Raw genomic sequence first — 57,671 nt, forward strand, 5'->3', positions numbered from 1 at the left:
AATTATTACTTTTTATCACAAATTTATTTCTTATTCTTATCCCGAACTCGGGTTAATTAAACAAACAGGTCTTAACTGCTATTTCCAGCCACCTCCCAAAGCCTGGTAAAGGTCTATGGCGGCTTTCATTTTGCTGTACTGCGCATTTGAGATATTAAGCTCCGCATTCAAAGCGTTTACACTGGCATTCAATACTTCAAGGTAATTGGCCATTCCATAGTTTACCAGCTCCTGGGAATAATCCACCGAGTTTTTGTATGCTAAAAGCTCTTTTCTTTTCAGGTCGATATAGGAATCCTGAACAGAAAATACCCTGATGGCATCGGAAACTTCTTTACCTGCCGTAAGCACCGCTTTTCTAAAATTCAGATATGCCGCTTCCTGATTCGCCAGGCTCACCTCGTAATTGGTTTTAATCTGTCTTCTGTTAAGGATAGGCTGTGTAAGACCGGTCACTACATTGGCAAATAAGGAATTGACACTGAATAAATGATCAATGTCCACAGATTGTATTCCTCCGCTTCCGGTGATCTTAAGGCTTGGATAGAACTGCGCTTTTGCAGAATTGGTCAATTCAAAGGCATTCATCAGATTGTATTCCGCTCTCATCACATCCGGACGGTTGGCTAATAGCTGGGCAGGATATCCTAATTTCAAATCCACCGGAAGCTGCTGGCTTTCCAGGGTAGATCTTTCAATAGCGTGAGAAGGCTCTCCCATCAGCAGGCTCATGGTATTCTCAAGCAGCTGAATCTGTGTATCGATATCGATCAGCAGGGATTTTGCATTGAATACCAACGCTTCACTTTGCTGAACGGCCACTTCCGTTAATGTTCCGGATGCCTTTAAAGCTTTCGTGGTCTCCAGATTCTTTTCCCTGACCGCAATTGTTTCCGTGATAATCTTTTTCTGGGCATCAAAGGTCAGCAGCTGGTAATAGGCAGAGGCAATGGACGCTACCAGGTCGCTTTTTACTGCTTTATGAGCTGCTACGGTACCCAGGTACGTGGCCAGCTGTGCTTTTTCCTGAGCCTTCAGCTTACCCCAAAGATCGGCTTCCCAACCAATACTTGCCGTAATGTCAAACTGATTTACATATCGTCTTTCCCCGATAATCTGCCCGAATTGGGTATTGATAGACTGGGTTTGGAAAGTATAGTTCGGGCCCACAGAAAGAGTTGGCTGATAGGCTGCTTTGCTTTGCTTAAGATAAGCTTCTGCGGAAGTAATATTCTGAAGGGCTATTCTTATATCCAGATTGTTTTCCAGGGCCTTGGAAATATACCCCTGAAGCAACGGATCTGTAAAGATTTCCTTCCAGGAAACACTAGCTATATTGGTACTGTCTGTAGGCAGCATATCTGTACGGAAAAGCTTTTCGTCTGCTACATTCTTCGGCCTTTCATAATCTTTTCTCGCCATACATGATGAGATGGCGCCCAGTATGACCACTGAAAAAGTTATTCCTTTTATGATGTTTATTAAACTCTTCATTATAAAAAATTAGAAGTTAGAAATTAGAGACCGGAAGCCGATCATTGGATCTTGCTTCCGTTTCCCAATTTTTAATTTTACTCTGCTAAATTGATTTCTTCTTTTTTGATAGGTTTGATTTTTTCCTGTAATGTTTCAAAGATCACATATAATACAGGAATTACAAAGAGTCCTAAAACGGTACCTATTAACAATCCTATAGCTGCTCCTGTCGCAATCGACCTGTTCCCTACAGCTCCGATTCCGGTTGCCAGTACCAATGGCAGCAAACCAAAAATAAAGGCAAAAGACGTCATAAGAATCGGTCTTAATCTGGCTTTGGCAGCATTGATGGCAGACATCACGATTGTTTCCCCATGGTGTCTTCTCTGAATAGCAAATTCCACGATCAGAATGGCATTTTTAGCCAATAATCCCACAAGCATGATCAGGGCAATCTGGAAATAGATGTTATTTTCAAGCCCCATGATTTTCTGCCCAAAGTAGGCTCCCATAACCCCCAACGGAAGGGAGATCACCACAATCAAAGGAAGAATATAGCTTTCGTACTGTGCCGAAAGGATAAAATAAACGAAGATTAAACTCAATGCAAAGATCAAAATGGTCTGGGACCCGGAAGCTAATTCTTCTCTTGATAATCCCGTAAATTCAACCGCATAGTTTTGGTTCAGGGTCTGATCTGCTACCTGCTGTACTGCAGCGATGGCGTCTCCGGAACTAAATCCTGCAGAGTTAGCTCCCGTGATCTTCACCGAGGTGAACAGGTTATAACGGCTTACAGACTGTGGTCCGTAGGTTTTATCCAGCCTTACAAACTGGGAAATCGGTGACATTACTCCTGAACCTGTTCTTACATACAGCTCATTTAAATTGTCAATACTTTTTCTGTTTTCAGGAAGAGCCTGAACCATTACCCTGAACTGTTTACCATATTTGGTGAAATCAGCGGTATAAATCCCTCCGATATATCCCTGCATTGTACTCAGGATATCGCTGACGGAAACACCCAGTTGCTTGGCTAACGGAACGTTGATCGTCATCTGATACTGAGGGTATTTTGTATTGAATGAGGTTTGTGCAAATTCTATTTCCGGTCTTTCCATCAATTTTCCGATAAACTCATTCGTTTTGGCGTCCAGATCAGTATATTCGCCTCCCGATTTATCCAGAAGTACCATCTCAAACCCGGCACTGCTACCAAAACCAGGTACACTCGGAGGCTGGAAGAATACGATTTTTGCATCCGGTACTTTCCCGGAGATACCGAATAATCTCTTGGTGATATCTTCAGAGGTCTGGCCGTCTTTCTTCCTTTCCTCAAATGGCTTTAGTTTGATGAAGGCAAGACCGTTATTACTACCATTCCCTGATAAGAAGCCTCTACCCGTAGAGATGGTTACATTTTGAACCCCGGGGATCTGCATTGCACTTTTCTGAAGGGTTTTCAGTGCATTGTATGTCCTTTCCATGGAAGCTCCCGGAGGCAATTGCACATCTGTAAAAATAATTCCTCTGTCCTCGGTAGGTACGAAACCTTTTTTCATGCTTGTACTTGCCCAGTACAGGATTCCTGCCGTAATAACGAATATAACCAGGGTCACCCATTTATGTCTTAAAAGGAAAACGAATCCTCTTCCGTAACGCTCGGTTGCCGTTCTGAAAGCGATATTGAACTTATAGAAAAACTTCTGAATAAAGTTCAGTTTTTGATATTCCTGGTGATGTTCCGCATGCGGCTTTAAGAATAATGAACATAAAACCGGGCTTAAGGTTAAAGCGTTAACCGCAGAAATGACGATGGCCACGATCAGTGTAATCCCGAACTGCTGGTAGAATACCCCGGTAGGTCCTGAAATAAACGTCACCGGGATAAATACCGATGCCATTACCAGGGTAATTGAAATAATGGCTCCTGTAATTTCGCTCATCGCTTCCACAGTTGCTTTTTTAGCGTCGGCAATGCCATGTTCCATTTTAGCATGTACGGCCTCCACAACCACGATCGCGTCATCCACCACAATACCAATCGCAAGAACCAGGGCGAACAACGTTAATAAGTTCAATGAATATCCAAACAGATTCAGAAAGAAAAAGGCTCCCACAATAGATACCGGAACTGCAATGGCCGGGATCAGGGTAGATCTGAAATCCTGGAGGAAAATAAATACAACGATGAATACCAGGATGAATGCTTCAATGAGGGTGTGGACCACCTTGTCTATGGATGCTTCCAAAAACTCATTGGTGTCAAAGTTAAATGTATATTTTATCCCTTGAGGAAAAGTTCCTTCCGCTGATTTAAGATATGCTTTAATGTTTTTAATGATCTCCTGAGCGTTGGAACCCGGTGTCTGGAAGATCCCCATACTGATGGAAGGGTTGTTACCGTTTTCACCGATCCCTGTATAAGACTGGCCTGCCAGCTCAACCTTCGCAACGTCTTTCAGCATCAGATTCTGCCCATCGGCGAGAGACTTAATGATTATATTGTCATATTGTTCCTTATCATTGAATTTACCAACATATTTAATGATATATTCAAAAGAGCTTCCGCTGTTCTGACCGATAGAACCTGCTGCCGCTTCCCTGCTCTGCTCATTGATAGCATTAGTGACATCATCAGGTGTCACGCCGTACGCAGCCATTTTTGCAGGATCAAGCCAGATCCTCATGGAATAGTTCTTCCCACCGAAAACGTTGGCATCACCTACCCCGTTAATCCTTTTGATATTCGGAATAATATTGATATTAAGGAAGTTCTGAAGATATACATCATCCAAATCCTTATTTTCAGAATAGAAGGACATATACATCAGAGCACTCGTCTGCTGCTTCTGTGTAACAACTCCTGAACGGGTTACCTCACTCGGTAATAAAGGGGTAGCCCTGGCGACACGGTTTTGCACGTTTACCGCGGCAATATCGGGATCAATTCCCTGTTTAAAGAAGATCTGGATCTGGGCCGAGCCATCATTTCCGGCAGTAGAGGTAATATAGTCCATCCCTTCCACCCCGTTGATCTGCTCTTCCAAAGGAACTACAACACTCTTCATTACGGTCTCGGCATTAGCACCGGTATAGTTGGTTGAAACACTTACCGTGGGAGGTGCAATATCCGGATATTGTGTGACCGGCAAGGCAATAAGCCCCAAAATACCGAGTATAACAATCAATATTGATATAACGGTAGATAAAACCGGCCTGTTAATAAAGTTCTTTATCATTGTTAGAATTTCGGTTTTATTGATTGAACAAGACTATCCATTTTGACAGGTTTCGGCTTGACTGCGGTTCCGGACTTCAATCCTCCAATACCGGCTGCAACTACCACATCTCCTTTCTTTACCCCGGATTTTATCAAAGCCATGTTGTCGATTCTTTCGATCACATCCACCACTACATTTTTAGCTGTGTCTTTATCAACCTTGTATACATAAACAATTCCCTGTTGCTCATAAGTAGCGCTTTCCGGAACCACAAGCACATTGTCATACCTTTGCGGGAATCTAATCGTTCCGCTGTTTCCGTTGCTCAACAGCTTCTGGGCATTTGAAAAGCCGACTCTGAACTGTATGGTTCCTGTTGTTGGATCAATTTGCCCTGTAATGGCCTCAATTCTTCCTTTTTCAGGATAAAGGCTTCCATTAGCCAGCTGCAGCTCCACCATCGGAAGATTTTTAATCTTTTCAGGCATGGATGCGCCGGGTACTTTTTCAAGGAAATCGAAGTACTCTTTCTCATTCATGGAAAAGTATGCGTACACCTGGGAAGTATCCGAAATGGTCGTCAGAGGAGTCTGATCGGAAGGCCCTACGAGACTACCCACTTTCAGAGGAAGCTTTCCTACAACTCCCGAAATGGGCGCCCTGATGATGGAATACTCAATATTAGCTTCTACGCCTTTGTAATTGGCTGTCGCCTGCTGTCTGGCTGCAATAGCCTGCTGGAGCTGGGCCTGAGCCTGGGCCAGATTGGCCTGGGCAGTCTGAAGCTGAACATTACTGATGATATTTTTAGCAACAAGAGGTTTTAATTTATTCACTTCAACCTGAGCAGCATTTACCGCTGCCTGGGCAGCTGTAACGTTAGACTGGGCAGCGCCAATACCTGCTTTAGCGGCAGCGGCATTTTCGTTAAGGATATTGGTTTCAAGACGAAACAGAGGTTGCCCTTTTGTAACATACTGTCCTTCGTCTACCAAAAGTTGGGTGATATATCCTTGGATTTTTGCCCGTACATCATTATTTACCCTTCCCTGAATAGTGGCGGGAAATGTCTGATAGCCTACAACATTTTTAGTTTCTACAGAAACTACAGGGTAAGGCTTCGGGCCATCCTGTTTCGGAGCTTCTTTTTTGCAGGCAGTTAATGATAATGCTGCAATAGAAAGTATTATTAGCTTATTAGTCATTTTTATAGTTTATTAAGAGATTCCTGAATGTTTTTTATATTTTTATTTAAAAGTGATTTATAGACCTCAGTTCTTTCACTGTTGTCATAATCATGGTCTTTCCTGAAACTATCCAGATCGTCCAGCAGTTTTAATTCGTCTTTCATTTTTTGAACTATTTTTTCAAACCTTATCTTCTTATATTCGTCATTGATGAAGAAATACCGCTTCCTTTCGTCCATTTTATTGTGATCCACAATAAGCTGTGCATTAAGCAGTAAAGATAAACTTGTAGAAACAGAGCTTTTGCTTGCAGACATTACTTCAACAAATTCATCAAAAGTAACCCCCACTTTCTCAAAGTCAAAAAGGAGGTAGGCATAGATTTTGGAAGCTAAAGGCGGTATATTGAAAATTGTGCCATAGAATTTAACGGCATCCTGAAAAATTTTTTCGTCAATTTCTATATTTTTATGCATAAAATAAATCTCGAGCAAAGGTAAATATTAGTTCAGAACTAAACGAACAAACTTAATAGAGTTTATAAATAAACGGCGTTTTAAAAATTCAATGAAAACGGATTTAACTTTTCAGCTAAATGATAATCTTCTCAAAAGCTTTTCTTACACCATCTGACAAAACTACCTCTCCACAATAGGAATATCCTTTACTTTCCAGTATTTTAAGCATGGCTATATTATCATAGTTGGTATCCACCTTTATGCTCTGAATCCCGTGGATCCGGGTAAAATCTTCAATGTGGTCAAAAAGCTCTTTTGCCATTCCCTGTCCGGCAAATTTTTCGTTGACAGCCACCCGGTGAACAACAACAAACTCCCCATTGCTTAGCCATGCTCCCTCAATATTACTGTAAGCCGGCTCATCATTTAGGATCAGGGCGGCATATACTGCGATATCGCCATTCACTGTAAGCACATATCCAAACCCTTTGGCAATATCGCTTTCAACAGTTTCAAGATTGGGATAACCGTTCTGCCACTGTGTGCTCCCGTCCTTTCTTCTTCTTTCGATTGCCTGCTGCAGGATCTCCCAGATCAGATCTCTGTCTTCAGTTTCCGTTTTCCTTAGTTTAATTGTAGGATTCATGATATTGTGATTAAATAATAATTGACATTTTGAGTCAGAAATCAGGAGATGAAACATGTCTGTTTCATTTTCAGAATTTCTAACCTGATAACTAAAATGTTGAATTAAAAAAACCGAAAACTAATTAAAATTAATTTTCGGTTCGAAGTAGTAAAATTTAAAATTATGAAATTGTTTATTGATTTTCATTTTGCTGAAGATAAGCATCAATAATTTCAAATGCTTTCTTCTCATCCAATAAATCTACCATAACTTTTAGCGAGGTAGCCGTTGGCGTAGTTGTAAAAGTAAGGTAATTATTTTCAACTTCATTTTTTATTTGTGCATCGTCTAATTTGGATCTGATTAGCTGAATTTCTGAAGGATTATCACTTTCAAAAACTGATACTCTTGTACTTCTTTCCATATTTCTATCGCTTTTGAGTATCTAAAAATACGACCTTTTTTTTAAAATTACAAATCTTTGATTTTAAATTTTAGTAATGTTCTGCTCTATTTTGTCCAGAGCGAGCTGAATTTCTTCTTTGGTAACATTAAGGTGTGGCCTGAACCGGAGGGACTGATCACCGCAACCCAGAATGATGAGACCATCATTAAAAAGTTCGTCTCTCAACAGGTTTCTCTGTTCATGGGTAGGAAGGTCGATTGCACACATCAGTCCTCTTCCCCTTGCATTTGAAATTTTGTCCGGATATTTCATAGCCATTTTCTGAAGACCTTCCAGAAGGTATTCTCCCACTACTCTCGCGTTTTCTATAAGGTTTTCTTTTTCGATGACCTCCAGGATCAGCTGGAAGCGAAGCATATCTATAAAGTTCCCTCCAAATGTGGAATTGATCCTGGAGCTTTCTCTGAAAACATTGTTCGGGACTTCGTCAAATTTTTCCCTATTGGCCAGGATCCCGCATACCTGGGTCTTTTTACCAAAGGAGATGATATCCGGTTTTGCGGTAAAGTGCTGGAACGCCCACATTTTTCCGGTGATTCCGATACCGGTCTGGACTTCATCAAAGATCAGGAGCACTTCATTTTCATCACAGAGCTTTCTCAGTTCCACAAAAAATTCATCCCTGAAATGGTTATCTCCACCTTCAGCCTGGATAGGCTCGATAATGATACAGGCAACTTTATCAGGATTGGAAAGAATCGCTTCTTCTATGTGTATTAAAGCCAGCCTTTCATTTTTGATGGTTTCTTCCAGATTTTCCTCCGTGATCGGGAAGCTTAGTTTGGGATTAAGGATTCTTGGCCAGTCAAACATCGGAAAGTACTGATATTTTCTTGGGTCAGAAGTATTTGTAAGGCTTAATGTATAGCCGCTTCTTCCGTGGAATGCCTGTCTGAAATGGATACAGATCCCGCCTTCTATGTGAAGCCCTTTTTGAAAGTTTTTATGAGTTTTCCAATCGAAACATGCTTTCATGGCATTTTCAACGGCTAGTGCCCCGCCTTCGATGAAGAAGGCATACTGTAATTCTTCAGGAATAGCTACTCTTTCAAAAGTATCCAGGAAATTAGCATATTCTTCTGAATAAACATCTGCCAGTGTTGGCTTGTTTACGGCCATTTTTCCCAGCCATGCCGATTTTTCAACCAGGTACGGGTGGTTGTACCCTATGGAGGCAGAGGCAAACATAGAGAACATGTCCAGATACTCCCTGTTGCTCAGTTTATCATATAGCCATGATCCGTGGGATTTTTCCATATCCATTACAAGATCAAAGCCGTCTGCCAGAACATGTTTACCTACTGTTTCTTTTACTTTATTTACTTTTATGTCGATTGTATTGTTCATATTAATAAAATTTAGCGATAAATAGAATTGAAAGATCAGGAAATTCTGAACCTGAATTTCCTGGTTGGATTATAAATCAAATTTAATCCCTTGAGCCAAAGGTAGCTGAGTTGTATAATTTATTGTATTCGTCTGCCGTCTCATGTAATACTTCCAGACATCAGATCCGGATTCCCTGCCGCCACCGGTTTCTTTTTCACCACCGAAAGCTCCGCCGATTTCCGCACCGGAAGTCCCGATATTCACATTCGCGATACCACAGTCTGAACCTGCATGGGAAAGGAATAATTCTGCCTCTCTCAGGTTCTGTGTCATAATAGCGGATGACAAGCCCTGAGGAACATCATTCTGAATGGCGATTGCCTCTTCCAGTGTTTTGTATTTGATCAGGTATAAAATAGGTGCGAACGTTTCATGCTGAACGATCTCATAAGAGTTCTTCACTTCAGCGATACATGGCTTCACATAGCAGCCGGACTCGTATCCTTTTCCTTTTAAAACTTCTCCTTCAACAATAAATTTTCCTCCTTCCTTTTTACATTTTTTAATGGCTTCCTGATACTGATTGACGGCATCTGTATCGATAAGCGGGCCCACATGGTTGCTTTCATCCAACGGATTCCCGATTTTCAGCTGGCCGTATGCCTTAACCAGCCTTTTTTTCACTTCATCATAAACACTTTCATGAATGATCAGCCTTCTTGTAGTGGTACATCTTTGCCCCGCCGTTCCCACAGCTCCGAAAACAGCCCCTATAATTGCCATATCCAGGTCCGCGTCTTTGGAAATAATGATTGCATTGTTCCCTCCGAGCTCCAGAATCGATTTTCCGAAACGTTCGGCAACTTTGGAAGACACCATCCTTCCCACTCTTGTGGAGCCGGTGAAGGAAACCAGTGAAATTCTCTTATCATCCACCAGTTTTTGCCCGATCTCATGGTCTGCAACCAGAACACTTGAGATCCCTTCAGGAAGATTATTCTCCTTCAAAACTTCAGCCATGATATTCTGGCAGGCAATAGCGCAAAGCGGGGTCTTCTCAGACGGCTTCCAGATCGTTACATTACCGCAGATCCAGGCCAGAGCGGTATTCCAGGACCAGACTGCCACCGGGAAATTGAAAGCCGTAATGATGCCTACAATTCCCAGAGGGTGATACTGCTCATACATCCTGTGCCCGGGCCTTTCCGAATGCATCGTATACCCGTGAAGCTGTCTTGACAGCCCTACAGCGAAATCACATATATCGATCATTTCCTGAACCTCTCCCAGCCCTTCCTGTAAAGATTTACCCATTTCATAGGAAACCAGCTTTCCAAGATCTTCTTTATACTGCCTTAATTTCTGACCTAATTGCCTGACAATTTCTCCTCTTTTAGGTGCAGGAATCAACCGGAATTCCTGAAATGCTTTCTGAGCGGTTTCGACTACCTTATCATAATCACTTTCCCCGGAAGTTTTTATCTTAGCAATCAGCTGCCCGTCCACAGGAGAAAAACTTTCTATTGTTTTCCCCGAAGCAAAGTATTTTCCGCCTACTGAAGTTCCCTTATTCTCATCCTTGATTCCTAAATTTTTAAGTGTTTTTTCGATTCCAAAATCTTTAACTTTTTTAGACATAAATATTACTTTTCGTTTTCCCTAAAGTTAAAAATATTATGTGAAACGCAAAATTTTAATTTTTTAACACCTTTTTTATTTGGACTAATTATAAACATGCTTATCTTTGTGAAGTCATCCTTTGAATTTCAAAAATGGAACAGAATAAACCTGCAGAAGAAAAAAATTCCAAGTGGAAACAATGGGTTAAACGCTTTGGAATAGGCGGAATAATATTTTTTACGGTAAAAGGAATTATTACCTCTACCCTTATCTATTTTCTGGGTAAAAATTTCTGGAGCGTTATCAGCAATTATTTTACTGCAATATTTGATTAATTAATTGATATACAAAACTAAAAGCAGAGGAAACCTCTGCTTTTTTGTTTAAGTGACCATAAATTAAAAATCAGTATTTATTTTGTCCATTACCCGGGACACAATCTCATCACAGTAAATCAGGTTGAACTCAAAAATCTCTTCTTTAACATACGATCTCTCAATCTCTTTTCTCAGGTATGCTTTAGCCTGTTTACACGAACCTTTACATTACTTTCGCTGATTTCCAGGACTTCGGCTGTCTCCCGGACACTTAGCCCGTTAATTTCTCTTAAAGTAAAAGCCGTTCGGTAATCCTCCGGAATCCTGAGAAGGCTTTTTTCAATAATCGAACGTAATTCTGTATTCATTACCTGATCTGATGTTTCTGTATTATGAAGATCCGTAATAATCTGGCTGTTATTATCCAAAGATTCCATATGCTTTGTATACCATTTCTGCCTCTTATGAAAACAGCGGTTAAGCATTATTTTTGAAATCCAGGTCCGGAAAGACGACCGGTTCCCAAACTGACCAAGATGGGTAAATGCATCCATATAAGTCTCCTGCATCAGATCCTGAATATCTTCATGGCTAAAGTTATACATTTTTCCAATCCTGTACAGGTAAGGCTTATTCCGCCGGATGATTAATTCAAAAATCGCGGTCTCTTTATTAAGCACCTTTTCAATTAATTCCTGGTCAGTATATTTCTTTTCTGTTTTCATTGATCTACAGTGAATGCCAATCGTGTCATTGAATAGGCTGAAATAGCCATTACCAGATCCCTTACAGCAACATCAGCAAAATTCCAGCCAGCCAATAGCGTTAATGCGATTAAAACCAGCTAGGCTGAAACGATCAGGCCTCCGGTCTTAGGTCTTGTAAATACTAAAATTCCTGCAATAATCTCAATAATCCCCACAATCATCATGAAGGTATGATCCGAAAAAGGCAGCATATTGTGAATGGCAGGATTAATGTATTGTGACCAGTCACAAAGGATGTTTGTGAACTTATCCAGCCCTGCCGCAACAGGAATTATCGTAAAGGTAAATTTCAAAGTATTAAAAACAGGTTTAACGTTTTGTTTTAGTTGTGTAGCTTCCATTTTATTTTTTTTAAGTTAAAAACCATTACTTCTAAAACAATAGAGTAAAGCTGAAATAAAAAGGTTACAATTTATTTCAGACCGTTACTCTTTCTTTTTCCTTCCTGCATTGATCAAACTTTGATGGAGCAGATATTCAATCTGCCCGTTTACACTTCTGAATTCATCGTTCGCCCATTTTTCCAGGAGTTTATAGGTAGATTCATCTATCCTTATTATAAAGGATTTTTTGCCCTTTCCGGAAGAGTGGTGCTGAGTTTTTTCTGATTTCATTTTAATTCAGATGGCCCGATTCATCTTATTTTGAAACAACAAGACAAGATCATCAATAGAATCAGGGGTAATTTAATTATACAATGTTCCGGCGTTCAGGATCGGGGTTGCAGCTTTTTCGCCACAAAGAACCACCATAAGGTTGCTTACCATTGCCGCTTTTCTTTCATCGTCCAGATCTACGATATTGTCTTCAGAAAGCTTTTTCAAAGCCAGATCCACCATTCCTACAGCGCCTTCGACGATTTTAGTCCGTGCTGCCACAATAGCTGTTGCCTGCTGTCTCTGAAGCATGGCTCCGGCAATTTCGGACGCATAAGCCAGGTGCGTGATTCTGGCCTCCTGAATGATAATCCCCGCAGGAGCCAGGCGCTCTGACAATTCCTGTTCCAGGATCTTATTCACCTGATCGCCACCATCTCTCAATGTAATATCCGCATGCTCATCTTCAAGGTTGTCATAAGGGAAACTTACAGCCAGGTGCCTTACAGCCGCTTCACTCTGCATTCTTACATAATCCGTATACCGCTCCACCTCATAGGCGGCTTTATAGGTATCTCCCACCTTCCAGACGATTACGGCAGCAATTTCAATAGGATTCCCCATTTTATCATTGACCTTTAAGGTCTGGCCCTGCAAGTTTTCTGACCGGAGGCTGATCTTCTGCGAGGAATACAACGGATTAATAAAAAACAGTCCGTTTTCTTTCACCGTACCCACATACTTTCCGAAAAAGTTCAGCACCCTGGAATGGTTAGGCTGAATGATCATCAGTCCTTTAAGGAAAAAACAGAAAAGAATGAAGCTGATCAACGCCATGATCACAAAAGTAAAGCTTCTGTCAATTCCGATGATAAACAGGTACACGGAAGCGGCAAGCAGGATCAGACCGATTATCAGTGTAAGGTATCCTGACATGGGTTTTAATGATTTTTCCATAATATAGATTTTTAATGATATTATTTTGATATCATAAAGATATGAATAATTTGAATAGAAAAATATTTTTTACGGATATCAAGGAAGTCTGAGATCCACAATGGCATTATACGTATTGAACATATATTTCTTTTCTAAGCATTGAAATATAAAATCCCGGAACTAGTCCGGGATTCTGTATTGAATATATATGTTTTTTTACTTCTTGGTTAATATCTTAAATTTAAAATAAGAAGCTACTGCCAGAATCAGCATGGTGGAAAGCCCGATATATACCCATGCCGGCACCGGTACCGGATCTCCTGCCGCATAGGAATGAAGCCCGCTCAGGTAATAGTTTACCCCGAAATACGTCATTACCATCGAGCAGAATGCGAACATGGCTGCAACATGGAAAGCCCACCTGCTCCTCAATCCCGGAACCAACCGCATATGGACAACAAAAGCATATACCATGATGGATATGAAAGCCCATGTTTCCTTAGGATCCCAGCTCCAGTACCTTCCCCAGGATTCATTTGCCCAGATGCCCCCGAGGAAGTTTCCTACCGTCAAAGCGAATAGCCCGATAGTTAAAGACATTTCAGAAACAATTGTCAATTCCTTCAGAGTGGTATCATGATGCAGTTTATAGGTCCCTTTACTTGAAATGATATAAAATACCAGACAGATCACCGCAATAATCATTGACAGGGCAAAAAAGCCATAGCTTGAGGTAATGATGGCTACGTGAACGATAAGCCAGTAAGACTTCAGCACCGGTACAAGCGGTGTGATCTGCGGATCAAGAGCAGAGCCACCGTGCGCAAACCCCATCATAATCACCGCCACCATAAATCCGGCTGCGGGAATCAGTGCGTTGGAGTTTCTGTAAAGCAATAAGCCGGCTGTAATTCCCACCCATGAAATAAAAATAATAGCCTCATATCCATTGCTCCAGGGAGCATGCCCTGAGATATACCATCTTGCAACAAGCCCCAGGAAATGGAAGATATATCCGATGATACCTACCGCAATAATTGCCTTAATGATTTTATTTAAAATTTTATTCGGCCTGAATAGTTCCACAAATCCTAAAATCAGGAGCAGCCCTCCGATCAGGGTATAGAATATCAGCAATTTGAAATTGATGTTCATTTTGTTCATAAACACTTCCAGATCAACTTTGGACTGGGAGGGAACAACACTTTTGCCCCATTTTTGCTGATAATCTGAAAGCTTTTTCAATTCCACATCAGCTTTGGCCCAGTTGCCGGTCTGCTGTGCAGCTAACACTTCCGCAAAATAAGGTCCCATTACCTGCTGGGATTCCATATCCGGCTCAAACTTTTGGTCCAGCCAAGAATTCCAGGTATGGTTTGGATCATTTTTTACAGGAACTATTCTCATAAACTGCCCGCTGAAAAATTCGTTGAAAATCTGAACCCTTTCGTTGACAGCAATAACTTCCTTATCATAATTGGTTTGCTCGGCAGGCTTTTTACGGAAGGCCACATTATAATCATGATCAAGGATATAGGTAAGGTTTCCGTTGGCATCAGCCGGGAAAAGATTCATTAATGATGTGTAGCCGTCATCATTGGCCTTGGTTTTTTTCTTCAGCTCGTCACCCCCTTTTGAGCCTACCTTAATGATCGGAACCATTGTCCAGCTCGGAGTATCCGTATTGATGGACAGGAACCATTGGTTGGCTGTAAGAGATTTGCCATCTGATCCCTTAAACTCGTCTTTTTTGTATAGTTTTCTTAAAACATCGAGCGCCTCCGTATTGATGGGAACAATTCTTCCTTCAAAGTTTTGAACAAGGAGATATCCGAATTTATCAGCATGCTCCCTGGTGATCTTATTCCTGGCGATGATCTCATCGGGGGAAATGGTTCGCATTTTGGTTAATGGCGCAGCCAGGGAATTTTGTCTTGGTGCCACATTTCCTTTTGCCATTTCCGGAGAAGCGGCATGATCATGCTCCTCACCTTCCACATGGATGTGCTCCCTGCTTCCGTCCGTAGTTCCATGAGTTTCGATTTTCTGCCCGTTCAAACCTAAGCTTAAGACCAGCAGGACAACCATTGCTGCCTTCTTCTTATTGACATCGGAAAGCATTTTATTCAGCTTCCAGAAATGAGTCCCTTTCCAGAAGAAAATAAAGAACATTCCCGCAAATAAAAGCGTATATCCGATATAGGAAACCAATGTTCCCCAGAAATCATGGTTTACAGACAATACGGTCCCCATCCTGTCCGGATCAAAACTTGCCTGGAAAAAACGGTATCCTTTATGATTCAAAACGTGATTCATATAAATTTTATAAGGGGTCTGCTTTCCTTCATCAATAATTTGCACATGGCTTTCATAAGCACTTGGGGATGAACTTCCGGGATATGTTTCCATTACGAAATCATCGAGCTTGAGTGCAAAAGGTGTATTGTATATTTTAGGACCGAACCCGACCATGATGTTCAATCCATCCATGCTTACCTGTTTGAAAGCATTTGGATTTCCTTTTTCAACCGACAGATCCACCAATTGTTTCGTTTTTGGCCCCTGGATCTCTATAGTAAGCATATCAGGAACATTGGCATCTTTTTTCCTGTCTCCTTCAAAGGCCATCAGCCTGCCCTTTTTAAGTCCTTCAGGAACTACGAGCTTAAGATCGTTGATGCTATATAAACTCCTTAATACCAAAGGCTGGAACTCATCTTTTTTCGTATTCCCCGTCGCCTGCGTTGCCATGGTCATATAGCTTGCGTCAACAGGGGTTTTGATCAGTAGTTTTCCTCCATCATTTCTGAACTCCACAGCACCGTCGATCGCTCTGTTGAAGGTTACCAGGGTTCCGTTAATAGATTTGGCCTCTCCCGGCTTGATATAGATGTTTTGTCTTCCGGCCTGTCCAGTTGAAACCAGATGAAGATATTCCGTACCATTCTGGTCAGCAATCAGGCTGTCTTTTTTTCTCTGGATATATTCTTTGGCCGCTACTTTCAGCTGTTTTCCGTGGAAATCATAAGTAGCCTTAAAATCTTTATGTAATGGAGACATCAGATAAGGGATGTCCTGATAGTTAAGCACATCGCCGTTTTCTTCGATCTGGATCTTAAAGAAGTTTTTATCAGTCACTATTTCATTTGAAGTTTCTCCTTCCCTGATATGCATGGTGCCTTCAAAGCTGATATATCTGGTAATGGCACCTCCTATAAAGATGAAAACAAAAGCAAGGTGGAAAACCAGAACCGGCCATTTCTCCCTTCTCCAAAGCCTGTATCTTCCGATGTTACCTATAAAGTTTAAAATAAGCAAAAGCATGATCAGTTCAAACCACTTTGCTTCATAAATTAATGCTTTCGCAGTAGGAGTTCCGTAATCATTTTCTAAAAACGTAGCATAAGCCATCGCAAATGCATAAACCAGCAATAACACAGCCATCGTCCTGGTTGAAATAAGAATGTCCTGGAGCTTCTTCATGATTTTTTTACTTGACATGCAAAAATAAGGATGATTAATTAAAAGGTCGACAAAAAAAGCTGTTATTTGTCATTTAAAAGCATTGCAATCCTTATTTTGAATCATTCTTAATAAGTTATGATTTCAGAAAGAATTTTAATTAAAATTTTCCCGGTAATGGTTTTTTTTAACTTCGGAATGATCAATCAGATAAATTGTATTTTTAGGGTTACAGCCCTACAACAGACTTTCTATTTAAGCAAAAAGATTCTTTTTAATGTTGAAAAAACATTAAATTTGCCCACATTGATATTATGGATAAAAAGACACAAACAAAACAGCAGGAAATGCCTGAAAAAGGCAAAATATTATCTAAGCCCCGTATTTTTTTCGGGCTTACTTTCATTCTTTTCTCTGTAGTTCTCACTTTTTCCTTCATTTCTTATCTGATGAACTGGAAAGCGGATCAGAGCCAGGCGGGAACCATGCTTGACAAGGAAATTAAATCTTCCAATATTTTCGGGAAAGTAGGTGACTGGCTGGGGAATATCTTCATATTTGAAAGCATCGGCGTGGCCTCCTTTATCATTGCTTTCTTGTTTCTGGTATTCGGAATGATCATATTGAAGAAGAAAATGTTCAAACCCTGGAAAACCATCGGCCATTCACTATTCTTTATCTGTTGGCTGCCTATATTTTTTGGAGCAGTCACTAAAGGCCAGGGAGTATTGGGCGGTGTTTACGGCTATCAGATTATGGATACCCTTAATGCCATGATCGGAACCGTGGGGCTTTGGCTTGTGCTTGCCGCAAGTATCCTTTTATATTTTATACTGGAGTTCAATCTCCGTCCGAGCTCTATCAAGGCTAAGCTTAATGATATCAACGAAAATACGATAGGAAGGGTAAGATCCATGATTCCAAGCTCCGATGAAAATTTCCAGGCTGATGAGGAGCTGATGGAAGAGGTTCAGGACAGTCCGTTAAACGTTAAGGTAACAGATACTACCGATATAAAAACACCGGACCCGGTGGAGATACCAAAAGGATTCCCGGAAGTTCCTGTTTCTACCAACCTGGAGCCGATCACTACTCCTAACCAGACCTCATTTGAGGAAGATAAAAAAGATTTTTCGCAGCCTGTAAACATCAATCTTAATCCCAAGCCCGGCATTCCGGTTTCAAGTCCTGAAGAAGCTTTTGATATCAGACCTTCAGCTCCGGCAACTCCTTCCACACAGGAAAACATTAAATTCAATGTGGAGGTTGCTCCGGTGGTGGATATCCTGGATGATTCTGAAAGGAAATCCCAGGAGCTTGTTGAAAAGCATGGGCTTTATGACCACAAATTAGATCTGGCCGGGTTCCAGATGCCTACCGTAGATCTTCTGAAGGATTACGGAAGTGAAGAGATCTCCATCAATAAAGAAGAACTGGAGGAAAATAAAAATAAGATCGTTGGTCTTTTAAAGAACTTCAATGTAGGAATTGCAGAAATCAAAGCTACTATCGGCCCTACGGTCACCTTGTATGAAATAGTGCCGGAAGCGGGGATCAGAGTAGCTGCGATTAAAAAATTGCAGGATGATATCGCCCTGAATCTTTCTGCTTTGGGGATCAGGATCATTGCACCTATGCCGGGAAAAGGGACTATCGGGATCGAGGTTCCCAGAAAGAATCCTACCATGGTTTCCATGCGCTCGGTAATCGCCTCGCAAAAATTCCAGAATACAGATATGGACCTGCCTGTAGTTTTCGGGAAAACAATTTCCAATGAGATCTTCATGGCTGACCTGGCTAAAATGCCTCACCTCCTGATGGCGGGGGCCACGGGGCAGGGAAAATCCGTGGGTATCAACGCTATTCTTACCTCTCTACTTTATAAAAAACATCCGAGTGAACTGAAGTTTGTGATGGTAGATCCTAAAAAGGTGGAACTTTCCCTATACTCAAAAATTGAAAGACATTACCTGGCCAAGCTGCCGGATGCGGAGGAAGCGATCATTACAGACACCAATAAAGTAATCAATACTCTGAACTCTCTCTGTATCGAGATGGACACGAGATATGACCTCCTGAAAAATGCATTCTGCAAAAATTTAAAGGAATACAACAAAAAATTCGCTGAAAGAAAATTAAATCCTGAGAACGGGCACCGCTATCTGCCGTACATAGTTCTCGTAGTGGATGAGTTTGCCGATCTGATCATGACGGCCGGAAAAGAGGTTGAACTACCGATCGCCAGGTTGGCCCAGCTGGCCCGGGCAGTAGGTATTCACCTTATCGTTGCCACCCAAAGACCTTCTGTGAATGTGATCACGGGGATGATCAAGGCCAACTTCCCTGCAAGGGCTGCATTCCGTGTGATTTCCAGCGTGGATTCCAGGACGATCCTGGATTCACCGGGCGCTGATCAGCTGATCGGTAAGGGAGATATGCTGTATTTTAACGGAAATGAAATATTGAGGCTCCAATGTGCCTTCGTAGATACCCCGGAAGTAGAAAGGATCGCCGAATATATCGGTGAGCAAAAAGGATATTCATCTGCCTTCCTTCTTCCTGAGTATGTTTCCGAAGATTCCTCAGGCTCAGTTGCAGCTTTCGATCCTAATGAAAAAGATGCTTTGTTTGAGGAAGCGGCGAGGATTATCGTTTCCACCCAGCAAGGATCCACCTCCATGCTTCAAAGACAGTTGAAGCTCGGATATAACAGGGCCGGAAGAATTATGGACCAGCTGGAAGCCAGTGGCATTGTAGGCGGATTCAACGGAGCCAAAGCAAGAGAGGTTCTGATCAGTGATATGCATTCCCTCGAGCAATTCCTTGAGGATCTCAGAAAATAAGTACAGAGATATCAATACCAATCCGGATAACCCGATAAAAAAACCCTTTAAACGTAAATCTTTTGTTTTGTAGGACAGTTTGTCCTTTGGAACAGTTTTTGAAAAGATTTGCGCGGATAAGTCCTAATGGCCATCGGGTATTTAACTTTTAGTGTCTGGAAATGTCTAAATATTATTAAATTAAAAAAAATGAAAAATATTATTTCAAAAATCATATTGGGATGCTTTATAGCAGGAGCAACCGGATTGATGTATGCACAGAAAATTGATGCAAAGGCGAAGAAGATCCTGGATGATGTTACAGCCAACTATAATTCCAAAAAGAATTCCTATTTTAAATTTTCTTTCGGGAGCGGCGTCAACGGCCAGGTTACCAAAACGGAACCTGGGATCTATTATGCTGCCGGAGATAAATATAAGCTGAAAATCATGGATACGGAACAGATTTTTGATGGAAACAAAATCTACAACATTAATGCTGAAGATATGGAAGTAACGATCGCAAAGCCTAATGGAAGCAGCACCATGTTCTCCCCTATCAACTACCTTTCCACATACAGAAATGATTATAATGTGGCATATAACGGTAAGAAAATGGTAAACGGCGTTAATGCGGATTTCATCAAACTGACTCCGGTAAAGTCGAACGGGATAAAGTATGTCTACCTTTTTGTGGATTCTGCAAAAAAGCAGATGGTAAAACTGGAGCAGCACGGAAATAATAAGGATGTTGCCGTGATCGCCATCAAAGAATACAAGGAAAACCAGAACCTGGATCCTGATATGTTCACCTTTGATAAGAGCAAGTACAAGAATTACGTTATTACAGAGCTTTAACAATAGATGGCAACTGGCAGCCAGCCCGCCGTTCTACCCTATCATAAAAAATTATAAAATATAAGAGCCACAAGAACAACTTTGTGGCTTTTTGATTAATTTTGGCGAATGTTAAAAATACTAGACCGATATATCATAAAAACCTTTTTTGGGCCATTTTTCTTTATATTCAGTGTATTGTTTTTCATCTTCATTGTAAACATCATCTGGGTCCAGCTAGGACAGTTTATGGGAAAAGGATTAAGCTACTGGCAGATTCTTAAGCTTCTTTTTTATCTGGGAGTAAGCGTGATCAGTATGGTTTTGCCACTCACTATTCTTCTGGCAAGCATCATGTCTTTCGGCGAATTTGGAGAACGGTACGAGCTGGCTGCCATGAAAGCCGCAGGTATTTCCCTGACCAGGGTGATGATCCCTCTGCTGGGCGTTACCACTATTCTGTCTATCATGCTTTACTTCTTCTCTAATAATATTATCCCGGATTTTCAGAGAAAAGCAAAGAATATGCTTTTCAATATCGCACAGACCAAACCCGCCCTGAATTTTACCCCGGGTCAGTTTATCGACCAGATACCCGGCTATATGGTGAAATTTGATAAAATCTATGGTGAAAACGGAGAAAATATTGAAGGGGTCTTTGTTCATAGGAAAGCCAGCACTTATGAAAATCAGCAGTCGATTGTAGCGGAAAAAGGAAAGTTTGTTCCTGCCGCCAATAAAAATTTCCTGAAGCTGGTTCTGTATAATGGCTATATATATGAAGACAATTTTGCGGGAAAGGGAGAGAATGCACGTCTAAAACAGCCTGATCAGGCAATCAAATTTGATACACTGGTTTCACACTTTGATGTCAGTGAGATCATCAACAAAGCTATTGAACGGGAGCAGATCACGGATGATTATCGTTTTCAAACCTATAATCAGCTAAATGAAACCATAGTTAAAACTAAAAAGGATAATGGAAAATTCCTGGAAACCGTCACCGGTGAAGTCCTGAATCAGGCCAACTCCCTGGTAAGCTATATGGACAGGAATAAATCCAAGGCTACTCCAAAAGCCCAGGTGAAGCTGGACACGGTAAAAACCGACAGGAAGCTGGAGATGATCTACAATGCCTATAACAGGCTGGATAACCTGAAAACAACAGCTGAAACTAAAAAGGGTGATATTGCACCCAACTTGAAATATTTCAGCAAAGTTGTTATTTATCAGCAAAGGATCGTTACTTACTCATTCACCTGTATCATTTTCTTTTTGATCGGTGCCAGCCTGGGGTCCATTATCAGAAAAGGAGGAATGGGACTCCCGGTAATTATCGCTATTATTATTTTTATCATCTTTTATATTATTAACGTAGGAGTTGAAAATATTGCATGGACCGGCAACATGAATCCTTATCTTGCAGCCTGGGTTCCTAACATCATCCTCTTCCCTTTTGGGGTCTGGATGACTTACAAGGCCCTTACGGATTCTCAGTTATTCGATGCCGAAAAATACAAAGCTTTCTTTAAGCCTATTACAAAACGGTTCTCTAAAAATAAAGAGCATAAAAGATATCAATAAAAATCCGGAACTTCCGGATTTTTTATTGTCCGTTCTTTCTTGCGCAATATGGACATCACCATAATATAAAGCCTAAGATCTAGGTGGATATAATCAGACCGGCATTTGAGTGCATGCCCTGTCCTGTCTTCTGAGCTAATGCAAAAAAACGGCCCCAAAGGAGCCGTTCATTATATTTTTTAGCCAATTACACTTTCATGATCTCAGCTTCTTTTGTTTTGAGATGATCGTCACAAAGCTTTACATATTTATCGGTAAGCTCCTGAATTTCTGCTTCCACTCCTTTGATCACATCCTCAGAAACACCCTCCAGCTTCTTCAGATCCTTTAATCCGTCCTGTCTGGCATTTCTCACGGTCACTTTAGTTTGTTCCGCTTCAGCCTTTGCCTGCTTGGCGAGCTCTCTCCTTCTCTCCTCTGTTAAAGGAGGTACGTTTAGGATGATGTTTTCGCCATTATTAGAAGGGGCAAAACCCAGATTAGAATTAATGATAGCTTTTTCAATAGCATTGATCGCTGTTCTGTCCCAAGGTTGAATAGAAATTGTCATGGCATCCGGAACAGAAATGTTGGCAACCTGGTTGATGGGGGTCATAGCTCCGTAATATTCCACCATAACATCCTGAACCATGGTTGTAGAAGCACGTCCTGCCCTGATTTTCTGAAATGCATGTTCCAGGTGTTTGATAGCTGCATCCATGTCCTGCTTTACAGATTCTAATATAAGATCTAATTCTTCCATTATATATTCAAAATTTGATAAGTTACACATTCATTAAAGTTAAGAATTGATAAATAACAAGAAGCAGTAAGCAACAGAAGCAGGCCTTATCTCATCTTCCTCTCCGGTTATCTTACCAGCATTATACATTATAAATCAACTAAAGTACCAACCTTTTCGCCTTCTATGATTCTTTCCAGGTTTCCTTCCTTATTCATGTCAAATACAATAATAGGAAGTTTATTTTCGTGGCTTAGTGTAAACGCCGTCATATCCATCACTTTAAGGTTTTTCTCAAAAACCTCGTCAAAAGACAAAGAGTTATATTTTACCGCGTTTTCATTTTTCTCAGGATCACTGTCATAGATACCGTCTACTCTTGTTCCTTTTAAGATGACATCGGCCCCTATCTCAATAGCCCTCAATGTAGCAGCTGTATCTGTGGTAAAGTAAGGGTTTCCGGTTCCTGCTCCGAAAATTACCACACGGCCTTTTTCCAGGTGCCTTACCGCACGTCTTTTAATAAAAGGCTCTGCCACTTTATCCATTTCAATGGCAGATTGTAATCTTGTTTTAATCTCTGCATCCTCTAAAGCCCCCTGAAGAGCCATTCCGTTGATCACCGTAGCCAGCATTCCCATATAATCTCCCTGCACCCTATCCATTCCTTTGGCAGCTCCTGCTACTCCGCGGAAAATGTTTCCTCCTCCAATCACAATAGCAACTTCACAACCTTTATCCACTACTTTCTTTATTTCTGCCGCATATTCCTGTAGCCTTTCATTATCGATACCATATTGCCTGTTTCCCATTAAGGCTTCGCCACTGAGTTTTAGAAGGATTCTCTTATATTTCATCTTTTTATATAAATAACTTTTTAATTGGATAGTTCCCTGAAATTTGATTTTGCAAATATAATCATTAAAAATATTGCTTAAAGAAAAATATTTGAGCAGAAATAATATCAGAAATATTTTGAAAAGTACGAAAAAGGATTATTTTTGCATTAATTATAAATTGAATTGAGGAAAATTATCATTTTTTCATTATTTCTATCAGGAATTGTTTCTTATGCGCAAACAGGAACAAATGTTTATCCGTTTTTAAACATACCTGTATCTGCGAGGCAGGCCGCTTTGGGAGGAGATGCAATTACGATAAGAGATTATGATGTTTCTTTTGCCATTGCCAACCCGGCCCTTTTGAATAGAGATTCAGACAAACAGCTTTCTGTGAACGGGGCTGCCTATCTTGCAGACTCTAAATACGGAACCATCGCTTTCGCGAAAGATTTTGATAACGGCCACATGGCCACAATCAATGCCCGGTATATGAGCTACGGGGATATCCCGAGAACCGATGAAAGCGGTTTTGAAAACGGAACCTTCTCCGCTTCCGATGTCGCCATCGGAGCCGGTTATGCCTATCAGTTTGAAGAGGATTGGACCATTGGGGGAGGAATTAATTTCATCACTTCAAAAATAGATAATTATACCTCTTCTGCCATTTCGGGTACGGCAGGGATTACCTATCATAATAAAAAGACTAAGGAAGTTGCCTCATTGGTTTTAAGGAACTTCGGGTACCAGTTCAAATCTTTCAACGGAACCCGAGAAGACCTCCCGTTCAGGATAGATCTGGGATACACCAGAACCCTTACAGCTATTCCTCTCGCGATAACCATCACGGCACATGACCTTCAGAAGTTTGATATCTCTTCGGAATATAATGTAAACGGCCAGGAAGTAAATGTAGGCAGGAAAATTGCCGATCACTTTTCCATCGGGGCAGAGCTGTTCCCTGAAAAAGGCTTTAACATCAGACTCGGCTATAATGTAAGAAGAGGAAACGAGCTTGCAGTAGCAGACCAGAGAAACTTTTCCGGCCTTTCCGCCGGCTTTGGAATTAAAATCTCAAGATTCCGTCTGGACTATGCCCATGTGAGATACCATAACTCTTCAAATGTCAATCAGATAGGAATTTCCGTAGATCTTAGCGGACACCGGGGAGAATAACGTTTCCCCTAATTAATTTTTCTTTGCCCTTGATTTTTTAAAAAAAATCTTGAAATTTGCGGTATGAAAAAACCTGTAATTGCCATCGATGGGTACTCGTCTACCGGAAAAAGTTCAATATCCAAAGTCATTGCTCAGAAACTGGGCCTTATTCATCTGGATACCGGAGCGCTTTACAGGGGAGTTACCTGGTTTGCATTACAGAATTGTACTGCTAAAGACGGCTCCATAGACCTTAAACAGCTTTTCTCTTCATTAGGTCAGATCGAGCTTGAGTTTAAAAATGATCACGGAGAATTGATCCTTTACCTTAATCATATCAATATTTCCAAGGAGATCCGCAGCAATGCAGTCTCCGATAACGTAAGCCTGGTGGCCAAACAAAAAGAAGTAAGGGATTTCTTGCTTCAGTCTCAGCGTTCCCTGGCAGAAAAAGGCGGGATTATTATGGATGGACGGGATATAGGAACAGTGGTCCTTCCCAATGCCGACTATAAATTCTTTCTCACCGCCAGTATAGAGGAAAGAACAAAAAGAAGATATCACGAACTATTGACCTTAGGCATAGAAACCCATGAACAGCAGGTAAAAGAGAACCTTATCGAACGTGATAAAATTGACAGCGAAAGAGAAATAGCCCCGCTTAAACAAGCTGAAGATGCCATCGTTATTGATAATACAAGCCTTACCAAGGAGGAGACCATAGAGAAAATATTATCTCACATCAAAAAGATTTAACATTTTTTAATAGGCATACCGCCCTTTTGGTATATTAATTGTAGCCATATCTACTGTAAAAAACTAATATTTAATTAATACTAAAAAAACGAAAAATGTCTAGAAAAGCAAAAAATACAGCAGGTATATTGGCAGGACTTCTTGCAGGTGCTGCAGCAGGTGTAATACTAGGAATGCTTTATGCTCCGGAAGAAGGAAAGGAAACAAGAAAGAAGATTAAAAATAAAGCTAACGATCTTAAAGACCAGGCTAAAAACAAATATGGGGAAGTTTCTGAAAAAGTAAAAGACCAGTACAGCAACATTTCTTCCACTTTCAAGGAAACAGCCAGCAATGTAGCTCATACTGTAAAAGAAGGCTATGACAAGTACAAAGATCAGATCGTCTCTAAGACTACAGATGTAGTAAAGAATGTGGAATCTGAGCTTAATGATATGAAATAATATCTTTAATTATTCTATTATAAGGAAATTATAAAAGGGACTTTGTGCATGAAAGTTCCTTTTTTTGTAACTTTAAAAAAAAACAATGATAGAAACTTTAAAAGAATATGTTTCCAAGAGAATCGACCTGCTGAAAATAGAGGCAACCGAAAAATCTTCCCTTTCCGCAGGACTGGTTACTTACTTTGTCATATTATTGGTTGCTTTTGGCTTTTTCATTATTCTGTTTAATTTTGGAATCGCCTTCCTCATCGGAAAAGCACTTGATAATACGGCCTATGGGTTTTTAATTGTTGCCGGATTTTATTTGCTAATGATAGCTCTTGTTGTTACTTTTAAAAAGAAAATTGTAAACTCTGTAGCAGATCAGGTTATTAAATTTTTAAATCATTAAACTATGGGCAGAAATTATGAAAGCTTGGAAGAGCTGAGAAGAAAGAAGAAATTATTGAAAAATGAAATCAATGATCTTGAAAGTCTTCTTACCTTTAAAAATACGAAGGAAAGTTTAAGTGCGTTTACAAATGGTTTAACAGACCAGTATCTGCAGGAGAAAGTAGATGAGAATGGTGAGGAAAAAGTTGTTCTCAGAAAAGATATCATTGCCAAACAGGTCACTTCGGAAGTAAAGGATCTGCTGATCAGTAAAAATACCGCTATGGGCATTGCCAATTCTGCATTTAAGGGAAATGCCGTGGATGCGCTTATCAAACTGGGGGTAACTGCAATAGTGGGAAACTATGTAAAGAAAAATATCAAAAGTCCCAACTGGAAAAAAAAGCTATTGGGAATAGCCATCATTTACCTTGCTCCCATCGCTTTAAAGGTAGTAAGAAAAAAACTGGAAAACTATCAGAAAAATAAAAGCGTCTCAAGTATGGAGCAGCTTATTTAAGGAGCTATGATACCTCTTTAATCTCTGATATCTGGATTTTTACTTCCTGACCCTGTCAGAAAACAGCTGCCCCAGGATGATTCCCGCAGCCATTGAAACGTTCAGACTTTCCGTAGACTGTGATCGTCCGAATCTTGGAATACTGATATTCTTCTGAAGCAATTTTTCAGTTTCCGGGCGTATCCCGTTTCCTTCATTTCCCAAAACCAGATTCAGCTTAGCGGGTTTTTCGAACGCATAGATGTTCTCCCCTTCCATATCGGTCCCTATATTTATATTCTCTGATTCTGAAAGATATTCTACAAGATCAGTATAAACCATATTTACCCTTGTGAATGAGCCCATACTTGCCTGAATCACTTTAGGATTATAAAAATCAACGGTATCTTCGCTGCAGATAATCTGCTCTACTCCGAACCAATCTGCAAGCCTGATTATGGTTCCCAGATTTCCTGGATCCTGGATCCCGTCCAAAACCAGTTGTATATTCTGATCTTCAATTTTTTCCTCCCTTTTTAGGTGGCAAACCGCTACAGAATCTTTAGGATTTTTCAGAAAACTGATTTTTTTTAATTCATTTTCAGAGATATGGATAACCGGTGCATCCATACGGCCTAATTTTTGCGGATCGGTAGAGAAAATTTCTTTAATTTTAAAATTAGAATTAGAAAGTTCACAAATGATTTTATTACCTTCAACCAAAAACAAATTGTATTTTTGTCTGAACTTCTTCTTGTCTAAAGACTGTAAAACTTTTATTGTATGAGCTGTAAGCATTATAAGAATTCTCCTCAAAAATATTATAAAATTATCTCATTTGCAACATTTGTTGGTCTCCTTTACGCTTGTAGTACTACGAAGAAAGTTCCGGATGGGGAATTTCTGCTTACCCGAAACAATTTCGAATTTGAAGATAAGAAGACACCTTTTGATAGTGAATTAAAAGGATATGTACAGCAAAGGCCCAATAAAAAACAGTTTCTTTTCATGCCTTTGGGGCTATCGTTTTACAATGCAGCCGATCCAAAGTATGATACCATTCTTAATGAGTACATGACCTATCCCAATGAAATGAGAAACCAGCAGCTGAGAGATTCTCTTTTCATAAAATACAACATGAAAAGCAGCATAGGAAAAAGCCTGTTTTTAGACCGTCTGTACCATAACTGGGGCTCTCCTCCGGTGATACTGGATCAGACAAAAACAGAAAAAGGTGCGGAATCCATTAAGAAAAGGCTGGTATACCGGGGATACTGGGATGCCGAAGTAAAATTTAAGCATACGCTGGATTCTGCTGCCAAAAAGGCTGCGGTTACCTATTTTATCACCCATAAGGATCCCACCTATATTAAGGAATATTACTACAATATCCCCGATCCGAGGATCAAAAATATTTACCAGCAGAAAATCGCCGGAACCCTTATAAGATCAGGACAGATCCTGGACCAGACAGTTCTGGAAAAAGAAGTGGCCCGGATTAATGATATTATGAAAGATTACGGATATTATAAATTCAATAATTTCAATGATGAGATCTACTTCGTGGCCGATTCCCTAAAAAGCAGGAAACAGGTTCCTTTGACGCTGGAAATCCATAAGGACTCTATCGATTCGCCCTATAAGGTTGCCACCATAGGGAATATTGATGTAGCTATCGTGGACCGCGCCAGCGATTACCCGAATAATACGGTTAAAGACAGTTTAAGAGGAATCAGATTTCACAAGGTGGATAACCAGTATCAGACACGGTCTATATGGAGAGCCATAACGGTAGGACCCAAGCAGGTTTATGATCAGAAGAAACTGGATCTTACAAAGAGGAACCTTTTATCCATGAATAATTTCAGTATCCTGAAGGCAAAGGACTCCCTCAGAAGGGGTGGCGATACGGCTCCGAATGACAGCATCATTGATGTAATGTACGTCCTGCGGCCGCTTCCTAAGTATGAATTAAAGGTGGGAACAGACGTTAATTATTCCCAGCTGCTAAATCTGGGGATTTCCCCTTCTATTGACCTGACAACGAGGAATGTCTTTAATGGCGCAGAGAACCTTTCAACAAGTCTTGCAGGAACTTTCGGTTCCATAAGAAGTACCAAAAATATTGACAAGAGGGTCCTGGCTTATGAAATATCCGCTCAGGCTTCTCTCAATTTTCCGAGGCTGCTGCTGCCGTTTAATTATTATAAACTGATCCCGAAAAGATACAGCCCCACCTCTTCCATTGTCTTAGGGGCAGCCATTCAGAATAACATCGGATTAGGAAGAGTGAATTTCAATACCGGATTAAACTATTTTGCCACGGTAAATGACAAGGTATCACACCGCCTGACCCTTTTCAATACACAGCTAAGTTTGACCAAAAACAAGGCTGCTTATTACGACTATTTTGTGAATGATAACGAAATCAGGAAAGAAATATTCGATAATTATTTCCTGTATAATCCTGCCGTGGCGCAGCAGTTTAATTCCGGCGAGCTAAGCATAGATGAAGTATCTCAGGAAATCATAAATGACTCAAATTATCACAGCACCCTGAACCAACATGGGGTGGATCTTTTAACAGCCTTTACGGGAACGCTGATCAATAAAGACAGACAAACACAGGATGTTCTTATTTCTTCCATGATTTACAATTTCGTATACAACGAAATCGGGAAAAAAGACTATCCGAATGCTTTTTATTTTAACGGAAAGGTAGAGCTTGCCGGAAACATTTTAAGTATTTTTAATCAGAAGAGGGATGACGGAGGTGTGGTTATCAGCCCCCAAAGAACAATTTTCGGGGTGCCGTATGCACAGTTTGTGAAATTTGATTTTGATATACGGAAATATTTTAAATTCTTCAACAACCAGACGCTGGTCCTTCGTCAGTTTATCGGGGTGGGGATTCCTTACGGAAATTCTTCTACCATGCCTGTCATCAGGTCTTATTTTAATGGAGGTTCCAATGATATCAGGGCGTGGGTTGCTTTTGGAGGATTGGGGCCTGCAGATTCCCAGGTAGATGAAAGGGTCCGAACCTATATGACGGACAATGTAAAACTAACCACTAATATTGAATACAGGGTCCCGTTCAATGATATGTATGAGGGAGCCTTATTTACCGATATCGGAAATACCTGGAGCCTCCGTAATTATAATGACGGCTATAATGATGAATTTAAATTCAATAAGTTCCTGGGGCAGGTGGGTATCGGCAGTGGATTCGGTTTAAGGGTAAATATTGCTTATATCACTCTCAGACTTGATCTGGCCTATAAAATCTATGACCCCAACAAGCCTGACGGCGAAAAATGGAGGTTCAGAAACATCCAGCCGTTCAAACCAACATTGAATATCGCCTTCGGATATCCTTTCTAATCGGGAGAGATCCCCAAAGCAAAGTAAACTACAGCAACCGTTCTGGCAAGGATCTCCCTGAACTGGTTTCTGTAGTAGCTCTCCGGTTTTGTAACGTCCTGAGCATCAAAACCGAGGGCATTCATATTATTGTTTCTGGCAAAAAGCAATGCACGCAGGTTATGAAACCCCTGAGAAACAATGATCACATTATCTTTCTTATAAACATCCTTACAGCGCAGGATGCTTTTGTAGGTATTAAAGCCTTTCGGGTCCTCAATGATAATGTCTTCAGGAACCCCTTCCTGGTATACCAGGTAATTCTTCATGGCACCGGGCTCATCATACCCTTTGCTTTTTTCACCACTTACTATGATCTTTCTGATCTTTCCATGATGATAAAGCAGGGCAGTAGCATCCATCCTTTTTGTAAAATAAGGGTTGGACATCCCCGATCTCATTTTGGGAGATGTACCCAATACCAGTGCCACTTCCCGAGGAGGTATCTTAGAGATCTTGGTATACGTTCTCCCGTTGGTAAGGGCAAAGACCCAGGCATTAGCCAGGCATATCAGTAGAACGCCGGCTTCTATCGATAAAAAAATAAGTTTAAATATGTTTTTTACAATTCTCAAATGAGATCAAAGTTAAGCTTTATTTTTTTGCTTTTGGCAACAGACATACAGGCCAGTATATGGCCTCTGGCCTCTTCTTTTTCCGTTAGATACTCATTTTCCAGCAACTCCACTTCTCCTTCTTCCAGGATGCATTCACAGCTTCCGCAGATCCCTGACTTGCATGAATACGGCACGGGATATTTTTGGATCAGCAGCTGTTGTAAAATCTTATCCCTGTTGTCCGGAAGCTCGGTCCGGTATTCTTTTCCCAACATTTTAAACTCCACCTCTACATTTTCAATCAGCGGAAACTCTTTCTCTATAGGATAAATATCGTCATTATACTCTTCAAAAAGCTCGAAATGAATATTCTTTTTCGGAATACCATGATGGTAGCAGGCATTGGCCAGCGCCTTGATCATATCTCCTTTACCACAGATCAGCACTTCATCCACAGCATCCCATATGGTAGATTCTTCATCCGTATCATCCAGGTGCAGGATCTGGTTGATAATTAAGCTCAATTTCTTTTCATCCAGTCTTCCATAAAAAAACTGATCGGCAGTTTTTTCCTGTGAGAAAAAATAAAAGATCTGAAGCCTTTCTCCACATTTCCTTGCAAGATTATCCAGCAATTCCCTGTAAGCCAGCTCCTGTGAATTTTTGTTTCCGTAAAACAGGAACAATCTGGTCCTTTTCTCATTATGAAGAATGTTTTTCAGGTGACTAAGAATCGGAGTGATCCCTATACCCGCAGCAAAGGCTACAATCGTTCTGAACTCACTGGGCTTGGAAACCAATGTAAACCTTCCTCCCGGTTCGCTTACCAGAAGCATGTCCCCTTCTTTATAGTTTCTGAACAGCTGAGCCGTATCTCCCTCAGACGAATTGATCTTTATTCCCAGGCATATCTTATGCTCGTAAGGAGCGGAGGTCATTGAATAATCATTAATCACCTCTTTACCGTGAGACTGAAATTTTATACTTACAAACTGACCTGCCTCGAACCTGAAATTCTTTTGCAAATCCTCAGGAATTTCAAATTCCAGAGAAAAAGTATTTTTGGTCAGTTCTTCCTTTTTCGCTATTTTTAACCAATGAAACTGCGTCAGTTTCCCTTTATAGATTTGTTGTTCCATACTTCAATTCAAAAATAGATAAAAAATAATTTATGAAGAAGATAATTTTATCCACGCTTATCCTGTTCGCTCTTTCCGGTTGCAAAAAAGAAAGCCAGAAAGCTGATGATCTGACAGCTTCTCCGGACTCTGCTTCCATGGTGGAAAACACAGATTCTGAGAATGCTACCTATGCTTTACCTGAGATTGCCCCTGAAAATATCGGGAAATATTTGGCCCAGAATAATGATACATTATATGTTACCAATTTTTTCGCAACCTGGTGTGGCCCATGTATAAGAGAAATTCCTCATTTTAAGAACAAAATGGCGGAATTAAAAGGAAAACCCGTAAAATTCACTTTTGTGAATCTGGATGAAAAATCAGACTGGAATAGCGTTGTAAAGAAGTTCACTGATGAGAACGGATTATCCGAAAATACCGTTTTACTGGACGGGAAAAGGCTGGACCAGAACTTCTTCCCTAAAAATTTCCAAAAATGGGACGGAGGGTCTATTCCTTTCACTTATATGAGAAAAGGGAACAAAACTGACGAATATTTAGGAATGATGACAGAAGATGTGCTTACTTCAAAGATCAACTCCTTCATCAAATAAACTTACAGCAAGCATTCATTCAGATAATGTCTACTAAGTTTAAAATCCTGTGTTTATTTTTTTTAATCGCAATTATTATATCCGTGGTTTTGAATCTGAATACAGGATTTCTGAATCTGAATCTCCAGGATTTTTTCGGAAATTCCGCCAACAACCAAATTGCAGAGATCCGTACCAACCGTGTGCTGGTAATGTTGCTGGCGGGGATATCCATTCCTTCTTCCGGTTTTCTGATGCAGGAATATTTCCAAAATCCGCTGGCCGGACCTGACATTCTGGGGATCACTTCAATTGCCAGCTTATCTGTGGCTTTTTACATTTTTCTCTCCTATGATATTTCTCTTCCGGATTTTTTACAGAACAGCTTCCTCAGCTTTTCCGCTATTCTCGGAAGCTTGGCACTGATGCTGGTCTTGCTGTCAATATCGAAACGGCTTCAGGATAGATCTTATCTGATCATTTTCGGATTCCTGGTTTCCGCCCTGGCAGGAGCTGTTGTTTCACTGCTCCAGTTTTATGCTGAGAATCAAAGCCTGAAAAACTATATTTTATGGTCTTTCGGAGCCAATAATATGGTGACCAGAAACCAGATTTATATTTTATCCATCCTGGTTTTAGCGGGACTATTGATCTGCTTTAAAACCATAAAGCCGCTGATAGGGAGTTCTCTGGGAACTTCTTATGCTCAAAGTTTAGGCGTAGATATTCAACAGCTGAAAGTATTGATCATTGTAGCATCATCCCTCCTCTCCGCCTCTGTTACAGCATTTTTAGGACCAGTACTTTTCATAGGAATTATTGTTCCTCATTTCTGCCGGATGATCTACAACCCGGCAAAGCTCTGGCAGCAATGGATACTGAACATGCTTTTAGGCATTCTGATGATGATGTTGTTTTCCGTTGTGGCAGAAAAGACCCGGATTCCCCTGAATGTGATCAGTTCTGTTTTTGGCATTCCGGTTATCCTGACAATGCTGCTGAAAAATAAGGCTATATGATGTAACGGATATAAAAAATACAGTTTATCGCTTACGACCTTTTTAACGGACTTAACTGCAAACAGACATAAAATATTGAAAGCTATGCACCTGCAAATCAAACAAGCCAGTATCGGATATCATCACCATAATATTTTAATTTCAAATGCCAATGCAGGGCTGGATTTAGGTGATGTATGTCTGCTGATCGGAAATAACGGTGCCGGAAAGACTACCCTCATCAGGTCTATTTTGCATCAGCTTCCGCTATTGCAGGGGGAAATTCTGATCCGGGAGAAAAATGTGAAGAGCCTTTCCGTTAATGAAATTGCAGAAAATATTGCTGTAGTCTTTTCCAAATCTGTCATTCCTCAAAATTATACTGTCGAAGATCTGATCTCATTAGGTAAATATATCCATTACCCTTTTTATTTTGAACTGAAAAAAGAGGACAAGGAAGAGGTTTCGGGAATTATTGAGGAACTGAACCTGCATCAATACAAGCATACCCCTCTTAAAAACCTTTCCGACGGAAATCTTCAGAAAGCCTTTATCGGAAGAGCTTTAACGCAAAACTCGCCCGTTATCATTCTGGATGAGCCCACTACTCATCTGGATGAGAAAAACAAGATCATCATCCTTCAAACACTCCGTAAGCTGGCTAAAGAACAAAGTAAACTGATCCTTTTTTCCTCTCATGACTGGCGTCTGGCCAAGGAATTTGCCGACAACATCTGGTATGTGAAGAATAACCGCCTGTTCGCCGGGATCGTTGAGGATATTCTTCTCCAGCATGAGGAACTTACCAATGCATCATTGTTCCAGGTGAATGAGAATTTCGTGGCCCCGGGCATTTCTGCCCCGCCCATCTACAAAGAAATGCTGTATTCTTTACTTCAGAAAAATTTCCGGGAAGATCTTTCTTCCTTAAGCTTCCGGTTTCAGAATGATACCTGGATAATTTCCAAAGATACTATAACATACCAATGCGGATCTTTTGAAGAAATTATTAATTTCATTAGAAACATTCATTAATTCAGCTATTTCATTGCTTATTTCACATATTATGCATGCATAGTATTATGCTTGTCATACAATTTAATCATTTAAATATTAGTTAATTAACAAAATTTAACGTAAAAAAATATTATGCATGCATAATATTTACTAAATTTGATAAAAACCATTAGAGTAAAAAATGATGGATAACAATAAGGAAAAAATAGAAAATGTAGATTTAATTTTAAAGCAGACCTGGCTGGCGGTATCCAAAATGTACTCGGAGCTGGCCCAGGAACATGATTCTACGGCTGTTCAGGCCCTTACTCTTCTTAAGATTGATCCTAAAGAAGGAACAAGAAGCACGAATCTTGGTCCCAAAATGGCCATAGAGCCAACGTCTCTCACCAGGATCATCAAACTCCTGGAAGACAACGGATATATCTATAAGGAAAAAACCACCACCGATAAAAGGGAGGTGATCATTAAGCTTACGGAAAAAGGACTGAACTCCAGAAACCTTTCAAAAGAGGTTGTCGTGAATTTCAATAAGAAAGTCATGGAAAAAATTTCTTCTGAGAAAATGGAAATTTTCAAGGAAGTAATGTTCGAAATCATGAAAATCGCCAATGATCTAAACAATAGAAAATAAATTAAAAATGAAAAGAAGAATCAAACATGTAACGGTTCTCGGTTCAGGAATTATGGGAAGCGGTATTTCAGCACACTTCGCCAATATCGGTGTGGAAGTGTTACTTTTGGATATCGTTCCTTTTGAATTGACTGAAGCAGAACAGAAGAAAGGTTTGACCAAAGAAGATAAGGCCGTAAGAAACAGAATTGCAGCCGAAAACTTTGAAAAGCTCAAAAAAGCAAGCCCTGCCCTGCTCTATTCTCCAAAATTTGCGGACAGGATAAAGATAGGGAATTTTGATGATGACTTACAGAAAATAAAAGATACCGACTGGATCATCGAGGTGGTCGTTGAGAAACTTGATATCAAAAAATCTGTCTATGAGAAAATAGAACAGTTCAGAAAACCGGGAACCCTCATTTCTTCTAATACTTCCGGAATCCCTATCCATTTGCTGACAGAAGGAAGAAGTGATGATTTCAAAAAATATTTTGCGGGAACACACTTCTTTAATCCCGTAAGATATCTTCCGCTGCTGGAAATCATTCCTACCAGCGATACGCTGCCTGAAGTGATCGATTTTTATATGAATTACGGTGCCAGGTTTTTAGGAAAAACGACAGTTTTAGCCAAAGATACACCCGCATTCATCGCCAACAGAATAGGAGTTTTTTCTATGATGGATCTGCTTCATAACGTTAAAAAATTAGGTTTAACGGTCTCCGATGTGGACAAATTAACCGGCCCGGTGATCGGACGTCCGAAATCAGCTACCTTCAGAACCGCTGATGTTGTCGGCCTGGATACACTCGTCATGGTTGCCAACGGCGTGCGTGAAAGCGGAGTAGAAAAAAATGATTTCTACAATGTGTTTGCTCTTCCGGATTATATCCAGACCATGGTGAGCAATAAGTGGCTGGGCTCAAAAACAGAGCAGGGATTCTATAAAAAAGTAAAAAATGCGGAAGGAAAATCAGAAATTCATGGATTGAATCTTGAGACCCTTGAATATGAGCTTCAGGGTAAATCCTCGTTCCCAACTCTGGAATTAACCAAAAATATAGACAAACCGATAGACCGGTTTAAGGTGTTGATCGGTGGTAAAGATAAAGCCGGTGAATTATACAGAAAATCTTTAGGCTCACTGTTCGCCTACGTTTCACATAAAGTTCCTGAAATCTCGGATGATATCTATAAAATAGATGATGCCATGAAAGCGGGTTTCGGATGGGAAAACGGGCCATTTGAGATCTGGGATGCCGTAGGTGTTGCCAAAGGTGTGGAATTAGCAAAAGACGCCGGCTATGAAGTTTCCGACTGGGTGAAATCCCTGGCAGAAAAAGGTGAAACCTTCTATAAGGTGAATGATGAAGGCCAAAGCATCTATTATGACAATAATTCGGGGAATTACAACAATATCCCGGGACAGGATGCCTTCATTATCCTGGATAATATCAGAAAGACCAAAACACTCTGGAGCAATTCCGGTTCCGCTATCGAAGATCTGGGCGACGGCATCATCAATTTTGAGATCCGCTCAAAAATGAACTCTCTGGGAGGCGAAGTTCTTGATGGTCTGAACAGGGCCATTGATCTGGCTGAAAAAGAATATGACGGCCTGGTGATCGGAAACCAGGGAGCCAATTTCTCCGTAGGTGCTAACCTGGCAATGATCCTGATGATGGCTATTGAACAGGATTGGGATGATCTGAATATGGCCATCGCCTATTTCCAAAAATCCATGATGAGAGTACGCTACTCGTCTGTTCCTGTTGTGGTGGCTCCCCACGGAATGACCTTGGGTGGTGGCTGTGAAATGACCATGCATGCTGACAGGGTGGTTGCAGCTGCCGAAACTTATATCGGCCTGGTAGAGACCGGTGTGGGAGTAATCCCCGGTGGTGGCGGTACCAAAGAACTCACCTTAAGAACTTCAAGGGAATTTCATAAAGATGACGTTAAAAATAACAGGCTTCGTGATGCCTTCATGAACATCGCCATGGGTAAGGTGGCCACTTCGGCCTATGAAGCATATGATATGGGAATTCTTGAAAAAGGCAAAGATATCGTTGTGGTAAATAAGAACAGACAAATCGCAGAAGCCAAGAAAATCGCGAAATTATTGGCAGATCAGGGATATACCCAGCCTGTGCCCCAGACCGTAAAAGTTTTAGGTAAAGACGCATTGGGGATGTTCTACGTAGGAACCGACCAGATGCTTACGGGGAACTATATTTCTGAACACGACAAGAAAATTGCGGATAAGCTGGCTTATGTAATGGTAGGCGGTAATCTGTCTGAAGAAACCGTAGTAACCGAACAGTATCTGCTGAATCTGGAAAGGGAAACCTTCCTGTCGCTTTGCGGAGAAAGAAAAACTCTCGAAAGAATACAGTACATGCTGCAAAACGGAAAGCCGCTCAGAAATTAATTTGTACAATGTCGGTGCTAAAATGTAAAGCTATTGGCATACACAACTGCCAGTTCCCTAACATTACACCAGCTTACTCTTTCGGATCTGAAACTCAGATTAACTGCCAATTTAGATTGGGATTTCCGGAAGAAGGACGATTTTGAATGCATTACAAAATCAGACATGTTCAAACATAATCAATAAATTAAAGCAAACTATCTAATCTACGTACATTGTCATTTTGCATTGTACATAACATTTTCAAAAAATGAAAACAGCATATATAGTAAAAGGATACAGAACAGCGGTAGGAAAAGCACCTAAAGGATCCCTTCGCTTTACTCGTCCGGATGTAATGGCGGCAACAGTTATCGAAAAACTGATGGCTGATGTTCCGCAATTAGACAAAAACAGGATTGATGACCTTATTGTAGGGAATGCAATGCCTGAGGCTGAACAGGGGCTGAATGTGGCTCGTTTGATATCTTTAATGGGCCTGAACACTGACAAGGTTCCGGGCGTTACCGTAAACAGGTATTGCGCTTCAGGAAGTGAAGCCATTGCCATTGCTTCGGCCAAGATCCAGGCCGGTATGGCAGACTGCATCATTGCGGGAGGAACGGAAAGCATGTCCTTCATCCCAATGGGAGGCTATAAGCCTGTACCTGAGCCCGATATCGCCAAAACCAATCCTGATTATTATTGGGGAATGGGCTACACTGCGGAAGAGGTGGCTAAACAATATAAGATCACAAGAGAAGAACAGGATCAGTTTTCCTTTGAATCCCACCAGAAGGCTTTAAAGGCTATTGCGGAAAATAAATTCGCCGGTCAGATTGTTCCTGTTCCGGTTGAATACACTTACCTGGATGAAAACCAAAAGATCCAGACCAGGAAATTTGATTTCACTGTAGACGAAGGGCCGAGAAAGGATACTTCCCTTGAAGGCCTGGCCAAACTGAAGCCTGTATTTGCCAACGGAGGAAGCGTAACCGCCGGAAACTCTTCACAGATGAGCGATGGAGCAGCTTTTGTGATCGTAATGAGTGAGGAAATGGTGAAAGAACTCGGATTGCAGCCGGAAGCCAGACTGGTTTCTTATGCTGCTGCCGGACTTGAGCCGAGAATAATGGGTATGGGACCCGTATACGCCATTCCTAAAGCACTGAAACAAGCCGGTCTGGAGTTAAAAGATATTGAACTGATCGAATTGAACGAAGCATTTGCTTCCCAGTCGGTTGCCATTAAGAAAGAACTGGACCTTAATCCTGAAATTTTAAATGTCAATGGCGGAGCCATTGCTCTTGGCCACCCTCTGGGATGTACGGGAACCAAATTAACCGTTCAGCTGCTTGACGAAATGAAAAGACGTGGCAATAAGTACGGCATGGTTACCATGTGCGTAGGTACAGGCCAGGGCGCTGCAAGCATATTTGAACTACTCTAGAGAAGAGAGAAGAGACTGATGGAAGCATAGCTTCAAAAAGCTCCATATTGGAAGTGAGCCAGAAAATGTGTATTCCAATTGCTTCAACATCGCAGAAAGCTTAAGAGCTCAAAGAATTCAATAGCTTTCCCGAGATCAGTCTTGGTTCTCTTTATGATTACAAACTCAAATAGTAATCTCTGCAAACAGAAATTATTTTGAAGTCTCTAGGAAAACATTGAAAAAAAAATTACAGAATTACAGAGAATGATTCCGGCTTTCAGAAAACTTAACATTTTAAAGTCTTATTCTTTTCTCTTTATTCTTTCATCTTAAAAAAACAGAACAACATATGGCTACATTAAAAGGTGGAGAATTCCTGATTAAGGAAACTCCTGCAAAAGAGATTTTTAGTCTTGAAGAGCTGAGTGAAGAACAAAAAATGCTTCGGGATTCGGCAAAAGAATTTATAGACAGAGAAGTGGTTCCACAAAAAGAACGTTTTGAAAAGAAAGATTATGCCTTTACAGAAGAAATAATGCGTAAGCTTGGGGAAATGGGAATGCTGGGCATTGCCGTACCCGAAGAATACGGTGGTCTCGGAATGGGCTTTGTAACAACCATGCTGGCATGTGACTACCTTTCCGGAGTTACTGGCTCGTTAGCCACCGCTTATGGAGCTCATACCGGAATCGGAACACTTCCTATATTACTTTACGGTACAGAAGAACAAAAGAAAAAATATCTTCCGGATCTGGCCGCCGGAACAAAATTCGGGGCTTACTGCCTAACTGAGCCGGATGCCGGTTCTGATGCCAATTCGGGAAAAACCAGAGCAAAGCTTTCTGAAGACGGTAAACATTATATCATCAACGGACAGAAAATGTGGATTTCCAATGCCGGATTTGCAGATACCTTCACCTTATTTGCTAAAATTGACGATGATAAAAACATCACGGGCTTTGTCATCAACAAGTCAGAGCTTGAAAACCCGGGAAGCCTGACCTTCGGGGAAGAGGAACATAAACTGGGAATTCGCGCGTCTTCTACCCGTCAGGTTTTCTTCAATGACATGAAAATCCCTGTAGAAAATCTTTTAGGGGAAAGAAACAACGGATTTAAAATCGCGCTGAATGCACTGAATGTTGGACGTATCAAGCTGGCAGCAGCCTGTCTGGATGCACAGAGAAGGATACTCAACCACTCTATCCAGTATTCCAATGAAAGAAAACAATTTGGAGTTTCCATTTCATCCTTCGGAGCTATCAGGAAAAAGATCGCTGAAATGGCCACCGGAGTTTTTGTAAGTGAATCAGGATCTTACAGGGCCGCTAAAAACATCCAGGACAAAATCGATGAACTGGTAGCCGGTGGAATGAACCATCAGGCTGCTGAGCTGAAAGGGGTTGAGGAATTTGCAGTAGAATGCTCGATCCTTAAGGTTTTCGTTTCAGACCTGGCCCAGCATACGGCCGATGAAGGGATCCAGGTTTACGGAGGTATGGGATTCTCTGAAGACACCCCTATGGAAGCTGCCTGGAGGGATTCAAGGATTTCAAGGATTTATGAAGGTACCAACGAGATCAACAGGCTCCTGGCTGTGGGAATGCTGATCAAAAGAGCGATGAAGGGAGAATTAGACCTGTTATCTCCTGCCATGGCAATCAGTAAGGAACTAATGGGTATCCCATCATTTGATGTTCCTGACTACTCCGCATTTATGAGCGAAGAGAAAACCATTATTGCCAACCTTAAAAAGGTATTTTTAATGGTTTCCGGCGCAGCTCTTCAAAAATATATGACGGAAATTGAAAAGCAACAGCATTTATTGCTTAATGCCTCTGAAATACTTAACCAGATTTATATGGCAGAATCTGCCGTGCTGAGAGCTGAAAAACACTTCTCCCCTGATTCCGTAGAGGCGGCAATGGCCCAGCTGAATCTTTATAAAGCCGTTGAAAAAATTACTGCGGCAGCCAAGGAAGGAATCGTATCTTTTGCCGAAGGCGATGAACAGAGAATGATGCTTTCAGGGCTAAGAAGGTTTACCAAATATAGCAATCATCCTAATGTAGTGGCACTAACTGAAAAAATTGCTGCCCATTATATTGAAAAAGGAGCATATTAGTCTTTATAACATAGAGTTTGATTTGAAGCGTCCCCATTTTGGGACGCTTTTTGCTGTTTCTAGCAGATAATGTTTAATTTTATAAAAATAAAACGATGAAAGTATTATTAATCATTATGATGTTGATTTCCGCTCCGGCCTGGGCCCAAAAGAAGCCGGAACAAAAGAAGTCTGACACGTTAAGAATGACCGCTCCTAAAGACACCCTGTCTCCTGACAAAAACAAAAGGGGGACCTTGGATAAAATGCCTGTTGTAAAACCCAAAGACTCATCCATTTATTCGGGGTTAAAAGAACCTAAAAAAGATAACTCAAAATATAAGATCCTAAATGCAACGCCGCCGAAAAAATCAAAAAGTGAACCCAAACCTGAGCAGAAAAAGCAAAAATAAAATCTGAGCCCTGATATTCAATAATGTTTCAGTGACAGTCAGATCTCTGATTCAGCCACGAAACAATTTGTTAATATAATTATTACAAATAAAATCTGTCAAATGCCTTGATATTTTAAGGCATTTTTTATTTTTGTAAGACTATATTAATTGAATGACAAAAGAAGAATTATTAAATAAAGCTATAAAAATTGCGGATAAAGCTCACAAAGGTCAAACGGATAAATACCATGCACCCTATATTGGCCATGTAATGCGGGTAATGGAATACGGGAAGACAATAGATGAAAAAATTGTAGGGGTATTGCATGATGTGGTAGAGGATCATCCGGTGGAATTCAGCCTTGAATATCTCAGAAGCGAAGGATTCCCGGAATACATTTTATTTGCAGTCAGCTGCCTGACCAAATTTGATCCTGATGAGGATTATGATGATTTTATCAGAAGAACGGAGAGATCTCCGCTCGCTGTTGCCGTAAAGCTGAATGACCTTCGGGATAATATGGATCTCAGAAGGGTTAACAGGGAACTTACTCCGAAGGATATCAAAAGATTTAACAAATATCTGAAAGCTTACCGCTACCTGATCGAGAAATATTAATAAAAAAACACATGACTAATAACCTTCCCAAAATTTCTTCAGCTTATAAATCTAAGCTGACTTCAGCCATTATATCCGTATCCGTATTCTTTATCATCTATCTTATATTGATCTTAATTTCACTTCTGCTGATTTTTATGTTAGGCTATGGAGCGGTGATGATTTTAAGTATCAAGGTGACCTATATAAGCATCATTGCCGCTCTCGGGTTATTCAGCATCGGTATTTTTGTATTTATTTTTTTAGTGAAATTTATTTTCAGGAAGAGCAGGCATTCCACCAGACATTTAATAGAAGTCACCCGTGGCCATCAGCCGGAGCTTTTCAGGATCATTGATGAGATTGTTGCCGAAACCAGGGTGCAGGCTCCAAAAAAGGTATTCCTTTCACCGGATGTAAACGCCAGTGTAAGCTATAACTCCGTTTTCTGGAGTATGTTTTTACCGGTAAAGAAAAACCTTACGATCGGGACAGGCCTGATCAATTCGACAAGTATAGGTGAGCTAAAGACGATCCTGGCACATGAATTCGGACATTTTTCCCAAAGAAGCATGAAAATCGGCGGATATGTTAGCCAGGCCGAAAAGATCATTTTTGAAACAGTTTACAATAATAAAGGATACGAAGAATTTATTTTAAACGGCTCCGGTTATGTAGTATTTAAATTTGTCGGCATGATCTCAATGGGGGTTATCAGCATCTTTCAATACGTATTGAAGGGTGTTTCCAGCTTTCTTTTTAAAAATCATGCCTCGCTGCAGAGAGAAATGGAATATCACGCTGATGCCATTTCCACCTATGTCACCAATCCCGGGGAACAGATTTCCTCGCTACTGAGAATAGAATTAAGTGATGCCGCATTAAACAGCTCTTTTAATTTTTATACTGAAAGCGAACAGGAATATGTGCCGCAAAATCTTTATAAAAATCAGACATCATTGATGAGGATCTTCAGTGAAAGAAATAATCATCCATACGTAAACGATCTTCCTAAGGTGGATGTAGAAGACCTTACCCGGTATAACAAATCCAGGATCGAAATTGAAGATCAGTGGGCATCCCATCCTGATATCAGCAAAAGAATCGAAATGATCCGGAAGAATGAAACCAAAAACAAACCGGAAAATCATGAGCTCGCGAGGAATATCATCCGCGGGTTTGATCAGATCTGTGAATCAATGACTCTAAAATTCCTGGATTGGTATGAAATTAAAAATTCGGGCGAGATCATTGATGATGAAAAATTTGTGCAGCTTTATCATGAAAAGCATCCTTATCAAAGTCTGAGCAGAGACTTCAACGGCTATTATGAAAGACATAATCCCGTTCTGGAAGATATTGAAGCCATACTGGCAGAACCCTCCCCTGTTCATGCCGGGGATTTTTTCAGCGACCAAAAAGTTTCTCTGGTCTACGAAATGGCAGGTATTGAAAATGACCTTCAAACGCTCCAGTACCTGGTTGCCAATCCTAAATTAATTAAAACATTCAAATATGACGGAGCACTTTATAAGGTGAAGGAAGCTAAGAATCTGATTCCCGGGCTTGAAAAAGAATTGGAGAAAGTAAAGTTGGAGCTTGCCGGTAATGATAAGGACATTTTCCGTTATTATTATCATAAAGCCGGCCGGGAACACAAGGAAACCCTGCTGAATAAATACAGGAAATTCACCGTATTGGACAAAGAGTTCGATGAATTTCAGAGCTCCATCAATGAATTTATCAACTGCCTGCAATTTATGACCGTTACACTTCCTTTTGAAGAGATCCGTAAACACAGGGCTACCTTATTAAGGGAAGAAAAGCCGTTCAAACAAAAGATCAGCCATTTTCTTGAAGTTTCGGGGTACAGGGAATTTCTGACAGAAGATAATATATCCGCCCTTCAGGAATTTGTAAATTCAGAGTATATTTATTTTAATAATGACCATTACATTCAAAGAGAGGTGGATTCAGTATTCACCGTGGTAAAACAGTATCAGGAGATCATCAATAAATCATACCTTGATTGTAAAAAAGATCTGCTTGATTTCCAGTCCGGTCTGGATGATAAAGCCTTCTAATCGGCGCCCGGGAAATCATATGTTTTGGTATGATGCCCTGTTCCGTCAATATTGATATTCAGGGCAAGATATACAAAGTGAAGGTTTCTGTTTCCTGATGCTTCAAATTCTCTTTGCCACAGGTAGCCTGTTACAATTCCGAAATAATCATCTATCTGGTATCCGAAGCCTCCATATATCCTGTTTCTTGCAAAAGTAGGCTTCATAGGCGTTACAAAAAAGATCTCATCATAGGTATTGGCAAAAATGGTCCCCGGCTCCACCGTTTTGGAATTCAACGGAACTGTAATGTTCAGGCGGTAACGGTAACGCATTCTTTGAGAGGTTTTATCAATATTAGGCTCATAAAACCAGCTTTTTTCCACTCTGAAACGGTTTTCAAACTTTACAATACCTTTCTTAAGGTCGATCACATCCTGCAACCAGACCCTGAACTCTTCTTTACTCAGATCATGATTCTTATAATTGACATATCTGCCGAGGCCGATAAAAGGCTTATGGTTCTTGGTGAGATTATAGCCAAGTCCGCCTTTTATTTCATAGTAATCAGGGTAAGAATATTCTTCATTGCCTCTCAGCTGTCCTTCGGCATAAAGGAAAAATTTGGGATGAAACTTATAGGTGAGTGTTATTGCATTGAAGCTGGAAATATGTTCCTGGGCTTTAAAAAACGTAATACTTAGCAGCAGACTCAGACTGAAAAAAAGCTTCATAAAAAAATTTTTGCAAATGTAAATTATTTAACAAATCCTTAATATTAACTTTACTTAATATCTTCCTTAACATTTACTTAATATTGATATTATAAGAGAACCCTATATGGAACCACCTTTGCGGCATCCTTACCCCAAATGTTTCTGTGTATCTGGTATTGGTGATATTATTTATCAGGACATATACCGAAAAATCCTTCTGCACAAAGCTTATTTTTTCGTCCAGCAGATTATAGCTTCCCAGGTTCACCCTTTCATTGTATCTGTAAACAAGCTCATTTGTGAAATTCTGCAAGAATTTGGTTTCAAGCTTGGTAATGAACTGGTGTTTCAGGTTATCAAGAACATACCTGGAAACAAATTCATCTGATTTTTCAAAGGAAGTATCCAGGTAAGTATATCCGACTGAGTATTTCAGCCATTTAAAAATACTGTGGTTTACCTCGATCTCAATACCCCGCGTATCTATTTTACCCACATTTTGGGCATACCATACCGGATCTTCCAGTGATTTTTTCACCCAGTCGATAGCATTATTTGAATTTCTTAAAAAACCGCTGACTTTGGCTAAAAGACTCCTGTTCTGGAACTGGTACCCTATTTCGGCGGATACGGCATTCTCAGGAACCAGGTCTGCATTTCCCTGTTCAGTTTTGCTTGAATAGTAAAGGTCTGTGAAGGTAGGGACCCTGTGAACCCTGGAAATATTCCCGTAAATTTTATTGCCCGGATCAAAATTATATCCTATATCCAGCCCGGGATAGAAAAAATTCCCTTCCTTGGAATAATTGGCCCAGGAAATCCCCGGGGAAATATTCAATTTCTTATCCAGTAATGAAAAATGATGCTCAAAGAAAACCTGCGATACAAAACGGTTTCTGTCACCTAAATTATTACTTGCCAGAAATTCCTTTCTCAGCTCAATTCCCAAGCCTGTTGTTCCTAATCCCCACTGGTAGCTGGAGTTGATCTCACCGCCGATATTATTTCCGATGTGCATGTTCCTGTAAATTTCGGGCTTTTCCCTGTTAAACAGGTACATATCCTGTCCTCTTCTCCAGTATATGTCGGAATTCAGTTTCAGCTTCCCGAATGTTTGCTGATGGGCCAGGCTAATGACGGAAGCCTGGATTTCTTCATATTGTTCCGTAGCAGCCGGAGAAGAATAAAAGCCATTGGCCCCAAACTTCTTTTCTGAAAAACCGGCCTGCAATCTGATATTTCCGTCCCGGATATTTAGCTTACCCTGATAAAAAACATTTCTGATCTCATAATCCGTATTATGCATGTATCCTTGTGAAGCCGATGAATTAGCCTGAAGTGCATTTGAAAATTTCTCACCTCCCAGCTGGGCATTCATCCCCAGTCCATAGGTCTCATAATCTCCTGCTTCAGCATTGATCTTTACCCTTTTTCCCGGGTTTATTCTGGTAATGACATTGATGACCCCTGCATAGGCATTTTGCCCGAATCTTCTTGCAGCAGGCCCTTTGATCACTTCTATCCTTTCCACATCGTCCAGATCTACCGGAAGGTTCATAGAATTATGACCCGTCTGCGAGTCGTTCATCCGGATCCCGTTAAGGAGCAATAAAACCTGCTCGAAAGAACTGCCCCGGAAGCCTATATCGCTCTGCACCCCATTTGCTCCCCTTCTTCTGATATCCATTCCCGGAATCTGCTGAAGAATCTCATCGATACTTTTGGCCGGGGAGTTTTCAATTTCCTCCCGGGTAATGACGGTAATATTCTGATTGGCGCTTTTATATGGTGTGGAAATAAGCTTTCCCTGAATTTCTATGGTTTCAATATCAGTTGCTCTTTCCTGGGCTTGCATGAGAAGCAGAGACCCGATGAAAAAAACACTTCCAATTTTTTTGATCATGTCCTGTAATTTATCCGTCTATGGTAATTGAAGTTATTTTTTGAAAACCAAAAGTACTGGAGTTAATCAAAACCCGCAAATGATAGTTGTCATAAAAAAAGATGCAGGGTTTCTGCATCTTTTTGGGAAGTAGTTAGATTATCTTTTTCTCATTAAATGTGTAACCAGATCTCTGAATAACTTTATCATCCTAAATTACATATTTATGAGTGCAATTTTAGATATTTTCAAAATACAAAACAATAGCAAACTGAAAAAAATATACTTAAAGTAATCAGATTCTCAGATTCAAATCATTACAGATTATGCCATTACAATTTTAGCCTGTATATGTTTAACGGTCAACTCTATATACATAAGCCATTCCGGTATATTGTTTAAGTATTTTTTCAATCAATAATGAAATATCAATTTCGAAAAATAATCCGCCAAAAATTCGTAATTTTGTTAGTCTTAATTTTACTATGGCTTCAACTACCGAAATAGATATAAAAAAACAGGTTTTTGTTAAAAATGCACATCTTAACAACCTGAAACATATAGATGTTCTGATCCCTAAAAACAAACTGATTGTTATTACCGGAGTCTCGGGTAGCGGGAAATCTTCGCTGGCTTTTGACACCATCTATGCAGAGGGACAGAGAAGATATGTCGAGAGCCTCAGCTCCTATGCGCGTCAATTTTTGGGAAAACTTGAAAAGCCCAAAGTGGATGATATTAAAGGGCTGGCCCCGTCAATTGCCATCCAGCAGAAGGTGATATCTTCCAATCCCCGTTCTACCGTAGGAACTTCCACAGAGATCTATGATTACCTGAAACTGCTGTTTGCCAGAATCGGGAAGACCTTTTCCCCGGTCTCGGGAGAAGAAGTGAAGAAAGATTCGGTTTCTGATGTGGTAGATTTTATCAGATCATCTGAAAAAGATACTCCTTTCCTGTTGACCGCGCCGTTGGAATTTGATCCGGCAAATTTCGGTGAAACATTGAATGTACTGAAACTGGCCGGGTTTACAAGGCTTGAGATCAACGGAAATGTAGCAGGAATAGAAGATCTTGAAAGCTTCGGATTCACCCCTGAAAAAGGGATGACTATCAACCTTGTAATCGACCGCTTTTCTTATGAAGATGATGAAAACTTCCTTCAGCGACTGGCGGATTCCATTCAAATGGCTTTTTACGAAGGAAGAGGATACTGCTCCCTTAAAAATACAAACACGGGAAAAATAAAAGAGTTTTCCAATAAATTTGAGCTTGACGGAATTGAATTTCTTGAGCCCAATGTTCATTTTTTTAGCTTTAATAATCCGTATGGTGCCTGCCCCACCTGTGAAGGATACGGAAAGGTAATCGGGATTGATGAAGATCTGGTGGTCCCAAACAAAGCCTTATCCGTTTATGAGGATGCCGTGGTGTCCTGGAAAGGGGAAAGTATGAGCGAATGGAAAAAAGCGTTCATCAAAAAAGCCGGGGACTTCCCCATCCATAAGCCCTACCATCAGCTTACAAAGGAGCAGAAAAATTTCCTTTGGAAAGGTGACGGCAGCAATAGCTTCCCGTCCATCAATAATTTCTTCAGGATGCTTGAAGAAAACTTATACAAGATCCAGTACCGCGTTATGCTTTCCCGTTACCGTGGAAAAACGCTCTGCCCTACCTGTGAAGGTTTAAGGCTGCGTGAAGAAACAAGCTGGGTGAAAATCGACGGGCATAATATCCAGTCTATGATTGAGCTTCCTCTGGATGAGCTCTTCCCGTTGATAAAAGGCCTAAAGCTTTCGGAACACGACCGGGAAGTGGCCAAAAGGCTGCTATATGAGATCACCACCCGTCTTGAATTCCTGCTGAAAGTAGGTTTGGGATATCTTACCCTGAACAGAACATCCAATACGCTATCCGGCGGTGAAAGCCAGAGAATCAATCTGGCAACGAGCCTGGGGAGCTCGCTGGTAGGTTCCATCTACATTCTGGATGAGCCGTCTATCGGTCTGCATTCCAGAGATACCGAAAATTTAATTGAAGTTTTAAAAAACCTCAGGGACTTAGGAAACACGGTAATTGTTGTTGAGCATGACGAGGACGTAATGAGAGCAGCGGATTATATCATTGACATTGGCCCGGAAGCCGGATATCTCGGCGGAGAGCTGGTTTTTGCAGGAAATTATGATGATCTAAGAGATGCGGATACACTTACTTCAAAATACCTCACCGGAAGGCTGGAAATTGAGGTTCCCGCAAAACGGAGAAAAGCCAGGGAATGGATCCATATCAAAGGAGCCCGACAGAATAATCTGAAAAATATTGACGTGGATATACCACTGGAAAACCTGGTCGTGATCTCCGGAGTTTCAGGAAGCGGTAAATCCACCCTAATGAAAGAGATCCTTACCAACGATATCCAGATCCAGCTGGGAATGGGTGGCAAAAAGGGCGATTATGACTCCGTGGAATTTCCTAAAAAACTGATCAAACATATTGAGCTGATCGATCAGAACCCGATCGGAAAGTCTTCCCGATCCAATCCGGTAACCTATCTGAAAGCATATGATGACATCAGAGACCTATTTGCCAAGCAGAAAATGGCCAAAATGATGGGTTATAAACCGAAACATTTCTCTTTTAATGTAGATGGCGGAAGATGTGACGAATGTAAAGGTGAAGGAGTGATCAATGTCTCCATGCAGTTTATGGCCGATATTGAGCTGGAGTGTGAAGTCTGCAAAGGGACCCGTTTTAAAAATGAGATCCTTGAAGTGAAATATGATGAAAAAAATATTTCCGATATTCTTCATATGACTGTGGATGAGGCTTTGGAGTTTTTCAGAGATAATAAGGAGGAAAAAATTGTAACTAAATTGAAGCCGTTACAGGAAGTTGGCCTGGGATATTTACAGCTGGGACAAAGCTCCTCTACCCTTTCTGGTGGTGAGGCGCAACGGGTAAAGCTGGCCTCCTTCCTGGTAAAAGGAGTGACAACCGAGAAAACATTATTCATCTTCGATGAGCCTTCCACCGGATTGCACTTTCATGACATCCGGAAACTCCTGAAATCCCTGCAGGCGCTGATTGACCTGGGACACTCTGTGATCGTGATCGAGCACCAGCCGGATATCATCAAGTGTGCCGATTATATTATCGATATCGGACCGGAGGCCGGGAAACACGGTGGAGAGGTTGTTTTTACCGGAACTCCCGAAGAATTGATTAAAAATAAAAATTCCCATACCGCAAAATATATCAAAGAAAAGCTGGAGAACTAAATCTAAACAGAGGGCCGGAATGGCTCTCTAATTTTTTTAGCTACAAGCGATCAGAATAGGAAAAAGCTTTTTCCGTAATCATCTGCCGGACCAAAACGAAAAAGTTTTTATTTTTATAACTAAATCAAATCATTACTCACGTCGGACCATGAAATTCAAAGCACTCTTTTTTCTGATTCCTCTACTCCTGTTCAGTTGCGCTACAAAACAAACCGGCAACTTAAACCGTAACTACAAGATAAAACGGGATACGTTAAGCATGTTCGATAAGGCGAGAAACCGTAAAATCCCTGTGGCATTCTATCATCCGGACATAAAAATGCCCGGACAACAGATCGTGATTTTCAGCCACGGTTACGGAGAAAATAAAGGCGGCGATTATCTGATGTATTCTTACCTGACTGAAAACCTGGCATCAAAAGGATATTTTGTAGTCAGCATCCAGCATGAGCTTTCCACAGATGACCTGATCCCTGTTAACGGAAAGCCTCAGGTGGTAAGAATGCCTTTCTGGAAACGGGGAGCACAAAATATTTTATTTGTACTGAACGAACTGAAGAAAAGTAATCCGGAGCTCGACTATAAACATCTGACTCTGATCGGGCATTCCAACGGCGGAGATATGACAGCTTTATTTGCCTGCACCTATCCGCAGCTGACCTATAAAATCATTACCCTGGATAACCGAAGGATGTACCTTCCCAGGACGTCAAGGCCAAAGGTCTACACATTACGTTCCAGTGATTATCCCGCAGATGAAGGGGTCTTGCCTACCTCTGAAGAACAGAGAAAATACAATATTGTTGTACAGCCTACAAACATCATGCACGGGCATATGGATGATAAAGGCAATGCCGAAGAAAAAGAAATTTTAAACAATCTCATATTACAATATATGAAAGAAAACTAGCGGGGCTTATCCACAAAAAAATGTGGAAAACCTGTGAATTTTAACATTCAGTTTATATTTTGTATTGTTTTTTTTTCTATTTTTACTTTGTAATTATAACTGAGGTGGAAACATATTTTGCTTTTTTCAGTTTTGAAATCGCAATTAAATTTATAAAAATTTAAGCATAGCATTGTCGGCTATGCTTTTTTATTGTTGTCTAATTAAAAAAATGAGATGTTTTATCTACTGGATCCGTTCCTAAAGAACGGATTCTTTTATATCCCACTACAATTCATGATACGACACTATAATTTTTACGTGATCACCGGAGGGCCGGGAGTTGGCAAAACCACCCTGATCAATGGCCTGGCAAAAGCAGGATACAGAACCATCGGTGAGAATGCCCGGGAAATAATCAAGGAACAGATACGGTCAAACGGTGAGGCGCTGCCATGGAAAAACAAAGAATTATATACGCAACTGATGCTGAAAGCTTCGGCGGAAAGTTTCAGATCAGCTTCAGAATGCAAAGATCTTGTTTTCTTCGACCGTGGAATCTTGGATGCGTTTTGCTATGCCCATATCATTGGGATGGATATTTCCGATGATATGAATGATATGGCAGCTGCATGTCTGTATAATCCAAAAGTTTTCATCCTTCCTCCCTGGAAAGAAATTTATGAGACAGATCATGAAAGAAAACAAAGCTGGAAAGAAGCTGTCGAAACCTATAATATGATGAAAAGCACGTATTCAAAGTATGGTTACGAACTGATTGAAGTTCCCTTTGATACCCCTGAAAACAGGATTGAATTTATTTTGAACGCCATTGAAAGATAGCTTAGTCATAAATATATATTCATCTGCAATAAAATTGTATTTTTATTTGACTTGTTTTATTAAAATAAATAACTTTGCTGCCCCAAACGGCCCCATAGTTCAATGGATAGAATAGAAGTTTCCTAAACTTTTGATCCAGGTTCGATTCCTGGTGGGGCTACTTTAAAACCTGTCAGCAATCCTTTTCTCCGCTGACAAAGCTATTACTCCAAATTCTCACCCGGTTTCTGTCATTAAATATCGTCGTTACAGCTACCATAAGCATATTTCTTCATGTAATATATCCCTGCAATGGGTTGTTTTATTTAAAATTACCGGAGTGAAATATATTGCCATCTTAATATCTTTAATTGTCTGTATCCAAAAAGCTCTTGCCCAAAATAAAATTCCTGTCAGGGAATTTGCTTCAGACAAAACTGATTGGTCTCACCTGAAAAATATTTAGAAGAGCCTTTTGCCTTTTTATTCTATTAAGGAACAAACAGAAAAGCATTCTATTTCAGAGATCATGTCCCGGGATAATATTCCGGGCATGAGGATGATATTTGTGGACAAAGAGAAAATAGCTTGGTATGCTAACTATGGGTATGCGGATATTTCCAAAAAAATTAAAGTAGATTCTGAAACTGTATTTGCCGGAGCTTCATCAAGCAAGCCCATCACCGCTATTATAGCATTAAAACTGTGTGAAGAAGGAAAGCTGGGACTGGATGAGAATATCAACAATTGGTTATCAGGCTGGCAAATACCGGAAAACGATGCCACCCGGAATAAAAAGGTAAGCCTGCTATATTTATTAAGTCATACCGCCGGCCTGGACAGAAAAAACTGGTCCGAATATTCACCTGAAGATTCCATACCTTCTTTAACCCAAATGCTTAAAGGAGAAAAACCATCGGTTGACAAGGGGTTTCTTTTTATCAATGAACCCGGAAAGACCTTTAAATATTCCAATACAGGATATCTTATTGTACAAAAGGCAATAGAAGATGTTACCGGTAAAGCCTTCGCTGATGTTGCCGGCCAGTATATCTTTACCCCTTTAAATATGCATAGGACATCCTTCAGCCAACCTATTCCTCCGAAACTGTTCCCGTATAAGGCAACCGGCTACTCTTCCAATCTAAAGCCATTTCCCTATAAAATATATCCTTTTGAGGCGGCCGGCGGAATCTGGACTACTCCTGACGATTTGGGAAAATTTATCATTGCCCTGATAAAGGATTATAAAAAAGGAACAAACCTGATCTTATCAGAAAATATGACTCAACACGTTTTCAATAAGGGACAGGATGTTGATAAACTTGCTTTTCCGCTTTGGAATTGGAAAAATGATATTGTATTCAGACATACAGGGCACATTAATGGTTTTACCTCTTTTATTTTCGGATCTGTGACTAATGAACAGGCCCTTATTGTGATGACCAATGGTGAAAATACCCAGGATTTATTCGATTATTTACAAAGAACTGTTGCAAAAGAATATAACTGGGAATATATGCAGCCAGAGTTTTTTACTCCGATAAAAATAAACTCAGCTACCCTCAGACGCTATACCGGTACATTTGATTGGGAAGGTAAATATCTTGCCGTTACCCGTGAAGGAGAGAAATTATTTATACAAATCAATTCCGAGCTATATGACCTGACACCGGTTGGAGAAAACCTGTTTTTGGTTTCTGAAAAATCTTTGAAAATTTATTATCCGGAAGATAAGCCACAAATGATCCAAATCTGGAAAGCGAACGGTGATCTCTCTGAAGCCCATAAAATCAATTAAAAGATGAAATTTTTATTAAAATATTGTTACTTCTCACTATTTTTTTTACTGGCTGTTTCCTGTGGCAACCGCAAAAATATAGGGTTCCATTCAAAACTTAATACTCTGGAAGGTTTAGACGGCAGAAAAATAAAGATTGACAGCCTGGAAAAGTTTATGGCAAAAGAAATGGATTCACTTAAAATTCCGGCAATTTCAATTGCCATTATTAATGACCATGAGATAATATTTGCTGAGAATATAGGAGTAAAAAATTTGGTAACCAAGGAAAAAGTGAACAAGTATAATATTTTTGAAGCCTGTTCTCTTTCTAAACCTGTTTTTGCCTATTTTGTCATGACGCTAGCAGAAAAGGGAATAATTGATATAGACAAACCTCTATATCAATATTATAAGGAAAATGATATCGAACCGGGAAAAAATTACGAATCCTTAACAGCGCGGATGATACTTTGCCATGCATCGGGCTTCCCTAACTGGAGGGAGTCTTCCGAGGAAAAGCTACTATTTTTATTTCCACCCGGTACACGTTATGGCTATTCCGGTGAAGGTTACCAGTATCTGGCCAGAGTACTTATGCATATTCTTAAAACTGATGATAAGGGATTAAACGCTCTGTTTCAAAAGGAAGTTGCAAGGCCATTAGGAATGCACTCCATGAACTTTATCTGGAAAAAAAAGTCTTTCCCGGCTAAAAGTATACTCCCACGCAAAAGGATTACCTACTGACAATGGACCTCAGGGGCCTGCAGATTGGTTTGGTTCCGCAGGGAGTCTTCATACCAACGCTTATGATTATGCCAGATTTATGCTTAAGCTCATGGATAACAGTAAATTATCACAGGAATGCCTTGCTGTACAAACAGCCATGCCTGCTGCGGAAAATGGTCTTCACCGCTCTCTTACATTTCCTTATGTATTTAATAACGGTTCTATGAAATACTTTCATACAGGCAATAATGGAGATACAAGAGCTTATTGTGAATTTGATGCAGAAAAGAAATGGGGGGTGGTTTTATTTAGCAATTGTGATCATTTTTTCGCTTCACAATGCGCTGCACATTTACTGAGATACCTTGGCAGTGATATTAAATTTTAAAACATAAGTTATTGCAGAGTTCCTGTTTAAACATAGTGTAACCTGTATTCCTGCCAACCGCTCTTACATCTGATATTGTCCTGCCACATATTTTAAAGAACAAACGGCCTTTTAAGCAAAGTAAATCCGGTCTTTTAAACAAAGTTTCTATTTCTGCGGTCTCCTATCTTTGTTTCAATAAATAATTTAAGAATGGAACAGAATAATTATCAGGGAGCTCTGCAACGACCAATCGGTTCGGGCTTCCATGCCGCCTCAACGGCAAGTGACGTGATCAAGGGTATTGATCTGACAGGAAAAATTGCCATCGTAACCGGCGGAAATACGGGTATTGGCCTGGAGACCACCAAAGTACTTGCCACGGCAGGTGCCACGGTTATTGTACCTGCACGGGATATTGAGAAGGCAAGAAGGAACCTTCAGGGAATTGCCCGTGTGGAAATCGAACAAATGGATCTGATGGATCCTTCTTCAATCAATACTTTTGCTGAAAATTTTCTTGCTTCGGGAAGACCTTTGCATATGCTGATCAATAATGCGGGTATTATGTGGGTTCCCCTTCGCAGGGATAACCGGGGATATGAATCCCAATTGGCGACCAATTATCTGGCCCAGTTCCAGCTTACCGCAAAGCTATGGCCTGCCCTTCAGAAAGCCAACGGAGCAAGGGTTGTAAATGTATCTTCACAGGGACACCAGTTTGCTCCTTTCGATTTTGAGGACCCCAATTTTTTAAACCGGGAATATGAGACATTACTGGGTTATGGCCAATCAAAAACAGCGGTTAACCTTTTCTCCCTTGAGCTGGATCATCGTGGCCGGTCATCAAATGTAAGAGCCTATTCTCTGAATCCCGGGTCTATCGGAGGCACAGAGCTTGGCAGGGAAGCCTCACCGGAGATTTTTCAGCAGCTAGGCTTCTGTGATGAGAACGGGGACCTTCTGCCCGAGGTTGCCGCAGCACTTAAAACCATTCCCCAGGGAGCCGCCACTACGGTCTGGTGTGCTACAAATCCCCAACTCAACCATATCGGAGGGATATATTGTGAAGATGTGGAAGTTGCCGGCCTTGCAGATGAAGCTCCAATGTCGCCGGGCGTGAAATCTTATTCTTTAGATGAAGTCTCGGCTAAAAAATTATGGGAGTTAAGCGAAGCCATGACCGGAATTACATTCCACATCGGTTAATCAGCAGAACAGATGACGGAAATTTCTTTAAAAGTTACCATCCGGGAAGGAGCTATGATAAAGCTCCCCTGCATCTAAAAGGTAGTCACCACCGGAAAAGAAAAATGCCATTAGCAGAATGATCAGGAAGTTTTGCGTCTCTTCCTGATCATCCCAATGGACTTTTAAACAAAACAGCATTTGTTTTTTATCTTTGTACCAGAAATAATACAAGCCAATGGAATATACGGCAAAATATATCACAAAAGATATAAAGCTCTCCAGTTATGAGGACAAGTTCTTCAAATCGGATATAATGTTTGACCAGCATATGCTGATATGGTTCATTTCAGGCGAAACAAAAATTATCCAGGCCGATGCCACCTATTATTTCAAAAAAGGAGACATTTTCCTGATTCCAAGAAACCAGCTGGCTACGATCATTAATTATCCGAAAGACGGCCAGCCTCATAGAACCGTTGTCATGCATCTGTCTGTTGAAAGGCTCAAAAGTTTTTATGCCAACCGTAACATTGCCCCAAAAACAGGGAGGCCACAGAAAATACTTTGTTTCAGCAATCATCCCCTTTTGGAAAGCTGTATGTCCTCATTGATCCCATATTTCGATATGGATGGACTCCCTGAAGATATTGCCTCGATTAAGATTGTGGAAGCCATAAGCATCCTCAGAAGCATTGACAGTGAGATAGACGATGTGCTTGCCAACTTTGAAGAGCCCGGGAAAATCAACCTGGCAGACTATATGGAAAAGAACTTTATGTTTAACTTATCCATAGAGAAATTCAGTTATCTGACAGGCAGAAGCCTGACCACCTTTAAGCGGGACTTTAAGAAAACCTTTAATATCACCCCGCAACGCTGGCTTACCCGGAAGCGACTGGAACTGGCACATTACCAGCTCGCCGAGAAAAAGAAGAAGCCTATTGACGTCTGCTACGAGGTAGGGTTTGAAAACCTGTCCCACTTTTCTTTTGCCTTTAAAAAACAGTTTGGGTATGCTCCTACCACACTATTGAAAGCGAGTTCAAATATTGGGTAATTCTGCTCTCTTATCTGCATTCCATAATCATGGGTTCAGCGCACCTTGATAGTGCCTCTGATAAACTTCAAAAGAGTTTCTTTCTACCCAGTTATGTGCCAATTTACCATCTCTGATGAGCCATATTGCAGTTCCTGTAAATTCAATGGGTTCTTTATTTGGGGTTAATCCTAATATTCCATTATTCAGACCTGTTAACTTCCACCGCACAACTACCTTTGTACCACAGGCGCTCTCAAAAGCGTCTAATGTTTCTAAATGAGAGTTTTCCACATATTTTAAAAATTGAGATACCCACTTTTTAAATTCATCCCTTCCGCTTATTAAATTGCCGGCTGTGGTTATCTCAAAATCTTCTGACATAAGCTGGTCTATCAGGTCTATATCATAAGGAGAGCTCCATACATTATTAAAGAAATAAAGGACTTTTTCGATATTACCTAGCTCACTGAAGTCAGGTTTTACTACGTTGCTTGTTATCATATTTAAAAACTTAATTTAGGTTCTAGAGATTTTTATCATTTTAATTAATAACCTTTGGGTTCACGAACAATTGATTAGACCGGTCTGTATAATTTATCAGCAAATTTTTTATATCATTGATGATATGATTTTCCGGGTCTGAACAAAAGCGGCATCATCTTTAAAAATAGAAGCCTGTGTTGATGCACCTTCCATTAAAAGATAAATGGCATCCGCAAGCTCGGCTCGTTCCGTTTCATTTTCCTTTAATTGTGCCGTCAATCCTTTTATAAGGGAATGAAATCTGTTTTTAAAATGACGGACAACGGGTAGCACTACAGCCTCTTCTTCTTCACTTATTTCAGATACTATCCTTGCGAACCGGCATCCTTTATATCTTCCTTTACGAAGAAGATCAAAACGGAGATCAACCAGCTTCAAAAGTTTACTTTTGCTGTCTTTTTCAGTGCTTAAACCATCTTCAAAATACTGAAAAATGGTTTCTTCAGACATCTTTAAATAGCTTGTCAATACATCCGTTTTAGACTTGAAATTGTAGTATAACGAGCCTTTTGCTATTTTGGATTCTTCAATAATCTGATTGATACCTGTCTGACTGTATCCCTGATTAAAGAACAATTCTGAAGCTGTTTCTAAAATCCTCT

General features: G+C 40.5%; 50 protein-coding genes, 1 tRNA gene and 1 pseudogene (1 of these 52 running past the window's edge). 29 read left to right on the plus strand and 23 right to left on the minus strand.

Annotated features, from left to right (window positions below):
- Positions 1-78: 78 nt before the first annotated feature.
- The 8 genes from ABMQ40_RS02345 to amaB form a co-directional block, all read right to left on the minus strand.
- On the minus strand, positions 79-1,494 hold the full coding sequence (locus ABMQ40_RS02345; protein ID WP_370896150.1) for an efflux transporter outer membrane subunit: 1,416 nt from the start codon (positions 1,492-1,494) through the stop codon (positions 79-81).
- A gap of 77 nt (positions 1,495-1,571) precedes the next feature.
- Entirely contained in the window at positions 1,572-4,718 is a 3,147-nt protein-coding gene (locus ABMQ40_RS02350; protein ID WP_370896152.1) for an efflux RND transporter permease subunit, read from the minus strand.
- Positions 4,719-4,720: 2 nt separating this feature from the next.
- Positions 4,721-5,905, minus strand: a complete 1,185-nt coding sequence (locus ABMQ40_RS02355) for an efflux RND transporter periplasmic adaptor subunit (RefSeq protein ID WP_370896153.1) — start codon at positions 5,903-5,905, stop codon at positions 4,721-4,723.
- A 2-nt stretch (positions 5,906-5,907) separates the two neighbouring features.
- Positions 5,908-6,363 carry a transcriptional regulator gene (locus tag ABMQ40_RS02360; RefSeq protein WP_370896156.1) on the minus strand — a complete coding sequence of 152 codons (456 nt, stop codon included), beginning with the start codon at positions 6,361-6,363 and terminating at the stop codon, positions 5,908-5,910.
- Positions 6,364-6,478: 115 nt separating this feature from the next.
- On the minus strand, positions 6,479-6,991 hold the full coding sequence (locus tag ABMQ40_RS02365) for a GNAT family N-acetyltransferase (RefSeq protein ID WP_370896158.1): 513 nt from the start codon (positions 6,989-6,991) through the stop codon (positions 6,479-6,481).
- A gap of 175 nt (positions 6,992-7,166) precedes the next feature.
- A complete protein-coding gene (locus ABMQ40_RS02370; protein WP_370896160.1) occupies positions 7,167-7,397 on the minus strand; it encodes a DUF2007 domain-containing protein in 231 nt (76 codons plus the stop codon).
- A 63-nt stretch (positions 7,398-7,460) separates the two neighbouring features.
- The gene (lat, locus tag ABMQ40_RS02375; protein ID WP_370896162.1) at positions 7,461-8,786 is read right to left on the minus strand and encodes an L-lysine 6-transaminase; all 1,326 of its coding nucleotides are present in this window, start codon (positions 8,784-8,786) and stop codon (positions 7,461-7,463) included.
- 69 nt (positions 8,787-8,855) lie between these two features.
- The gene (amaB, locus tag ABMQ40_RS02380) at positions 8,856-10,406 is read right to left on the minus strand and encodes an L-piperidine-6-carboxylate dehydrogenase (protein ID WP_370896164.1); all 1,551 of its coding nucleotides are present in this window, start codon (positions 10,404-10,406) and stop codon (positions 8,856-8,858) included.
- A gap of 134 nt (positions 10,407-10,540) precedes the next feature.
- Here amaB and ABMQ40_RS02385 point away from each other — a divergent pair, with 134 nt between their 5' ends.
- Positions 10,541-10,723, plus strand: coding sequence for a hypothetical protein (locus ABMQ40_RS02385; protein WP_370896166.1), 183 nt, complete (start codon positions 10,541-10,543; stop codon positions 10,721-10,723).
- A gap of 173 nt (positions 10,724-10,896) precedes the next feature.
- Here the strand turns inward: ABMQ40_RS02385 and ABMQ40_RS02390 are convergent, their stop codons facing one another.
- From ABMQ40_RS02390 to ABMQ40_RS02410, 5 genes are all read right to left on the minus strand, one after another.
- Positions 10,897-11,430: a sigma-70 family RNA polymerase sigma factor gene (locus ABMQ40_RS02390; RefSeq protein ID WP_370896168.1), complete on the minus strand. Its 534-nt coding sequence runs from the start codon at positions 11,428-11,430 to the stop codon at positions 10,897-10,899.
- Between the two features lie 119 nt (positions 11,431-11,549).
- Complete coding sequence (locus ABMQ40_RS02395) at positions 11,550-11,813, minus strand: hypothetical protein (RefSeq protein WP_370896170.1); 264 nt, start codon at positions 11,811-11,813, stop codon at positions 11,550-11,552.
- 84 nt (positions 11,814-11,897) lie between these two features.
- Positions 11,898-12,086, minus strand: coding sequence for a type II toxin-antitoxin system antitoxin (locus tag ABMQ40_RS02400; RefSeq protein ID WP_370896171.1), 189 nt, complete (start codon positions 12,084-12,086; stop codon positions 11,898-11,900).
- A gap of 72 nt (positions 12,087-12,158) precedes the next feature.
- Positions 12,159-13,025 (minus strand): SPFH domain-containing protein, encoded by an 867-nt coding sequence (locus tag ABMQ40_RS02405; protein ID WP_370896173.1) that lies wholly within the window; start codon positions 13,023-13,025, stop codon positions 12,159-12,161.
- 198 nt (positions 13,026-13,223) lie between these two features.
- A complete protein-coding gene (locus ABMQ40_RS02410; RefSeq protein WP_370896175.1) occupies positions 13,224-16,490 on the minus strand; it encodes a cytochrome c biogenesis protein CcsA in 3,267 nt (1,088 codons plus the stop codon).
- Between the two features lie 293 nt (positions 16,491-16,783).
- Here ABMQ40_RS02410 and ABMQ40_RS02415 point away from each other — a divergent pair, with 293 nt between their 5' ends.
- The 3 genes from ABMQ40_RS02415 (at position 16,784) to ABMQ40_RS02425 (ending at position 21,712) form a co-directional block, all read left to right on the plus strand.
- Entirely contained in the window at positions 16,784-19,312 is a 2,529-nt protein-coding gene (locus tag ABMQ40_RS02415) for an FtsK/SpoIIIE family DNA translocase (protein WP_370896177.1), read from the plus strand.
- 189 nt (positions 19,313-19,501) lie between these two features.
- Positions 19,502-20,149: an outer membrane lipoprotein periplasmic chaperone LolA1 gene (gene lolA1 / locus ABMQ40_RS02420; protein WP_370896179.1), complete on the plus strand. Its 648-nt coding sequence runs from the start codon at positions 19,502-19,504 to the stop codon at positions 20,147-20,149.
- A 108-nt stretch (positions 20,150-20,257) separates the two neighbouring features.
- Entirely contained in the window at positions 20,258-21,712 is a 1,455-nt protein-coding gene (locus tag ABMQ40_RS02425) for an LptF/LptG family permease (protein WP_370896181.1), read from the plus strand.
- Positions 21,713-21,899: 187 nt separating this feature from the next.
- Here ABMQ40_RS02425 and frr read toward each other — a convergent pair whose 3' ends face one another.
- Positions 21,900-22,454: a ribosome recycling factor gene (gene frr, locus ABMQ40_RS02430; RefSeq protein ID WP_370896183.1), complete on the minus strand. Its 555-nt coding sequence runs from the start codon at positions 22,452-22,454 to the stop codon at positions 21,900-21,902.
- Between the two features lie 128 nt (positions 22,455-22,582).
- On the minus strand, positions 22,583-23,290 hold the full coding sequence (pyrH, locus tag ABMQ40_RS02435) for a UMP kinase (RefSeq protein WP_370896185.1): 708 nt from the start codon (positions 23,288-23,290) through the stop codon (positions 22,583-22,585).
- Between the two features lie 165 nt (positions 23,291-23,455).
- Between pyrH and porQ the strand changes: the two genes are divergently transcribed.
- The 5 genes from porQ to ABMQ40_RS02460 all read left to right on the plus strand — a co-directional run bounded on the left by porQ (position 23,456) and on the right by ABMQ40_RS02460 (position 26,524).
- On the plus strand, positions 23,456-24,448 hold the full coding sequence (porQ, locus tag ABMQ40_RS02440) for a type IX secretion system protein PorQ (protein WP_370896187.1): 993 nt from the start codon (positions 23,456-23,458) through the stop codon (positions 24,446-24,448).
- Positions 24,449-24,511: 63 nt separating this feature from the next.
- The gene (gene cmk / locus ABMQ40_RS02445) at positions 24,512-25,186 is read left to right on the plus strand and encodes a (d)CMP kinase (protein WP_370896189.1); all 675 of its coding nucleotides are present in this window, start codon (positions 24,512-24,514) and stop codon (positions 25,184-25,186) included.
- 95 nt (positions 25,187-25,281) lie between these two features.
- Positions 25,282-25,629, plus strand: a complete 348-nt coding sequence (locus tag ABMQ40_RS02450; RefSeq protein ID WP_370896191.1) for a YtxH domain-containing protein — start codon at positions 25,282-25,284, stop codon at positions 25,627-25,629.
- 85 nt (positions 25,630-25,714) lie between these two features.
- Positions 25,715-26,023, plus strand: a complete 309-nt coding sequence (locus ABMQ40_RS02455; RefSeq protein WP_370896193.1) for a phage holin family protein — start codon at positions 25,715-25,717, stop codon at positions 26,021-26,023.
- A 3-nt stretch (positions 26,024-26,026) separates the two neighbouring features.
- Positions 26,027-26,524, plus strand: coding sequence for a phosphoribosyl-ATP pyrophosphatase (locus tag ABMQ40_RS02460; RefSeq protein ID WP_370896194.1), 498 nt, complete (start codon positions 26,027-26,029; stop codon positions 26,522-26,524).
- Positions 26,525-26,563: 39 nt separating this feature from the next.
- Here the strand turns inward: ABMQ40_RS02460 and ABMQ40_RS02465 are convergent, their stop codons facing one another.
- The gene (locus ABMQ40_RS02465; RefSeq protein ID WP_370896196.1) at positions 26,564-27,301 is read right to left on the minus strand and encodes a TrmH family RNA methyltransferase; all 738 of its coding nucleotides are present in this window, start codon (positions 27,299-27,301) and stop codon (positions 26,564-26,566) included.
- Between ABMQ40_RS02465 and tamL the strand changes: the two genes are divergently transcribed.
- Positions 27,287-29,887, plus strand: a complete 2,601-nt coding sequence (tamL, locus tag ABMQ40_RS02470) for a translocation and assembly module lipoprotein TamL (RefSeq protein WP_370896198.1) — start codon at positions 27,287-27,289, stop codon at positions 29,885-29,887. The two genes, ABMQ40_RS02465 and tamL, sit on opposite strands and share 15 nt — an antisense overlap.
- Here the strand turns inward: tamL and ABMQ40_RS02475 are convergent.
- Both ABMQ40_RS02475 and ABMQ40_RS02480 read right to left on the minus strand, forming a co-directional pair.
- On the minus strand, positions 29,884-30,501 hold the full coding sequence (locus ABMQ40_RS02475) for a SanA/YdcF family protein (protein ID WP_370896200.1): 618 nt from the start codon (positions 30,499-30,501) through the stop codon (positions 29,884-29,886). The genes tamL and ABMQ40_RS02475 overlap by 4 nt on opposite strands.
- Positions 30,498-31,622, minus strand: a complete 1,125-nt coding sequence (locus ABMQ40_RS02480; RefSeq protein WP_370896202.1) for a 2Fe-2S iron-sulfur cluster-binding protein — start codon at positions 31,620-31,622, stop codon at positions 30,498-30,500. The genes ABMQ40_RS02475 and ABMQ40_RS02480 overlap by 4 nt, the downstream gene beginning before the upstream one ends.
- Before the next feature lie 32 nt (positions 31,623-31,654).
- On the opposite strand from ABMQ40_RS02480, the gene ABMQ40_RS02485 reads away from it, so the two are divergent.
- The 10 genes from ABMQ40_RS02485 to ABMQ40_RS02530 all read left to right on the plus strand — a co-directional run bounded on the left by ABMQ40_RS02485 (position 31,655) and on the right by ABMQ40_RS02530 (position 43,851).
- Positions 31,655-32,218 (plus strand): TlpA family protein disulfide reductase, encoded by a 564-nt coding sequence (locus tag ABMQ40_RS02485; RefSeq protein WP_370896204.1) that lies wholly within the window; start codon positions 31,655-31,657, stop codon positions 32,216-32,218.
- Between the two features lie 26 nt (positions 32,219-32,244).
- Positions 32,245-33,216 (plus strand): iron chelate uptake ABC transporter family permease subunit, encoded by a 972-nt coding sequence (locus ABMQ40_RS02490; protein WP_370896206.1) that lies wholly within the window; start codon positions 32,245-32,247, stop codon positions 33,214-33,216.
- 84 nt (positions 33,217-33,300) lie between these two features.
- Positions 33,301-34,230: an ABC transporter ATP-binding protein gene (locus ABMQ40_RS02495; RefSeq protein ID WP_370896208.1), complete on the plus strand. Its 930-nt coding sequence runs from the start codon at positions 33,301-33,303 to the stop codon at positions 34,228-34,230.
- A 166-nt stretch (positions 34,231-34,396) separates the two neighbouring features.
- Positions 34,397-34,846: a MarR family winged helix-turn-helix transcriptional regulator gene (locus ABMQ40_RS02500; protein ID WP_370896474.1), complete on the plus strand. Its 450-nt coding sequence runs from the start codon at positions 34,397-34,399 to the stop codon at positions 34,844-34,846.
- 7 nt (positions 34,847-34,853) lie between these two features.
- On the plus strand, positions 34,854-37,259 hold the full coding sequence (locus ABMQ40_RS02505) for a 3-hydroxyacyl-CoA dehydrogenase/enoyl-CoA hydratase family protein (RefSeq protein ID WP_370896210.1): 2,406 nt from the start codon (positions 34,854-34,856) through the stop codon (positions 37,257-37,259).
- Between the two features lie 250 nt (positions 37,260-37,509).
- Positions 37,510-38,688, plus strand: coding sequence for a thiolase family protein (locus ABMQ40_RS02510; RefSeq protein ID WP_370896212.1), 1,179 nt, complete (start codon positions 37,510-37,512; stop codon positions 38,686-38,688).
- Between the two features lie 331 nt (positions 38,689-39,019).
- On the plus strand, positions 39,020-40,795 hold the full coding sequence (locus tag ABMQ40_RS02515; RefSeq protein WP_370896214.1) for an acyl-CoA dehydrogenase FadE: 1,776 nt from the start codon (positions 39,020-39,022) through the stop codon (positions 40,793-40,795).
- 95 nt (positions 40,796-40,890) lie between these two features.
- A complete protein-coding gene (locus tag ABMQ40_RS02520; protein ID WP_370896216.1) occupies positions 40,891-41,187 on the plus strand; it encodes a hypothetical protein in 297 nt (98 codons plus the stop codon).
- 154 nt (positions 41,188-41,341) lie between these two features.
- Complete coding sequence (locus tag ABMQ40_RS02525) at positions 41,342-41,788, plus strand: phosphohydrolase (RefSeq protein WP_370896218.1); 447 nt, start codon at positions 41,342-41,344, stop codon at positions 41,786-41,788.
- A gap of 11 nt (positions 41,789-41,799) precedes the next feature.
- A complete protein-coding gene (locus ABMQ40_RS02530; RefSeq protein WP_370896220.1) occupies positions 41,800-43,851 on the plus strand; it encodes a M48 family metalloprotease in 2,052 nt (683 codons plus the stop codon).
- Here ABMQ40_RS02530 and ABMQ40_RS02535 read toward each other — a convergent pair.
- Both ABMQ40_RS02535 and ABMQ40_RS02540 read right to left on the minus strand, forming a co-directional pair.
- Positions 43,848-44,564 carry a DUF2490 domain-containing protein gene (locus ABMQ40_RS02535; protein WP_370896222.1) on the minus strand — a complete coding sequence of 239 codons (717 nt, stop codon included), beginning with the start codon at positions 44,562-44,564 and terminating at the stop codon, positions 43,848-43,850. The two genes, ABMQ40_RS02530 and ABMQ40_RS02535, sit on opposite strands and share 4 nt — an antisense overlap.
- Before the next feature lie 73 nt (positions 44,565-44,637).
- Positions 44,638-46,449: a TonB-dependent receptor plug domain-containing protein gene (locus ABMQ40_RS02540; RefSeq protein ID WP_370896224.1), complete on the minus strand. Its 1,812-nt coding sequence runs from the start codon at positions 46,447-46,449 to the stop codon at positions 44,638-44,640.
- A 464-nt stretch (positions 46,450-46,913) separates the two neighbouring features.
- Between ABMQ40_RS02540 and uvrA the strand changes: the two genes are divergently transcribed.
- From uvrA to ABMQ40_RS02580, 8 genes and pseudogenes are all read left to right on the plus strand, one after another.
- Positions 46,914-49,706, plus strand: coding sequence for an excinuclease ABC subunit UvrA (gene uvrA, locus ABMQ40_RS02545; RefSeq protein WP_370896226.1), 2,793 nt, complete (start codon positions 46,914-46,916; stop codon positions 49,704-49,706).
- A 148-nt stretch (positions 49,707-49,854) separates the two neighbouring features.
- The gene (locus ABMQ40_RS02550; RefSeq protein ID WP_370896228.1) at positions 49,855-50,616 is read left to right on the plus strand and encodes an alpha/beta hydrolase family protein; all 762 of its coding nucleotides are present in this window, start codon (positions 49,855-49,857) and stop codon (positions 50,614-50,616) included.
- 216 nt (positions 50,617-50,832) lie between these two features.
- Entirely contained in the window at positions 50,833-51,438 is a 606-nt protein-coding gene (locus ABMQ40_RS02555; protein WP_370896230.1) for an AAA family ATPase, read from the plus strand.
- Positions 51,439-51,526: 88 nt separating this feature from the next.
- A tRNA-Arg gene (locus ABMQ40_RS02560) sits at positions 51,527-51,598 on the plus strand.
- A gap of 348 nt (positions 51,599-51,946) precedes the next feature.
- Positions 51,947-53,218, plus strand: a complete 1,272-nt coding sequence (locus tag ABMQ40_RS02565) for a serine hydrolase domain-containing protein (protein WP_370896476.1) — start codon at positions 51,947-51,949, stop codon at positions 53,216-53,218.
- Between the two features lie 3 nt (positions 53,219-53,221).
- Positions 53,222-53,947, plus strand: coding sequence for a serine hydrolase domain-containing protein (locus tag ABMQ40_RS02570; protein WP_370896232.1), 726 nt, complete (start codon positions 53,222-53,224; stop codon positions 53,945-53,947).
- Positions 53,948-53,957: 10 nt separating this feature from the next.
- Positions 53,958-54,317, plus strand: a pseudogene (locus ABMQ40_RS02575) (serine hydrolase); the annotation flags it as partial.
- Between the two features lie 192 nt (positions 54,318-54,509).
- Entirely contained in the window at positions 54,510-55,505 is a 996-nt protein-coding gene (locus tag ABMQ40_RS02580; RefSeq protein WP_370896234.1) for an SDR family NAD(P)-dependent oxidoreductase, read from the plus strand.
- A gap of 27 nt (positions 55,506-55,532) precedes the next feature.
- On the opposite strand, the gene ABMQ40_RS02585 is transcribed toward ABMQ40_RS02580, so the two are convergent.
- Positions 55,533-55,685, minus strand: coding sequence for a hypothetical protein (locus ABMQ40_RS02585; RefSeq protein ID WP_370896236.1), 153 nt, complete (start codon positions 55,683-55,685; stop codon positions 55,533-55,535).
- A 37-nt stretch (positions 55,686-55,722) separates the two neighbouring features.
- Here ABMQ40_RS02585 and ABMQ40_RS02590 point away from each other — a divergent pair, with 37 nt between their 5' ends.
- A complete protein-coding gene (locus ABMQ40_RS02590; protein WP_370896238.1) occupies positions 55,723-56,544 on the plus strand; it encodes a helix-turn-helix domain-containing protein in 822 nt (273 codons plus the stop codon).
- Positions 56,545-56,571: 27 nt separating this feature from the next.
- Here the strand turns inward: ABMQ40_RS02590 and ABMQ40_RS02595 are convergent, their stop codons facing one another.
- Together ABMQ40_RS02595 and ABMQ40_RS02600 are read right to left on the minus strand one after the other, a co-directional pair.
- The gene (locus ABMQ40_RS02595; protein ID WP_370896240.1) at positions 56,572-57,027 is read right to left on the minus strand and encodes an ester cyclase; all 456 of its coding nucleotides are present in this window, start codon (positions 57,025-57,027) and stop codon (positions 56,572-56,574) included.
- A 108-nt stretch (positions 57,028-57,135) separates the two neighbouring features.
- Positions 57,136-57,671, minus strand: the 3' portion of a protein-coding gene (locus tag ABMQ40_RS02600) for a TetR/AcrR family transcriptional regulator (RefSeq protein WP_370896242.1). It continues 22 nt past the right edge of the window; 536 of the gene's 558 nt are visible here — the last part of the coding sequence; its start codon lies off the right edge, out of view; the stop codon is at positions 57,136-57,138.

The organism is Chryseobacterium gossypii (genome assembly GCF_041361455.1).
Classification (GTDB): Bacteria; Bacteroidota; Bacteroidia; order Flavobacteriales; family Weeksellaceae; genus Chryseobacterium; species Chryseobacterium gossypii.

Excerpts from the sequence above, each read along its gene's own strand:
- ABMQ40_RS02510 (WP_370896212.1), top strand. The coding sequence starts at position 37,510 with ATGAAAACAGCATATATAGTAAAAGGATACAGAACAGCGGTAGGAAAA.
- ABMQ40_RS02345 (WP_370896150.1), bottom strand. The coding sequence starts at position 1,494 with ATGAAGAGTTTAATAAACATCATAAAAGGAATAACTTTTTCAGTGGTC.
- ABMQ40_RS02515 (WP_370896214.1), top strand. The coding sequence starts at position 39,020 with ATGGCTACATTAAAAGGTGGAGAATTCCTGATTAAGGAAACTCCTGCA.
- ABMQ40_RS02520 (WP_370896216.1), top strand. The coding sequence starts at position 40,891 with ATGAAAGTATTATTAATCATTATGATGTTGATTTCCGCTCCGGCCTGG.
- ABMQ40_RS02370 (WP_370896160.1), bottom strand. The coding sequence starts at position 7,397 with ATGGAAAGAAGTACAAGAGTATCAGTTTTTGAAAGTGATAATCCTTCA.
- ABMQ40_RS02590 (WP_370896238.1), top strand. The coding sequence starts at position 55,723 with ATGGAATATACGGCAAAATATATCACAAAAGATATAAAGCTCTCCAGT.
- ABMQ40_RS02425 (WP_370896181.1), top strand. The coding sequence starts at position 20,258 with ATGTTAAAAATACTAGACCGATATATCATAAAAACCTTTTTTGGGCCA.
- ABMQ40_RS02565 (WP_370896476.1), top strand. The coding sequence starts at position 51,947 with ATGTCCCGGGATAATATTCCGGGCATGAGGATGATATTTGTGGACAAA.
- ABMQ40_RS02480 (WP_370896202.1), bottom strand. The coding sequence starts at position 31,622 with ATGGAACAACAAATCTATAAAGGGAAACTGACGCAGTTTCATTGGTTA.
- cmk (WP_370896189.1), top strand. The coding sequence starts at position 24,512 with ATGAAAAAACCTGTAATTGCCATCGATGGGTACTCGTCTACCGGAAAA.
- ABMQ40_RS02400 (WP_370896171.1), bottom strand. The coding sequence starts at position 12,086 with ATGAAATCAGAAAAAACTCAGCACCACTCTTCCGGAAAGGGCAAAAAA.
- ABMQ40_RS02455 (WP_370896193.1), top strand. The coding sequence starts at position 25,715 with ATGATAGAAACTTTAAAAGAATATGTTTCCAAGAGAATCGACCTGCTG.
- lolA1 (WP_370896179.1), top strand. The coding sequence starts at position 19,502 with ATGAAAAATATTATTTCAAAAATCATATTGGGATGCTTTATAGCAGGA.
- ABMQ40_RS02350 (WP_370896152.1), bottom strand. The coding sequence starts at position 4,718 with ATGATAAAGAACTTTATTAACAGGCCGGTTTTATCTACCGTTATATCA.
- ABMQ40_RS02495 (WP_370896208.1), top strand. The coding sequence starts at position 33,301 with ATGCACCTGCAAATCAAACAAGCCAGTATCGGATATCATCACCATAAT.
- ABMQ40_RS02410 (WP_370896175.1), bottom strand. The coding sequence starts at position 16,490 with ATGAAGAAGCTCCAGGACATTCTTATTTCAACCAGGACGATGGCTGTG.
- ABMQ40_RS02360 (WP_370896156.1), bottom strand. The coding sequence starts at position 6,363 with ATGCATAAAAATATAGAAATTGACGAAAAAATTTTTCAGGATGCCGTT.
- ABMQ40_RS02405 (WP_370896173.1), bottom strand. The coding sequence starts at position 13,025 with ATGGAAAAATCATTAAAACCCATGTCAGGATACCTTACACTGATAATC.
- tamL (WP_370896198.1), top strand. The coding sequence starts at position 27,287 with ATGAGCTGTAAGCATTATAAGAATTCTCCTCAAAAATATTATAAAATT.
- lat (WP_370896162.1), bottom strand. The coding sequence starts at position 8,786 with ATGAACAATACAATCGACATAAAAGTAAATAAAGTAAAAGAAACAGTA.
- amaB (WP_370896164.1), bottom strand. The coding sequence starts at position 10,406 with ATGTCTAAAAAAGTTAAAGATTTTGGAATCGAAAAAACACTTAAAAAT.
- ABMQ40_RS02595 (WP_370896240.1), bottom strand. The coding sequence starts at position 57,027 with ATGATAACAAGCAACGTAGTAAAACCTGACTTCAGTGAGCTAGGTAAT.
- ABMQ40_RS02550 (WP_370896228.1), top strand. The coding sequence starts at position 49,855 with ATGAAATTCAAAGCACTCTTTTTTCTGATTCCTCTACTCCTGTTCAGT.
- ABMQ40_RS02525 (WP_370896218.1), top strand. The coding sequence starts at position 41,342 with ATGACAAAAGAAGAATTATTAAATAAAGCTATAAAAATTGCGGATAAA.
- ABMQ40_RS02505 (WP_370896210.1), top strand. The coding sequence starts at position 34,854 with ATGAAAAGAAGAATCAAACATGTAACGGTTCTCGGTTCAGGAATTATG.
- ABMQ40_RS02415 (WP_370896177.1), top strand. The coding sequence starts at position 16,784 with ATGGATAAAAAGACACAAACAAAACAGCAGGAAATGCCTGAAAAAGGC.
- ABMQ40_RS02485 (WP_370896204.1), top strand. The coding sequence starts at position 31,655 with ATGAAGAAGATAATTTTATCCACGCTTATCCTGTTCGCTCTTTCCGGT.
- ABMQ40_RS02385 (WP_370896166.1), top strand. The coding sequence starts at position 10,541 with ATGGAACAGAATAAACCTGCAGAAGAAAAAAATTCCAAGTGGAAACAA.
- ABMQ40_RS02460 (WP_370896194.1), top strand. The coding sequence starts at position 26,027 with ATGGGCAGAAATTATGAAAGCTTGGAAGAGCTGAGAAGAAAGAAGAAA.
- ABMQ40_RS02580 (WP_370896234.1), top strand. The coding sequence starts at position 54,510 with ATGGAACAGAATAATTATCAGGGAGCTCTGCAACGACCAATCGGTTCG.
- ABMQ40_RS02465 (WP_370896196.1), bottom strand. The coding sequence starts at position 27,301 with ATGCTTACAGCTCATACAATAAAAGTTTTACAGTCTTTAGACAAGAAG.
- uvrA (WP_370896226.1), top strand. The coding sequence starts at position 46,914 with ATGGCTTCAACTACCGAAATAGATATAAAAAAACAGGTTTTTGTTAAA.
- ABMQ40_RS02570 (WP_370896232.1), top strand. The coding sequence starts at position 53,222 with ATGAAATTTTTATTAAAATATTGTTACTTCTCACTATTTTTTTTACTG.
- ABMQ40_RS02490 (WP_370896206.1), top strand. The coding sequence starts at position 32,245 with ATGTCTACTAAGTTTAAAATCCTGTGTTTATTTTTTTTAATCGCAATT.
- ABMQ40_RS02555 (WP_370896230.1), top strand. The coding sequence starts at position 50,833 with ATGTTTTATCTACTGGATCCGTTCCTAAAGAACGGATTCTTTTATATC.
- ABMQ40_RS02390 (WP_370896168.1), bottom strand. The coding sequence starts at position 11,430 with ATGAAAACAGAAAAGAAATATACTGACCAGGAATTAATTGAAAAGGTG.
- pyrH (WP_370896185.1), bottom strand. The coding sequence starts at position 23,290 with ATGAAATATAAGAGAATCCTTCTAAAACTCAGTGGCGAAGCCTTAATG.
- ABMQ40_RS02535 (WP_370896222.1), bottom strand. The coding sequence starts at position 44,564 with ATGAAGCTTTTTTTCAGTCTGAGTCTGCTGCTAAGTATTACGTTTTTT.
- ABMQ40_RS02355 (WP_370896153.1), bottom strand. The coding sequence starts at position 5,905 with ATGACTAATAAGCTAATAATACTTTCTATTGCAGCATTATCATTAACT.
- ABMQ40_RS02450 (WP_370896191.1), top strand. The coding sequence starts at position 25,282 with ATGTCTAGAAAAGCAAAAAATACAGCAGGTATATTGGCAGGACTTCTT.
- ABMQ40_RS02540 (WP_370896224.1), bottom strand. The coding sequence starts at position 46,449 with ATGATCAAAAAAATTGGAAGTGTTTTTTTCATCGGGTCTCTGCTTCTC.
- ABMQ40_RS02585 (WP_370896236.1), bottom strand. The coding sequence starts at position 55,685 with ATGCTGTTTTGTTTAAAAGTCCATTGGGATGATCAGGAAGAGACGCAA.
- ABMQ40_RS02395 (WP_370896170.1), bottom strand. The coding sequence starts at position 11,813 with ATGGAAGCTACACAACTAAAACAAAACGTTAAACCTGTTTTTAATACT.
- frr (WP_370896183.1), bottom strand. The coding sequence starts at position 22,454 with ATGGAAGAATTAGATCTTATATTAGAATCTGTAAAGCAGGACATGGAT.
- ABMQ40_RS02530 (WP_370896220.1), top strand. The coding sequence starts at position 41,800 with ATGACTAATAACCTTCCCAAAATTTCTTCAGCTTATAAATCTAAGCTG.
- ABMQ40_RS02500 (WP_370896474.1), top strand. The coding sequence starts at position 34,397 with ATGGATAACAATAAGGAAAAAATAGAAAATGTAGATTTAATTTTAAAG.
- ABMQ40_RS02365 (WP_370896158.1), bottom strand. The coding sequence starts at position 6,991 with ATGAATCCTACAATTAAACTAAGGAAAACGGAAACTGAAGACAGAGAT.